Raw genomic sequence first — 57,671 nt, 5'->3', positions numbered from 1 at the left:
TCTGGGTGCCGACCGAGTTCAGGAGGGCCGTGTCCGTGGTCATACCGCGTCTCGCTTTCGGCCGATGAAGTAGTTGACGAGCGTGATCGAGAACACGACGAGGAACAGCAGCACGCTGCCTGCGGCGGCGAGCCCGTACCGGATGGGCGACACGAAGGCGTTCTCGTAGATGTACTGCACGATGAGGGTGGTCGCCCCGATCGGGCCGCCGCCCGTGAGTGTGAAGATGTAGTCGAAGGCCTGGAAGCCGTGGATGGTGGCGAGCACCACCACGACGAGGACGCTGGGCTGCAGCAGGGGCAGGGTGATGCCCCAGAACTGCTGCCACCGCGACGCCCCGTCGATGGAGGCCGCCTCGTTCAGGGTGGGGTCGATGCTCTGCAGCCCGGCCATGAGGATGAGCATGTAGAAGCCGGCCTGCAGCCAGACGCCGACACCGATGATGGCGACCATCGCCCACGGCCCCTCGACGAGCCACGGCACGGCTGGGATGCCGAGCATCCCGAGCCCCGTGTTCACGAGCCCGCCTTCGCGTTCGAGCATCCAGTTCCAGACGAGGCCCGCCACGACCGGGGACACGAGCACCGGGATGAAGAACACGGCCCGGAAGAACGCGCGCCCGCGGAGCTGCTGTTCGACGAGCACGGCGAGCAGGATGCCCAGGACCACGGAGAGGGCGACGTACGCGACCGCGTAGACCGCCGTCTGCGCCACCACGCCCCAGAATTCCGGGTCGGTGAGGATGCGCGTGTAGTTGCCGAGCCCCTCCCGCCGGAACGTGCGTCCGTTGGACGACGAGTACAGGGAGTTGTTGAACCCGTTGATCGCCGGCCAGATCGTGAAGACGCCGAAGATCGCCATGTTGGGGAGGAGGAAGAGGTACGGCGCGAGGCGCAGCTGCCACGGCTTCTTCGACCCGGGCTTCCGCTTCCCGGGCCCATCCGGACCGGGTGGCTGGACGACGCGCTGTGCGTTGGTCGTGGTGCGGAGGTCGGCGGTCACGGCTGCAGCTCCTCGACGAGCTGCTCGGACTTCGCCTTCAAGTCGGAGACCGCCGTGGTCGTGTCCTTCTCCCCTGCGACGACAAGCGCGAGCTCGTCGACCAGCTCGAGCGAGGCACCCGTGTACGACGGCTGGCTGTTCGCCTCGTACCCGAGGTCCGGGGTGCGGGCGAGGTCGGCGAAGAACACGTCCATGTCCTCCTGGCGCACCGGGTACTGCACGCCGCGCTCGGTGAGGTCGACGCGCGTGGGCAGGAAGCCTCCGGCGACGATGAACTTCTGCTGCGCCTTCGTCGTGTTCATGTACTGCACGAAGAACGCGCCGAGCGCGGGGTTCGGGCCCTCCGCGAGCGCGCCCATGTACTTCCCGCCGGGGAAGCCGCCGCACTCGTCGGCGCACGGGTTCGGCGCCGCGGCCCACGTGAAGTCGGCGTTGTCGGCGAACTGCCCCACCTGCCAGTTCCCGGACAGGTACACGGGCGTCTGCTGCGCCAGGAAGATGTCGTTCGCGCCCTCGTAGCGGCTGCCGGAGCCGAGCCAGAAGTCGCGCGGCATGCGCCCATCCGCCATCATGTCGACGAGCGGTTGGAGCGCCTCCACCGCCTTCGCCTCATCGAGGACAGCGCCGTCGTCGCCGACGAGCGCGGTGCCGTACTGGCTGAGGACCGTGCTGACGCGGTGCCCGGACTTGTCGATCGCGAAGGCGTACTCCGTGTCGGTCGCCTCCTGCACCTTCGTGGCCGCGTCGATCATCTCGTCCCACGTCCAGGGGTCCTCGGAGTCGGGCAGCGGCACACCGGCCTCGTTGAAGAGGTCGACGTTGATGAACGGCCCGTTGAGCGTCAGATCCGACGGCACGGCGAGCATCTCCCCGTACTCCCCGAGCACGCCCTTCACGGGGCCGTCGACGAACTCCTCGGCGTAGTCCTCGCCCAGGTAGGTGCGCAGGTCGAGCAGGTCGGCCCGGAAGTCGGTGAGGCCCGTGAGCCGCACGACGTCCGGTGCGTTGCCGCCCGAGAGCCTGGCCTGGACACTCGTGACGAGGTCGGAGTACGGCAGCACCTCGAGGTTCACGGTCACGTCGTACTCCTCCTCGAAGGAGGCGATGAGCTCACGCGTCGCGGCCTCGTCCGGGCCGTCGGTGAAGTAGACGTAGCTCAGGCTCTGGCCGGCGAAGTCGGCCGGATTGACCTTCTGCACCTCCAGGGTGCCCGCCTCGCCAGGCCCATCCTCGACGATCGGGCCGGGGGCGCATCCTGCGAGTCCCGTCATCGCCGCCAGCGCGAGCAGGGCGGTCATCGTGCGGGCGCGCGTTCGCATCGTCATCGATCCTCCAGACGTGGCTCCCCGCGTCGTGGGGGTGCACGCAAGGGGCGCGTACGGCGGTGAGCCTCCCCAGGATAAGGACTCTTCGCCGTGAGCGCGTGCTGGGCTCGGTTGTCGGTGGTCGCGCCTAGCCTTGACGCATGCCTCCCAAGACCAAGCAGCAGCCAGCGTTCAAGTGCACCGAATGCGGTGCCGCGTCGCTGAAGTGGTTCGGGCAGTGCCCGGAATGCCAGGCCTGGGGCACGCTCGTCGACCGCTTCGAATCGCAGACGGCCGGGCGCATCCAGGCCGCCACGATCAGCGAGTCACGTGCCGCACGCCCCATCACCGAGGCCCCCGTCGACAACGTCGCGCACCGCCCGACAGGAATCGGCGAGTTCGACCGAGTCCTGGGCGGTGGCCTCGTCCCCGGCGCCGCCATCCTGCTGAGCGGCGAGCCCGGCGTCGGCAAGTCGACGATCCTCCTCGAGCTCGCCTCCCGGGTCGCTGCGAAGGGCACCACCGTGCTGTACGCGTCCGCCGAGGAGTCGGTGAACCAGGTGCGGATGCGCGCCCAGCGCACCAACGCCCTGCACGACACCCTGTACCTCGCGAGCGAGACCGACCTGTCGACCGTGCTCGGACAGATCGAGCGCCTCGACCCCGGCCTCATCATCGTCGACTCCGTGCAGACCGTCGCGAGCGACACCGTCGACTCGCTCGCGGGGCAGCCGAGCCAGGTGCGCGAAGTCGCGTCCGCCCTCATCCGCGTCGCCAAGACCAGGGGCGTGCCCGTCATCATCGTCGGCCACGTCACGAAAGACGGCACCATCGCCGGCCCGCGCCTCCTCGAGCACCTCGTCGACGTCGTCGCCCACATCGAAGGCGACCGCCACACGGCGCTGCGGTTCGTGCGCACCATCAAGAACCGCTTCGGCCCGACCGACGAGGTCGGCTGCTTCGAGATGACCGGCGAGGGCATGACCGAGGTGCCAGACCCGTCCGGCCTGTTCCTCAGCGAGCGCCCGGAGCCGGTCAGCGGCACGTGCGTCACCGTCGCGCTCGAGGGCCGGCGCGCGCTCCCGGTCGAGATCCAGGCGCTCGTGCAGAAGACCAACGCCCCCAACCCACGCCGGGTCACGAATGGCGTCGACACGAGCCGCGTCGCGATGCTGCTCGCCGTGCTCGAGCGGCGCACCAAGCACAAGCTCTCCGAGTACGACGTCTACGTCTCCACCGTCGGCGGGGTGAAGCTCCAGGAACCGGCGGCCGACCTCGCCATCGCGATCGCCATCGCCTCCTCCATCCGCAACCGTCCGGTCCGCGACGGCACCGTCGTCTTCGGCGAGGTCAGCCTCGCCGGCGAGATCCGCCGCGTCGCATCAGCGAACCTGCGCGCGGCTGAGGCCAAGCGCATGGGCCTCGCACACGTCGTCGACCCTTCGATCGGGAGCATCGACCGCGCCCTCACCGCGGCGCTCGGCAACTGACCGAGGCCGACCCGCGGCGCCCACTCGCGATCCTGCGCGGCTGCGAGCGCGCGTGGGAACGGCTGGGCTCTCTTGGAGCAGGCACGCGAAAGGCCCGGAGCAGTTGCTCCGGGCCTTTCGCGAGTCAGCCGGAGGCCGACTCAGTGCTGTGTCCGAGGACTACGCGTCGCTGCCTGCGCGGCGACGAAGCAGCATCGCGGCCCCACCGGCGACGAGGAGCGCAAGCGCCCCGGCGATCGCGGCGAACATCGCGGTCTCGTCTGAGCCGGTCGTGGCGAGATCGCCACCGTCTGCCGTAGGCGTCGTCGCGGTCGGAACCGGCGCTGCCGTTGCAGTCGCGGTCGGCTCAGCCGTGGCGGTGGGCTCTGCCGTGGCCGTGGGCTCCGGCGTCGCGGTCGGCTCGACCAGCGGGGGGACGATGACCGGCAGGGACACGCTGGCACCCGACTGGCTGGCGAGGAACGCGAGGCGCGACTCCGAGGTCTCCGCGATGCCGTTCTCCGGAACCGTGAAGGTGAACTCGACCTGGTTCGGCGTCGCGAGGTCCACCGTCTGCGCGCCGAGCTCCATCTGGCCGATCCAGCCGACGATCGACAGGTTCTGCGTGAACCCCAGCGAGGTCAGGTTGAACTTGCCGACGGAGAGCGAGTAGGTCTCGCCGGCGACGAACGTGTTGTTCTCGGGCAGGCCGACGATCTCGAAGCCGTTGCGCTTCGTGTCCGGCGTGACGCCCTCGGGGGAACCCGAGGTCTCGCCGCGGATCCAGGTCACGAACGCGTCGAGGTCGATGAGGCCCGTGTCCTGCACGCCGACGTTGTTCGCCAGCGAGTGGAAGTTGTCACCGCCTGCCGCGAGGAACGTTGGCATGACGAGGTTGTAGGTCTCGTCCGGCTGGACGGGCTCGTCGTTGATGGAGAGGCCCACGATGCGGTCCATGCGGGGACGCGAGCTGTCGAAGATGTACGTGAAGTTCTCGCTCAAGCCGAGCTGCAGGTAGGGGCGCGAGGGCACTTCGCCGCTCGCGGTCAGCTGCCACTGCTCCTCGAGCACGTTCTTCACGTCGACGCCCTTGAGGGAGACGACCGAGAGGTTGTTCGCGAACGGGATGACCGTCGCGGCCTCCTTGTAGGTGATCTGGCCGTCGTTGTCGAGCAGGTCAGCGCGCAGGCCACCCGGGTTCATGATGGCCGCGTCGACGTCGCGTCCAGTGGCTGCCACCGTCTCGAGCATCGACTGCGAGATGATGCCGCCGAGCGACGACTCCTCGGCGCGGTTGTCAGCGGTCGTGACGACGCCGCCAGAGGTGGTGCCATCTTCAGCGACCGTCAGCGAGCCGGGCTCGTAGTCCTTGCCGCGCGACAGGTCGCCGGTCTGCGTGCCGATGACCTCGGCACCGAGCACGTCAGCCTCGGCGACTGCGGCGTCGCGGATCGTGCGGATCTCCGCGAGGCGCGGGTCGGAGGCGATGCTCGCGGGCGCCGGGTTGGTGGCGCCCTCTTCCTCTGCATCGAACGTGTCGAAGCTCGGGACGACCGAGCTGTCAGACTTCGTCACGTTGCCGGACGCGTCGACCGTGAGCACGACCTGCGCGATGTTCTCCGCGTACTGGCCGGCCTGGATGACGGGACGGGTGGATGCGCCGTTCGGCGCGTCGTAGGCGTACTCGCGGTGCGTGTGCGCGTTGAAGATCGCGTCGACCTCAGGAGCCGTGTCCTCGACGATGTGACGGAAGGTGTCCGACTGCTCGTTGTCAGCGATCGGCGCGTCGTCGAGCGGAGCACCCTCGTGGTACGAGGCGACGATGATGTCGGCGGCGTTGCTCGCGGTCAGCTCGGCAGCGACCTCGTTGACCGCTTCGACGGGGTCGCCGAAGGTCACGCCGGCGATTCCAGCTGGCGAGACGAGGGCCGAGGTCTCCTCGGTGACGGCGCCGATGACGGCGACCTTGAGGCCGTTGACCTCGAAGATGGCGTGCGTATCGAACGGGTGCGAGCCGTCGGCGAGCGTGACGTTCGCCGCCAGGTCGGGGCCGTTGGTCGCCGAGGCGAGGCGACCAGTCGCGTCGTCGATGCCCTTGTCGAACTCGTGGTTGCCCTGCGTCCAGGCATCCACACCCATCGTGTTGAGCACGTCGATGGTGGGCTGGTCCTGCTGGATGGAGGACTCGAAGAGGCTCGCGCCGACGGCGTCGCCGTTCGAGATGACGAGGCTGTTCTCCTCGCCGAAGCCCTGCTGCGCCTGCAGCACGGTGGCGGCGAAGAGGTCGGCGTCGAGGAAGCGGCCGTGGAAGTCGTTGAAGCCGACGAGGTTGATCTGCTTCGCGCCCGCGGTGGGCTCGATGAAGCTTGGGGAGAGCACGGCGGCCCCCGCTGGGGCCGCGAATGCGGAAACAAGAGCTGCCGTGCCGAGAACGGCGGCGGCAGCTGTTGCACGCTTGCGAGTGGGCGTCGTCATGAGTCTCCTGGCGATCGACGGAGGGACAGAATCGTGCGGAACGAGCTGATGATCTCAGCTCACACTGTCTTCAAGGTTAACGTTCAGGGGATTATCGCGAAACCCCGTCGCCAAGTCTCGGGTCAGTCCAGGACGAAGGTCGCGGGCTGCGAGGCGATGCCGTTGACGCTCACGACGAGCTGGTAGTAGGCGCCCCCGGCGACCGCATCCGCCCGATCGGTGCCGCACGTATCGAGCGACGAGCGCTCGCGCACCCAGCTGATGGGAGGTGCCGTGATCGACTGGCCCGCGCCGATCGTGACGATCTCGTCAGCCGGGTCGGTCTGGCAGTGCGACGAGACCCAGATGACGTCGGCGCCGCTCGAGATGGTGTACACCTGCACGGCGGTGCCGACGTTCATGACGCACGGCTCCGCGCCGGTGTTGGCGATCGAGAGCGAGAGCTGCGGCTGGACGTCCGGCGCGTAGCTGGTGGCGTCGAGCACCGCAGACACGACCAGCTCCGGCGCCGCGCACTCGGCCGGCCCCGTCGGTGTGGGCGTGGGGGTCGGTGTGGCGGCGGGTGACTCACCCGTCTCGGCCGACGCCGATTCGCTCGCGGCAGCGGACGGGGAAACGGATGCGGATGCGCCGCCCTGCTCGTCTCCTCCGGCCCCGACGAGACTCGAGACGCCCCAGATCAGCAGGCCGATCACCAGCACGCAGAGGATGAGGAGCGCCAGCCGCCGACGGCGGTAGACGGCCTTGCTTGGTCTGCGGGTCGAACTCACTCGCCAAGGGTACGGACCCGGTCCTGCGACGCCCGTGAGGCGCACCGGCCGCCGTGACGAAGCGGCCGACTGCGGAGGTCGGTGACGCGCTCAGAGCACCTTCAGCATGCGCGTATTGCCCAGCGTGTTCGGCTTGACGTGAGCGAGGTCGAGGAACTCGGCGACACCCTCATCAGGGGACCGGCGCATCATCTCGTACGTCTCCGCGTCGACGATCTGCTCACCCACCACCACGAAGCCGTGCCGTTCGAAGAAGCTCGTCTCGAAGGTCAGGCAGAAGAGGCGCTCGAGGCCGAGGTGGCGCGCGTCCGCCATCAGGCGATCCAGGATCACGTGCCCGACGCCGGTGCCGCGCACGGAGTCAGCGGTCGCGATGGTGCGCACCTCACCCAGGTCGCGCCACAGCACGTGCAGAGCCCCGCACCCCACCAAGCGGCCCCGCTCATCCACAGCGACCCGGAACTCCTGCACCGCCTCGTACAGCGTGACGAGCTCCTTCCGCAGCAGCACGTTGCGGTCGACAAGCGGCTGGATCAGCTCGCTGATACCCACGATGTCGTGCGTGGTGGCCCGCCTGATGGTGATCTCCTGCATCCGTCAAGCCTACGCGCGAGCACCTGGCCGGGAAGCCGAGCGCGACAGCACGGGTAACATCCAGGGCATGCGCCTTGGAGTTCTCGACGTCGGATCCAACACCGTCCACCTCATCGTGGTCGACGCCCACCCCGGCGCGAAGCCCGTGCCGGAGACGTCCCAGAAGAGCATCCTGCGCCTCATGCGGTACCTGCAACCAGACCGCTCGATCTCCGACGAAGGCGTCGCCAAGATCATGGACGCCATGCACCGGGCCGCCGACGCCGTCAAGAAGAGCAAGCTCGACCACTTCATGCCGCTCGCGACCAGCGCCATCCGCGAAGCCAAGAACGGCCCCGAACTGCTGAAGCGCATCCACAAGGAGACCGGCATCGACCTGCAGGTCATGACCGGTGAAGAGGAGGCCAGGACGACGTTCCTCGCCGTCCGCCGCTGGTTCGGCTGGGCAGCCGGTCGGATCATGCTCGTCGACATCGGCGGCGGCTCCCTCGAACTGGCCGTCGGCGACGACGAGCTCTCCGAACACGCCATCTCCGTGCCGCTCGGCGCGGGACGCAGCACCGTCAACTTCCTCCACAACGACCCGCCCACCGAAGACCAGGTGGATGAGCTGCGCAAGTACGCGCGCAAGCTCATCAAAGAAGCAGCGGAGACGTTCGAAGGCGCCCGCCCAGACCAGTTCGTCGGCTCGTCGAAGACCATCCGCTCCCTCGCCCGCCTCGCCGGCTCGTCCATCGACGGCATCGGAGCCGGGCAGCGCACGACCCTGCAGAAGTGGCAGCTCGACGACTGGGTGCCGCGGCTCGCGAAACTGCACTCGGAGGCGAGGCCCGCACTGCCCGGAATCACGACCGACCGCGCGCTGCAGATCGTCGCAGGCGGCGTCGTCCTGTCCGAGGTCATGCACGTCTTCGACATCAGCCAGCTCGACGTGTCCCCATGGGCCATGCGCGAAGGCGTGCTGCTCGACTACCTCGACCGCCTGCCGCGGTAGGTCAGCGCGTCGCGCATCCTCCCCATTCGGGATGCAGAACTCACTTCGCTGCAGGAAGGTTCCCCAAACGAAGCGACTCTTCCATCCCGAGACTTCGGCATGGGGTGCTGACGCGGGCTCAGCCGTCAGCGCCGCTGACGCGGGCTCAGCCGTCAGCACCGCTGACGCGGGCCCTGCTACTAGCGCCGCTGACGCGGCACGTGCTTCGGGATCTGCCAGCCCATGAGCGCCGCTCCGACGAACCCGAGCACGCCGAGCATCCCAGACGTGAACGAGATGGATACCAGGGCCGTCGCCGCCGCGACGATGACCGGCACCGACGCAGCCGACGAGTCGGTGATGAGCCGCCACGCGCCGAGGAACGGGGCTGGGTCCTGCCTCGGCGCGAGATCGGCGCCAAGCGTCATGAGGATGCCAGAGCCGATGCCGTTCGCGAAGCCCAACCAGACCGCGAGCGCCGTGAACCACAGCTGAGAGGTGTCACCGGCGAGGTCATGCGTGAACGCGAGGGTGAGGAAGCCAGCGCCCAGGCCGAGCAGCGCCGGAACCGCGCCCCACACCCGCCCAAAGCGATCCATCACCCAGCCGGACACGAAGAACAGCGCGAAGTCGACGCCCGCGCTCACGCCGATGACCAGCACCGCGGCCGCGGTATCCATGCCGATCGAGAGCGCCCAGAGCGGCAGCATCACATTCCGAGCAGCACGGAGCGCTGCCATGATGCCCGCCCCCGTCCCGAGCCGCACGAGCACTCCCGCGTTCGCCCGGATGGTGGCGAAGACACCGAGGCGCTTCGGCGGCAGCGATCCGACGACTCCTGCGCCAGCGTCCGGCACCACCTTCGCGGAGTGCGAGGGCCGTGCGACCGTCTCGGGGTCGGGCGCGAAGAGCAGGATGAGGGCGGCGATGGCCCCGCAGACGATGAACACCCAGAACCCGTACTGGGGCGCATCGAACAGCACGAGGATGCCGGCGATGATGAACGGGCCAACGAAGAACCCTGCCCGGAAGACCCCGCCGAGCGTCGACAGCACGCGCGCCCGGTAGCGCAGCGGCACGTAGGTCGTGAGGAACGCGTGACGTGCGAGGTTGAAGTTGGCGGCCGAGATGCCGATGATCACGACCCCGACAAGCAGCATCCAGGGCGCTACGGCAAACGCGCACAGCAGGATGCCGATGAGGCTCACTCCGAGCGCGGCGAGCATCGCGCGCTTCTCCCCCAGCCGCTGAACGACGGCACCGGCAGGCAGGTCGCCGATCATCTGACCGATCATGAGCGACCCCGCGATGAAGCCGGCGAACTCGATCCCCGTGCCGAGCGAGACGGCGACGGTCGGGATGATGGGGATGATCGCGCCCTCGCCGATCGCGAAGACGAACGACGGCAGGAGCGCCAGCAGGGTCACCTGCGTGAGCGTCGCCTCCTTCTTCGGCTTGCCGTTCGGCGAGGAAGAGGGGGATGCAGGCACGCCCTCCAGCGTAAGCCCGCGATGCCACCGGCCGCGGCGCACTGCCCCTCAGGAACTTCGGGTGCCGCAACTCACAACACCGTGCCATTGACGATAGTGTGCGTCACACACTATGGTGTGATTCATGAGCGATGACGAGACCCACGACATCCACCTGCAGGAGCTCCGCAGGGGCACCGTCGTGCTCGCCTGCCTCCGCCTCCTCGCCGAGCCCGGCTACGGCTACGGCCTCCTCGAAGCGCTGCAATCCCGTGGCTTCGACACCGACGCGAACACCCTCTACCCGCTTCTTCGCAGACTCGAGAAGCAGGGACACCTCACGAGCGAGTGGAACACCGACGAGGCCCGCCCTCGCAAGTTCTACCGCGCGAGCCCGGCAGGTACAGCGCTCGCGACCGCGATGACCGCAGAATTCCGCTCCCTCGCCGAGGCGATCGAGCATCTCCCAGAAGGGGCCTGACATGACCGCCATCAACGACACCCTGACCGAGCGCTACGTCAGCGCCTCGATGCGCACCGTCCCCGACGACCAGCGCGCCGACCTCGAAGCCGAGTTGCGAGCGTCCATCCAGGACCTCGTGGATGGACGCATCGAAGCCGGTGAAACCGCCAGCGCCGCCGAGATCGCCGTCCTCACGGAACTCGGTGACCCGGAGCTGCTGGCAGCGAGCTACACCGACCGAAAGCTGTATCTGATCGGACCGCGCTACTACCTCATGTGGTGGCGCCTGCTGAAGGTCCTGCTGTGGATCATCCCCGCGTGCGCGGCGCTGGGGGTCGCGATCGCGCAGACGCTGCTCGGCAGCAGCATCGGGGAGATCATCGCGGAGGTCGTGGTGATCATCCTCAGCGTGATCATGCACGTCACCTTCTGGACGACGCTCGTGTTCTTCATCCTCGATCGCACGGACACCCCCACGGGCGACGGCAAGTGGAGCGTCGATGATCTGCCGGAGATCCGCCAGACGGGGGCCGGAGCGTCCGAACTCGTGGCGTCGCTGGTGTTCCTCGTGCTCGGGACTGGTGCGATCGCGTGGGACCACTTCGTCGGATTCGTGCCGACGCAGCCAGGGCTGTCGTTCTTCGGTCAGGACCTCTGGCCGTGGTGGGCGCTGGGGTTGCTCGTGTTGTTCGTCTTCGAAGCCGTCTACAGCGTGGCCCTGTACCGGACGGGACGCGTCACGTTGCCTCTCGCCTGGGCGAACGCGGTGCTCGCTGTCCTGTTCATGTCGCTGCTGCTCACGGCGCTCGGTCGCGGCCTGCTCTTGAACCCGGACTTCTTCGCCACGGTCATCCCGAGCGCAGACAGCGCGGCGACCGTGACGACGATCGTCTCGGTCCTCGTCGCCTTCGGGGTCGTCACCATCAGCGTCTGGGACATCTGGGACGGCTTCCGGAAGGCCACACGCTAGCCAGCGGTCACGCGCCACGATGGGGGCACCGCGAGTCGCCACGGAAGGTCGCTCCGAGCCGCGGACAACACCCCTTTCAAGCAGCTCGCCGAGCAGGCAGGCACAGAGGAACGCAGGCACGACGAAGCCCCCGCATCCAGTGGATGCGGGGGCTTCGGCTCGCGTACGGGTGCGGCTTACGCGGTCGGCGCGTCGCCCTCGCCTGCGTCCGCGATGATGCCCTCAGCCTGGGAGGTGACTCCGCCGGCTGCGACCGTCTCGGGGACGAGGCGCTTCGAGACGTTGAACACGAACTCGCCGTCCGGGTAGTCGACCTCGACGTGGTCGCCGGCCTTGAGCTCGCCGCGGAGGATCTTCTCGGAGAGGAGGTCTTCCACTTCGTGCTGCACGGCACGGCGCAGCGGGCGGGCGCCGAGCGTCGGGTCGAAGCCGACCTTGATGAGCTTGCGCTTGGCGAGCTCGGTGATCTCGACGGTCATGTCGCGGTCGAGCATGCGCTCGCTGAGGCGACCGATGAAGAGGTCCACGATCTGCAGCAGCTCGTTGGTGGAGAGCTGCGGGAAGACGATCGTGTCGTCGACGCGGTTCAGGAACTCCGGCTTGAAGTGCTTCTTGAGCTCTTCGTTGACCTTCGACTTCATGTTCTCGTACGACACCGACGCGTCGCCTTCGAGCTGGAAGCCGACGGGACCGCCGGAGATGCCCTTCGTGCCGAGGTTGGTCGTCATGATGATGACCGTGTTCTTGAAGTCCACGACGCGACCCTGGCCGTCGGTGAGACGTCCCTCTTCAAGCACCTGGAGGAGCGAGTTGAAGATGTCCGGGTGAGCCTTCTCGATCTCGTCGAACAGGACCACGGAGAACGGCTTGCGGCGCACCTTCTCGGTGAGCTGGCCACCCTCTTCGAAGCCGACGAACCCTGGAGGGGCACCGAAGAGCCGGGAGACGGTGTGCTTCTCGCCGAACTCCGACATGTCGAGCGAGATGAGCGCCGACTCGTCGTCGAAGAGGAACTCCGCGAGCGCCTTGGCGAGCTCTGTCTTTCCGACACCCGTGGGGCCGGCGAAGATGAACGAGCCGGATGGGCGGTTCGGGTCCTTGAGTCCGGCGCGCGTGCGGCGGATGGTCTTGGACAGAGCGGCGATGGCTTCGTTCTGGCCGATGACCCGCTGGTGCAGGGCATCTTCCATGAAGACGAGGCGCGCGGTCTCTTCCTCGGTGAGCTTGAAGACGGGGATGCCGGTGGCCTGCGAGAGGACCTCGGCGATCAGGCCCTCGTCGACGGTGCCGGTCGACTTGACGTCGCCCGACTTCCACTGCTTCTCGAGGCGGAGGCGCTCGCCGAGCAGGTTCTTCTCGTCGTCGCGCAGTGACGCGGCGCCTTCGAAGTCCTGCAGCTCGATCGCCTGCTCCTTGTCGGCGCGGACGATCGCGATCTTCTCGTCGAGCTCGCGCAGCTCAGGCGGCGACGACAGCACCGAGAGGCGCAGGCGTGCGCCGGCCTCGTCGAGCAGGTCGATCGCCTTGTCCGGCAGGAACCGGTCGGAGACGTAGCGGTCGGCGAGGGTGGCGGCTGCGACGATGGCGTCGTCGGTGATGGACACCTTGTGGAACGCCTCGTACTTGTCGCGGAGGCCCTTGAGGATGTTGATCGTGTGCGCGATCGACGGCTCTTCCACCTGGATGGGCTGGAAGCGTCGCTCGAGCGCCGCATCCTTCTCGAAGTGCTTCTTGTACTCGTCGATCGTGGTCGCACCGATGGTCTGGAGCTCACCTCGTGCGAGGAGCGGCTTCAGGATGCTCGCGGCGTCGATCGCGCCCTCGGCGGCGCCCGCACCCACGAGGGTGTGGATCTCGTCGATGAAGACGATGATGTCGCCGCGCGTGCGGATCTCCTTGGTGACCTTCTTGAGGCGCTCTTCGAAGTCACCGCGGTAGCGGGAGCCGGCGATGAGCGAGCCGAGGTCGAGCGAGTAGAGCTGCTTGTCCTTGAGCGTCTCGGGCACCTGGCCGGTGACGATCGCCTGGGCGAGGCCTTCGACGACGGCGGTCTTGCCGACGCCGGGCTCGCCGATGAGGACCGGGTTGTTCTTCGAGCGGCGCGACAGGATCTGCATGACGCGCTCGATCTGCTTCTCGCGCCCGATGACGGGGTCGAGCTTGCCTTCGCGAGCGGCCTGCGTGAGGTTGCGGCCGAACTGGTCGAGCACGGCGGAGCCCTGGGCTGCCTGCTGCGGCTGGTCTGCGCCGGCAACAACCTGCTCTTTGCCCTGGAAGCCGCTCAGTAGCTGGATGACCTGCTGGCGCACGCGGTTGAGGTCGGCGCCGAGCTTCACGAGCACCTGGGCTGCGACACCCTCGCCCTCGCGGATCAGGCCGAGCAGGATGTGCTCGGTGCCGATGTAGTTGTGGCCGAGCTGCAGGGCTTCGCGGAGCGAGAGCTCGAGCACCTTCTTGGCGCGCGGCGTGAACGGGATGTGCCCCGTCGGACGCTGCTGCCCCTGGCCGATGATCTCCTGGACCTGCTCGCGAACGGCAGGCAGTGAGATGTCGAGGGATTCGAGCGCCTTGGCGGCGACCCCTTCACCCTCGTGGATGAGGCCGAGGAGGATGTGCTCGGTCCCGATGTAGTTGTGGTTGAGCATCTTCGCCTCTTCTTGGGCGAGGACGATCACGCGCCGGGCGCGGTCGGTAAATCTCTCGAACATCCGTTTCTCCTTCGACTCCCTGACCTCGACACCTGGCTACAGGGTCGGGGGCCGTGTACACCGAGAGTAACGGCGACCACCCCCGAAACCCTCCCCTGTTCGCCCTGGGCGTGCGGATGCATACCCACGGCACACGGAAGCGCCGCCGCGGGTCCGGTCGGACCGTGCGGCGGCGCCTTCGTCGTTCAGCTGTTCCGCGTCAGAGGCACTTGTCGAACGCGAGGTCGCTCAGCCCGATGAGCTGGTTGTGGTTCGAGCCCTGGACCTTGAGGTCCTGGAAGTACCTGAACGTCACCTCGGTGATCGGCCCCGTGTAGTTGAGCTGCACGTTGCCGTTGAGCGAGGTGCTCGGGATCTCGCCGACGTTGATCTTGCGCCAGGGGTTGTTCAGCGTGCCGTTGCCCTGGAGCGCGGAGGCGATGGTGAACGACGTCGGAGGCGTGGTGGCGATGACGGCGTCGCGGTGGTTGCCGTCGGCCCAGTCGAGGTCGAAGAGCGTGAAGGAGAGCTTGTTGACGGGTTCGCTGAAGACGATCTTCACGTCGAGGCCACTGCCGTAGCTGGCGGTGTCGTTCTCGAACTTGATCCACTTCTGCGTGTTGGGGTTTCCACCCTGCGGGCCGTTCTGCACCGCCCCGTTGGTCGAGGAGCCGGTGAAGCCGCCGTAGCCGACGTAGCTCAGCGTGGCGGTGACGCCCGTTCCCGGGAACGCGATCTGGGTGGGCTTCGTACCCGTGGTGAGCGCGTTGAAGTTGGTCTTGTTCACGCACCGGGATGCCGCCTGCGCGGGCGCGGCGGTGGCGAGCGCGATGACGGGGGTGGTCCAGGCGGCGGCGCGCAGCACTGAGCGGCGGGTGGATGTGCCAGCAGCGTTGGATGCGGCGGGAACGGCTTGGGAGCTGGGGGTGTCAGACAAAGGGGAACCTCTTCGGCGCATCGGGGTAAGTGCATCCGCGCCGGAGTGGCGCGTCCTGCGCTGACAGGTCCCATTGGACGTGCCAGGCGGATCAATAGCACCCCGAGCACGGCCTCCTCGGGCGCTAAGTCACCCCGGACTTCACCCTAATTTGTAGATACAAATAAACGACTGACCATTGACCTTGTCAGCAACGAAGAAACCACCCCGGGGTTCACCCCGAGGTGGCTTGCGCGCGAAGATCGAGACGGGTTAGTCGTCACTTCGGTCGCGGAGGAGCCCAAGCGACTCTGCCCGACGGAGTGCCTCAGGCCGGGAATGCACGCCGAGCTTCTTGTAGGCCGAGCGCAATTGCGTCTTCACGGTGTTGGGCGAGACGAACAGCTCCTCCGCGATCCGGGCCGGCGACGCGTGCCGGGCCAACGCGTGAACGACGACTCGCTCACGCTCCGTGAACTGCGGCATCGCACTCACTTCCTGAATGGTGGTCGCGACGTCGAGTGCGTCGAACATCGCGACATCGTCCGCTCCACCCGACTCGCGGCTCAGCGTTGCGAGCGCCTCGCGATCGCTGTCCGGCAGCAGCAACAGCGGCGAGACCAGTCCGTACTCGCGCCCGAGGCTGGAAGCGAGGCCGACCATGCTGAGCGCGACCTCCCGATCCCCCGCACGAAGCGACGCGGCGGCGCCGAGCGCGTGCACCGACATGCGCATCCTCGGAGTCTTCACGAAGTCGAGCGACCGCGACACGAGCCGCATCGATTGGTCGGCGTCTCCATCGACGAGGGCGAGCAGCGCCCTCGCGGGGAGGGTGCGGAAGTCGTCCGCCGCGTACCCGTCGAGCAGCTTGCGCGCCCTCGCGGGGCGCCCCGCTGCAAGCCACAGCACCACCAGGAACGCCTTCACCCTGAAGATCCCGAGGCTCTCGGCGCTCCCCGGGGTGGCGAGTGGACCGTCGAGCATCTCCTCGACGCGTCTCGCTTCAGCGAGTGCTTCGCCCTGTGCAAGCCGCGCGAGCATGATGGGCTCCTGCAGGTGCGGCCAGAGGTCGGAGGTGACGGTGTGGCGCTCGATGTCTTCGAGAGTGGCCCGAGCCAGCGCCCACTCGCGGTCCTCGAGGTATCCGTACGCGCGCGCGATGTGCCCGAACGTGCCGAGATGCCCTCGCTCGCTGGTGGCAGCCCAGGCCCCGTCATCGATCTGCGCGAGCATCGCCCGCGCCGCGGGCATGTCACCGTCGATGGCCTTGTAGCCGGCCGCGTCCGAGAACGACAGGTTGCGTGAGCTCTGCGACTGCGGAACGACGAACGTGCTCGCGACAGCCGCGTGCGCCCCTTTGACATCTCCGACGAGGAAGAGGGAGAGTGCAGCACCCCGCGTGAAGACCGGAGAGAGCGTCGTCGACGAGCCTGCTGCCCCCTGCGCGGCAACGAGGTCGAGCACTTGCCGCGCGAGCTCCGCTGACTCCTGGTACCGGCCGAGCGTCCGCGACGCGAAGACCTTGAAGCAGAGGTACTCGGACCGCCGCTCCGGAGACAGGCCGTTCGGGATGCGCATCCCGGCGGCGATCTGCAGCAAAGGCTTCGCCCCGCTTCGCAGGACGGGGTTGGCGAGACGCGCGAGGCCGAGCACGAACGCGAGGATCGGGTATGCGGCGAGGACCTCCTGGGGGAGGTGCCGCAGGCGCGACTCGTAGCGGTCGGTCGTGTACGCCTCGACGACCGAGAGCAGGAGGCGCGCGCAGATGCGCGAGGCGAGCTCGTAGTCCCCCACCTCGAGGGCGAGGTCGAGCGCCCCTTCCGGGTCACCGTTCCCTCCCAGCCAAGCGGAGGCGATGGAGGCCGCCCGCTTGTATTCGGCCGGCGATTCGGTGCGCAGCTCCTCGTGGAGCGCCTCGCGCAGCGCGGTCACGTACTGGAACGCACGACTCGTGCGCGTGAACGCGATGTGCCTCCCGAACCCGTCGGCTTCGAGCACTCGGATGGCCGCGTCAGGGTCGGTGTGCGGGACGAGCATGCGCGCCAGTGACGTGTCGAAGTACGGGACGACGCTGGTGATGCGGGCGAAGTTCGCGAGCTCTTCGCTGGGTAGCTGCCCCGAGAGATTGGTCGAGTTGAGGGCATTCTCTCGCCAGTGGGCGGCGCGGGGACCCGACCGCGAGAGCTCGAGGACTGCCGCGCGAACGGCGATCGCGTAGCCCCCAGTCGCCTCGTACACGTCGCGGGCGGCCGCATAGCGGCTCTCGCCGACGACGAGCGTGAAGAACTCGTCGACCTCCGCCTCGGTGAATTCGAGGTCGACGTTGGTGATGACTTGGACACGGCCCTGCAGCTGCAGCCGCTGCTGGTCCAGTGTCGTTCGCCCGCGGGCCGCGACGATGGCGCGCATGCCCGGTACGTGCTCGGTGCCGCGCAGCAGGTCCTCGTCGATGACGCGTGCGAGGTCGCCGAGGCGCTCATAGCCGTCCAGGATGATCGTGAACGCCCCCTCGCCGCGCATCGCGGCGATGAGGTCTCGCTTCTCGAAGTCGTCGGAGTTGATGAGCGTGAGGAGGTCGTCAAGCTGGAGGCTGGTGACGAACCCCTCTCGGAGCGCGGCGCGTGCGATCTGCTCCCACACGCTGTTGCGGGTCGTCGTGGAGGCGCCGAAGGTGACCCAGAGCAGGCGACCCGTGTAGCGGCCCGCATCGACCCACATGCGCAGGAGCGTGGTCTTGCCGTACCCGCTCGGCGCGTGCAGGAGCGTGATGCGAGCCGTATCGTCATCGAGCGCGCGCAGGAGGCGCTCCCTGATCAGCAGCTCACGCCTCGTTGCGTGCATCCCGTTCACCCCAGCCCAAGCTTCATGAGTATTCACCTACCAAATGGATGGTCATGACTCTAGCCCGAGAAAGCGAGTTTGACGAGATCCGGACATTTGAGCATTTGCCGGGATTTTCCCCTGCGGCAGCTATGCGCAAATCGGACAGCCCGGTTAATCCCGGGACGGGTGCGTGACGCTGGTCAGCGCTGCGCCGCGCAGACCTGCGCCGCGGCGGTCGGAGCATTCGCGCCCTGCAGGCTGGCGGCCCAGGCCATCTCGAGGTCGCGTGAGAGGTCAGGCCATTGCGAGCCCGACCAGAAGCCGCAGTCCCGCACCCCGAACTTGAGCTCGAAGACGCCGAACCCGGTGAGGTTGTTGCCCACGAAGTTGACACTGAAGTCGCGGTTGGTCTGCTGCAACTCGGGAACCAGCTGCATGAGCTCAGGCCACTCGGCGGTCTCGCGGAACGTCTTCGCCGCGTCGGCGGACTTGACGCCCTCCATGGTGTCGTCGAAAGCGGTGACGTTCACCTGCGTGCTGCCCGCCGAGGAATCGTCCACTCTCACATGCACGCTCGCGAGCTGGTCCGACTCGTCGAACACGGCTCTCGTCTCCCGAACGAAGGCGATCTGATCAGCGGTGGGCAGCGCCGACTGGACGAACTGGCCCGTCGTGAACGGGGCGAGGCCCATGAGGTCCCACTCCCCCGTCGCGGCACCGGGATCGTCGAGCGAGCGGGCAGCGTCGAGCAGCTGCGCGGTGCGCGCGTCGTCGTCGCGCTCGTCGCTCGAGAGCTCCACGACGACAAGACGACCGCGAGCCGCCGAGGTGAGCGCGGGCGCGCCCGAGGCCGTCGGGGTCACTTCCGGCGCGGAGACCACCGGCGAGTTCGTGAGAGGCGCCTCGTCCTGAGCGAACTCACCCTGCTGCGAGGCCCGGTCTGCGGAAGGGTCACCCGCGGTGTTGTCGGTGGCCTCGAACATCCCGGCCGTCACGGGCGCTGAGTAGGTGCGGGTCGAGATCGACTCGAACCCCACCGCGACGAGCTGGCGCCAGTAGGCGAGCTGCGCGTGGAGCGCTTCCGGGGTCGGCAGGTCGAAGTACGAGTAGGCCGAGCCCGCGAGGCGGAGCTCGACTGCGCCCGGATACTGACCCTGCCCGAGCTGGACGGTCGGGAACGTCGACGCGAAGTCACCGATGTCGGCGAGCTCGTCGTCCGTCACGTCGTCGGTCAGCGTGACGACGAGGTCGATCTTCACCGCTCCGTCGACGGGCGGCCGGTCAAGGCTCGACGCCTCGACGCCTGGAAGTGATCGCAGGGTCTGATTGAAGGAGTCGAGGGCCGACTGGACGGCCGGGAAGGGCCCGGACGCGCATCCGGCGAGCATCGTCATCATGACGGCCGCGATAAGGGCAGGCAGGAGAGAGCGCGGCATCGTCAGCACCCTCCTCCGCGTCCTCGATCCAGCACGATGCCGATCAGGTTACGCCGCGCTCCCCGGAGCTATCTGGGTGCTCCCTCAGAGCACCCGCTCGACCCACGTTGACCAGTGACCTCCAGACGAGCGCCAGGATGAGGATGCTGACCCCGAACGCGACCCAGATCGTCGCGACGATGCCGAACCCCTGGCCGATGAGCCCGCCCACGAACGTCCCGATCGCCATCCCGCCGATCATGCCGAGGAAGTAGACGCTCGACACCCGGCCGCGCATCCGGCTCGGCACGGCACGGCCCCGGATCGTGCTCGCGAGCGTTGCCCAGATGACCGTGTACATGCCGAAGACGAACATCGTCGCGCCAGCGACGATGACGTTTGCTGTCGCCGCGAGCACAAGATGGAGCACGGTCTCGAGCGCGAGGCAGGCGCGCATGAGGCTCGTGTAGGAGAACCGACGCTCGAGGCGGGCATAGAACGCCGTGCCCACCAGCCCACCTAGCGCCGAGACGGCGAGCAGGAGGCCGTATCCGGCGTCGTCGAGCCCCAGGCGCTGCTTCGCGTAGAGCACGAGCACTCCGTACGTCATTCCGTAGGTGATGTTGAAGGCGAAGAGGATGATCGCGAGCGTGCGCACCGGCGGGTTCTGCCACAGCCAGGCGAAGCCCTTGGCGATGTCGCGGCGCACGCGTGCGACCGAGCGCACCGTCTCGATCGGCCCCGTCGTCGCCGTCGAGACCGGTGGCGACGTGATGCGCGAGACCAGGACCACGGCGAAGAGCAGTGCCACGACCGTCACGCCGTACGGGATCGCGTGCGCCGCGGCGAACAGCGCCCCGCCGATCGCGGGTCCGGCCAGCTGGTTCATGACGGTCTGGCTCGCGATGAGTCGCGAGTTCCCGATGCCGAGTTCCTTCGAGGGCACGAGGTCCGGCACGATCGAGGTCCACGCGTTGTCGGTGAACACCTCGGCCGAGCCGACGAGGAACAGGGCGACGTAGAGGACCGGCAGATTGATGGTGTCGGTCAGCACGAGCGCGCCGATGATCGCCAGCATCAGGACTCTGCTCAGAGCCCCCGCGACGATGATCGCGACGCGAGGAAGACGGTCGGCGACGACACCGGCGAAGAGTCCGAACACGAGCCACGGGAGCTGCTGGACGACGAGCGCGAGCGAGACGAGCAGCGGGTCACGGGTGAGGCTCGCGACAAGCAGCGGCCCCGCCGCGATGAGGATGCCGTCGGCGAGGTTCGAGAACAGCGAGGAAGACAGCAGGAACCGGAACGGCGTGCCGAGCGGCTTGGGCGACGCCCAGTTGAGCAGGAATGACATGGGTCGGGTCCAGACGACGAGAACTGACCCCCTCGTCAGCGAGGAGGTCAGGATGGAGAGGAAGAAGGGGTGCTAGCTGTTCGCGTCGAGCTGCGGAAGGCCGAGGCGGGCGCGTTCTTCGCGCTCGATCTTGTCGGCCATGGCACGCTCGCGGCGATCGCCGGAGAGGATCGACGTCAGGATCCAGAAGAACGCGGCCCCGATGATCACCGTCGGGATGATCGACCAGAGTGCGTTGAGGAAGAAGTCCATGATGGAAAGAGTCTACGCGATCCCCTCTCCGCCCCGGCGAGTCTGGGATCGACCGCCCTTCTGTCGGTGGGCCCACCTAGGCTGAGGGCATGGTCGATCGCTCGAACGTCGAATGCTGGCTCACTGACATGGATGGCGTGCTCGTGCACGAGCAGGCGGCGCTGCCCGGCGCCGTGGAGCTGCTCGCGCAGTGGCAGCGCGACGACACCCCGTACCTGGTGCTCACGAACAACTCCATCTTCACGGCGCGAGACCTCGCAGCCCGACTGCGCGCTGGTGGCATCAACGTGCCGGAGGATCGACTCTGGACCTCGGCGCTCGCGACGGCGGACTTCCTGAAGCAGCAGCTGCCCGGTGGCTCGGCGTTCGTGATCGGCGAGGCAGGCCTCCTCACCGCCCTGCACGAGGCCGGCTACATTATGACCGAGACCGACCCGGATTTCGTGGTCGTCGGCGAGACGCGCAACTACTCGTTCGATGCCATCACGAAGGCGATCCGCCTCATCGGCAACGGCGCGCGCTTCATCGTCACGAACCCGGACGCGACCGGTCCGAGCGCGGACGGCCCGCTGCCAGCGACGGGTGCGATCGCGGCGCTCATCACGAAGGCCACGGGCCGCGAGCCCTACGTGGTCGGCAAGCCGAACCCGATGATGTTCCGCTCGGCGCTCAACAAGATCGGTGCCCACTCGCACAACACGGCCATGATCGGCGACCGAATGGACACCGACATCGTCGCGGGCATGGAGGCCGGCCTGCACACCGTGCTCGTGCTGACGGGCATCAGCGATCAGCGCGAGATCGAGCGGTACCCGTTCCGCCCGGACGAGATCATCTCGGGCGTTCACGAGCTGGTTCGCAGCGAGCCCTCCTGACCTTCGACAACCCAGATACCTAGGCCAACTAGCGATTTCTGGAAGCTCGCGTACCATTGACGCAGTGACTTCCAGCTCCCCTGCACCAGATTCCCCTGGCCTGACGGATGCAACCGTCCCTGACAAACGCGTCCCGCCTGCCATCAAGCGGTGGGTGTTCTGGCCCGCCGCGATCATCGTCCTGGCCTTCGCGGGGTTCTCGATCGTCGCCCCCAGCGCCGCAGACACCGTCTTCAGCGCGGTGCAATCGTGGATCGTCCGGAACTTCAGCTGGTACTACGTACTCATCGCCGCGTTCTTCGTGGCGTTCAGCCTCTGGATGGGCTTCGGCAAGTACGGCGACATCAAGCTCGGCAAGGACGACGACAAGCCGGAGTTCTCGAACCTGAGCTGGCTCTCCCTGCTCTTCGCGGCGGGGATGGGCATCGGCCTCGTCTTCTACGGAGTGAGTGAGCCGCTCAGCCACTTCATCGATCCCAAGCCCGGCGTGACCGGCACAGAGAATCAGCTGGCTCAGCAGGCGCTGTCCCAGACCTACCTGCACTGGGGCGTGCACGCCTGGTCGATCTACATCGTTCTCGGCCTCGCACTCGCGTATGCCATCCACCGCCGCGGCCGACCGGTCAGCGTGCGCTGGGCCCTCGAACCGCTTCTCGGCCGCCGTGTGCGTGGCGGCTGGGGCAACCTCATCGACGTCGTCGCCCTGGTCGGCACGATCTTCGGCGTGGCGACCTCCCTGGGACTGGGCGTCCTGCAGATCGGATCCGGTCTCGACGCCGCCGGCATCCTCGAGCCGTCGACCACCGCGTCGATCGCGATCATCGTCGTCATCACCGCGTTCGTCCTGTTCTCGGTCCTCTCGGGTGTCGGCAAGGGCATGAAATGGCTCTCGAACACGAACCTGATCCTCGCGGCCGGGCTGCTCCTGTTCATCTTGATCGTCGGCCCCAGCCAGTTCCTGCTCCGCGACTTCGTGCAGTCGATCGGAAACTACCTGCAGAACTTCGTCAGCCTCACGTTCTCGACCAGTGCGTTCTCCGGTGAGGCCGGAATCGACTGGCAGTCGTCCTGGAGCACCTTCTACTGGGGCTGGTGGATGTCGTGGGCGCCCTTCGTTGGCGTCTTCATCGCCCGCATCTCGCGTGGCCGCACTGTCCGCGAGTTCGTGACAGGTGTCATGCTCGTACCAACGCTCGTGACGTTCCTCTGGTTCGCGGTGCTGGGTGGCACGGCGCTGTGGATGCAGCTGAACGGCGTGACGGACTTCGTGCAGTCAGATGGCTCGGTGGATGTCGAGGGTGCCCTGTTCCAGATGCTTGCGCAGCTCCCGGGTGGCGCCGTGCTCACCATCGGCGCGATCATCCTCATCGCGATCTTCTTCATCACGTCTGCAGATTCCGGTGCCCTCGTCATGGGCATGCTCGCGTCCGGCGGGCAGGCTGAGCCGAAGAACTGGGTGCGGGCCTTCTTCGCCGTCATCACCTCGGTGCTGGCGACAGCACTGCTACTGGCCGGCGGGCTCAACGCCCTGCAGACAGCGGCGATCAGCATCGCGCTGCCGTTCTCGGTGGTGCTCCTGCTCACCTGCTGGGCGACGGCCGTCGCGTTCGGACGCGAGAAGCGCGCGTATGAGCGGGCGCGTCGCGCCGCATTCGTCGACCACATCGGTGATTTCTACGGTCTCGAAGTGGAAGAGCCCGTGGAGCGTGAGCCGAAGCGCCCGAAGTTCCCATGGCTGCGTCGGGCACCGGTCATGAGCGTGCCGGTCGCCGGACCTCAGACGAACCAGATGCCTATCGTGGGTTCGTCCGGGTCCGCATCCGCGTCTGACAAGGGCGCGGCCACGCAGACCGAGCGCTGATCCGAACACCACAGCAAGGGGGCGGGGTGGATGCACGTGCATCCACCCCGCCCCCTTGCTGTGCCTCAAGCACCGTCTCGGTGGAGGTTACGAGCTCGGGTTCGGGTTGGCCGGGGTGGGCGCTTCACGGTTCGTGTTGATGATCTCAGCGACTTCACGCTCCAGGCGCATAGGTGTTCCGGAGACCGTGACGTAGCGCCAGGTGAAGTTGGTCGCGCCCCGCGTCGACGAGTTCGCGGTGACACCGTTCTGGCGGAAGTACATACCGATGGGAATGGCGGTGGTGGAGCCGGCCGCGACGATGTCCGCGCCGGTGTAGGTGCTCCGCCACAGGTTGAAGGTCGTGCCGTCGCGCACGACGGTTCGGTTGGCGGAGACCGGGACGGTCCACTGCGTGCTCGAGCCGTCGAGTCTGACGAACGGGAGGACCGGCCAGTTCAGCGAGGTCCCGAACTCGATGGAGATGTTCGAGAGCACGTCACCTGGCGAGGTGTTGATGACGTTGAAGGACTTGGGATCGACGGACCTCGGGTCTGCGTCGAACTGGTAGAAGCCGGCGACGCTCGCTGGCATGCTGCCCGACCATCGCCTGTTCGGATAGAACCCGGCACCGAACGTCGACGAGATGGAGAGGACTCGGCGCCCGAGCGGCAACGTCGCGGCAGCGCAGGTCTGGCCTGGCACCCCGGTGACGCGCGCCGTCAGGGTTGCCCCATTGGTCACCGCGGTGGAGCTTGCTGCGACCTGCACGGTGATGGAACCCCCGACGAGGTCCACGACGCGGGTAGCTCCGAATCCGGGGAAGCTGTAGCCGGCGCCCGTGAGCGTCAGCGTCACCTGCGCGGTTGAATCGCCACCGGTCTTCGTGATCGTCAACGGGGAGGTGTACGAACCGCCGCTCGCGGCCGTCGTGACGACGACGAACCGTCGCTGCCCTCCGACGAGAGTGGTCGGCGAGAAGGTGAAGGTGCCGACACAACCCTGGCTTGCCGCGTGCGCAGGGCTCGCGAACGTCGCAGCGATGACCGGAGTGCTCCAGGCGATGCCCTTGAGCAGGTGGCGTCGATCCAAGCCAGTGGTTCGGGTGGATGAACTGGAGGGGGTTTCGGGCATGTGGCTTCCTTGCCGGCCATGGTCGACCGGTCATGTCGAGAGCTTCCCCACCAACAGGTCGGTGGGCAGCTCCGAAGGTAACCGGATACCGATGGCCACTTACGGAAAATCGACCCCTCTGTGTCGTGATTAGTCCACGGAATTAGTCCTCGAAAAAATTGTGAACGCCGTTCACATCTGACAGTCTCGAGCTTCACCCAACCAAGTGGTCGGCGCCCTGTCGTGCGGCGTCTCGCTCGCCCAGCCAGCGCATCCATCTCGCTTTCGAAGTCTTCGACCTGGGGCCACAGCGCGCCGACGCATGCACGCGCATCCACTCGGACAAGACCTTTCCAGGAGCCCACATGACGCACGTTGCATCCGACCCCAAGAGCCGCCTCTCGCGCCGGACGGTCATCGCGACCGCAGCCTGGACCACACCCGTGCTCGCCGCGGTCGCCAGCGCACCGCTCGCCGCAGCCTCCAACGAACCGCTCATCGTCGGACTCACCGGGTTCGGCGCCACCCGATGCGGCACCGTCGACGCCGGGCAGGTCCGCTTCGAGGCCACCGTCGGGGACAAGCCGGCCCCGGCCACGGGGACCGTCGCCATCCAGCTCCCCATGGGGCTGGAGTTCACGACCGGAGGACGCACCGCGACCGTCGCGATCGGCGCCAGCGGAGTCGCCCAGGTCCCCGCCTTCCGAGCTACCGGCACCGCGGGCGCCTACACGATCACGGCCACCTACCAGGGCGTCGTCGCCTACGCCTACGGGTCGATCACCGCGTCCCCCGGCCAGGTCGTGCAGATCACGCGCGACGTGGGCACCTCAAGCAGCAATGCACCCCAGATCAACTGGTCGACCGTTCCCGGTCTCACGACCGCCACGGTCGGCTCGATCTCCGGCGACCAGGCCGGCAGCAGCGCAGGGTCGAACGCCGCAGTGCTGGTCGCTGGCGGCCTCGTCCGCTACTGGGGCCGCAACGTCGGCTCACCGCAGACCGCACCGGGCACGCTGCAGTACGGCGGCGCGAACGTCGCGAACATGACGTTCGTCGACGCATGGACCTCGCTGCAGGACGGCAACAACTCCACAGGCGGCGTCGCGACCGGCGCCACCGGCGCTGAGGTCTACCAGTGGTACCGCACCGGAACCGGCACAGGCGCCCCCGTCGTCGCCAAGGTCGCCGGCATCACCGGCACCGTCATCGCCGCGGAGTCGAATGACGGCTTCAGCTACGTGCTCACCTCGGCCGGCCTGTACTACTGGAGCAACGCGACAAGCGGCACGACCGCCAACGCCACCCTCATCTCGGGCACCGCGGGCGCGACGGCGATCAGCACGTTCGGGGTGCGCGAGAGCAGCTTCGTGCATGGCGGCGCGGTTCTCTTCGCGAACGGCACGATCCGACAGTGGACCAACGGACACACCCTCACGACCGTGGCCGGCGCGCCCACCGGCATCGCCCAGGTCGAGGCGAACTCGGGCGCCATCATCGTGCGCACAGCGAACGGTGACCTCTGGACAAGCGGGGCCGCGTTCGGCTTCTCGTCGGGCGGCACCGCGTGGACACGACGCGCACGAAACGTCGCGGCCTTCGCCTCGTGGGCGATCCGCAACTACGTCGGCGGCCTCTACATCACGTCGACCGGAACGATGATGCAGTTCCACGCGTCCACGCAGATCCCCGGGGTCAGCGTCAACTACGCGTTCAAGGCGGAGGCGAAGACCGGCGACGCAGCGGGCAAGGCCATCACGAAGGTCTTCGCGTCCGACGGCACCTACCTCGCGCTCGCCTCCGACGGCAGCGTCTACGCGTGGGGCGGCAACCTCGACAACGGCACACGCGGCAACCCGAAGCTGGTCCCGAGCGACAACGTCATCGACCTCAACGTGTGGGGCTACCACCCCACCGCCGGCAGCTACTACGGCGGCGGCTACGTCATCGAAGGCACGGTCTGCTAGGCAGCTGAACTAAATCGAAGCGAGATGGACCAGGGGCCGGACGCACACGCGTCCGGCCCATGCCTGTCAAGTCCCAGCGCGGGATGCGCGCGAACCATCATGCTGAGAGGGATGCAAAGAATCGTCCGCGCCCTCCTCCCCGCCGTCACCCCATCTCGGCTCCTGCACGTCGCCAAGACGGCAGCCGCCGCGACGCTCGCCTGGTACGCCGGTCACCTCGTCCCCGGAGAGGCCAATGCGTACGCCTACTACGCACCGCTCGGCGCGCTCGTCGCAAGCGTGCCCACGGTCGCCGGATCAGTGCGGTCGAGCGTGCAGGTCGTGGTGGGGGTGCTCCTCGGTGTCCTCGCATCCGGCGCGCTCGTCACCCTGGGCACCCCCGTGGCGCTCGCCGTTCCCGTCGCCGTCGGCGCCGGAACGCTGCTGGCCGGCATCCCCGCCTTCGGTGCGGGACGCGACTACATCCCGATCGCGGCTCTGTTCGTGTTCGTCGTCGGCGGCGCGAACCCGGACGGATTCTCCATCGGCTATGTCGTGCAGATGGCCGTAGGAGCCGCCATCGGCGTCGGCCTGAACCTGCTGATACCACCGACGACCGGGACGAAGCAGGCACTCACGGCCCTCGGCACGGTCAAGACCGCGGCTGCTGACGCCATCAAACGTGCCACCGAGCTCCCCGGTGAGGAGCTTCCCCAGGACGCACTCGATGACTGGCGCGCCTCACTCCGTCGCCTCGACACTCAGCTCACCGACGCGAAGTCCCTCGTGGGCGAAGTGCAGGACAACCTGCGAGGCAACGCGCGGCGCCTCCGGTCGAAGTTCGACAGCAACTCGGCCCAAGGCCAGCTCGACAGCCTCAGCCGCATCATCCGACACATCGCCGAACTCCAGGAGCCGTTCCTCGAGAAGTCCTGGAGCGAGGCTGAAGCGGAGTCGAGTCGAGCACTCGCCGCGGCGGGCGAGCAAATCGCGCAGCTCATCCGCGCGTGGGAGGACCCCGACGACGACCTCTCTCCGCGACTCAGCGCCGCATCCACCGCCCTCGAAGACCTGCAGCAGCTCGAGTTCGAGCACCACACCGGGTGGGACCCGCCCGCGCAACGCCGATCAGTCACGATCTACGCGCTGCGAAAGATCGTCGCTGAAGTCGAGTACCGCGTCGACGGGGAGAAGCACGCGAGTTCTGAGAGCTGACGCGATTCGATCTGCACTCCGAGGCTCACCCCTCGCAACGTCGTGGACCTCACCGAGCTCCGCCGTGGGCCTCACCGAGCTCCGCCCAGGGCGGTGTTGTGGTCGTCAAACCCGCGATTTAGCGACCACAACACCGCCTTGGGTTTCGCCGTCTGCGAGCAAGGCGGAGTTCTGGTTGTTATCCCCGCGGCGGAGGGCCGGCTTCAGGATGATCGGGCGAGCATCGCTACCCGCAGCCGCGCGAAGAGCCTGCTCGGGTCTCTGATGTCGCGTCTGGTCACCTGGATCACGATCCAACCGAGACGCTCGAGCTCACGACGCCGCTCGATGTCCTCCATCGCTTTGGCCACGGTGAAGTGGTGCTCGCCATCGTACTCAAGCGCGATCTTCAGCGGCGGGTAGGACAGGTCGATGCGCGCTACGAAGCGCCCACGATCGTAGACGCGGTGCTGCACGATCGGCTCGGCGAAGCCCGCCTCGGAGAGCACGAACCTGAGCCGCGATTCGCCGGGAGATTCACTGCCGGGTCGCACCAGCTGCAGCGCTGCACGAAGGCGAGCGACGCCCACACGCCCCGTCCAGGCCGCAGTCACCGCCCGCAGCTCGTCAAGCGTCGCGAGCGCACCCTGGTGCCGGCGCCCAGGATAGTTGTCTGCTCGCGTGAGCAGCGCATCCGCCTGCACGAGCACCTCACGGAGCGCGAGAACCGCTGCCGACTGCGCCCAGGCCACGCACGGGGACAGCGCTCGGACACCGTCGACCTCGCGCACGCTGTAGAGGTGGCCTGCCAGCTTGAACCCCGTGACCGCGACCCCCGAGGGGACATGCCGTGGACTGCGGACCGCCACAAAGGTGTGCATGCGAGATCCAATGGAGAGCGGAAGCGGGATGCCCCAGACCCGGCAGGCGGAGACGCTTGCGAGGGCGACGTCCTCTGGGGCCGAGGCTGCGTAGGCGAGGTCTGCTCCCAACGGCGAGGTGATTCGCTCGGGCACACGGATGCCGCGGTGCGGCCCCACGGATGTCGAAGATCTGATGTGACCCCGGCTGAGCCCTGCAACTCGAGCGTCCGCGTATCGGAACGCACGGCCATCGAACACGGCCGGCAGGGACTTCTTGGGGCGCATGCTCGCAAGGTTGCTGGATGCGGCCGAACTGAGGCGAAGCGGCGCAGCGGCTGTGGACAGCCACCGCCTCACAACTTCCAAGTCTGCAGAGTCGGACTCGAGCGCGCGCTTCCGACGCCTAGGGCGGTGTTGCGGTCGTCAAATCTCGAGAATGACGACCACAACACCGCCCTCGGTGCTGCGGCGCGGCGCGCTACTTCACGAGCGGGAAGAGCACCGTCTCGCGGATGCCGAGGCCGGTGATCGCCATGAGGAGGCGGTCGATGCCCATGCCCATGCCGCCGGACGGGGGCATGGCGTGCTCGAGGGCCGTGAGGAACTCCTCGTCGACGCGCATCGCCTCCACGTCGCCCTTCGCGCCGAGGGCGGCCTGCTCGACGAAGCGGGCGCGCTGCTCGACAGGGTCGATGAGCTCGGAATAGCCCGTGGCCAGCTCGAAACCGCGCACGTACAGGTCCCACTTCTCGACCACGCCAGGGATGGAGCGGTGGGATGCGGTGAGCGGCGACGTCTCGACAGGGAAGTCCATGACGAAGGTCGGGCGCGTGAGGTGGTCCTTCACGAAGTGCTCCCACAGCTCTTCGACGAGCTTGCCGTGCGTGGGGTGGCTGACCTCGACTTCCACCTTCTCGGCGAGGGCGAGGAGCTCGGAGAGCGGCGTGGATGGCGTGATCTCGACGCCGGCGGCTTCGGAGAGCGACGGGTACATGGACACGCGGTCCCAGTCGCCGCCCAGGTCGAACTCGGTGCCGTCCGTCCACGTGACGACGTGCGATCCGGAGACGGCGAGGGCGGCGTTCTGCACGAGCTCCTGCGTGAGGTCGGCGATGGAGTTGTAGTCGCCGTACGCCTGGTAGGCCTCGAGCATCGCGAACTCGGGACTGTGCGTCGAGTCGGCACCCTCGTTGCGGAAGTTGCGGTTGATCTCGAAGACGCGGTCGAGGCCGCCGACGACGGCGCGCTTCAGGTACAGCTCGGGCGCGATGCGGAGGAACAGCTCCGTGTCGAAGGCGTTCGAGTGCGTCACGAACGGGCGGGCCGCGGCACCACCGTGCATGGTCTGCAGCATGGGCGTCTCGACCTCGAGGAACTCGTGGTTCGCGAACGTCTGGCGCAGCGACGCGTTGGTCTTCGCGCGCGCGACGACAAGATCCCGGGCAACTGGGCGCTGGATGAGGTCGAGGTAGCGCTGGCGGACGCGCGTCTCCTCGCTGAGCTCACTGTGCAGGTTGGGGAGCGGGCGCACGGCCTTCGACGCCATCTTCCACTCGTCGGCCATGATGCTCAGCTCACCGCGTCGCGAGGAGATGATCTCACCGGCCGCGAAGATGTGGTCGCCGAGGTCGACGTATTCTTTCCACAGGTCCAGCTGCTCCTGGCCGACGACCGCGAGCGACAGCATGATCTGGATGCGCGAGCCGTCGCCCGACTGGATGCTCGCGAAGCACAGCTTCCCCGTGTTGCGGAGGTGCACGATGCGTCCCGCGACTGCGGCTCGCTGGCCCGTCGAGGCACCGTCTTCGAGCTCGGCGTGGGCGGCACGCACCTCGGCGATGGTGTGCGTGATGGGGAGCGTCAGCGGGTAGGGGGCGATGCCTGATTCGAGCATCCGCGCGCGCTTGTCGAGACGCACCTGCTTCTGCTCGGAGGCTTCCGCCTCGGAGAGTGCGTCTTGGGTGGGCGCGTCGGCCATTCGGGCTCCTTGCGGTTCGTGCGTCTGGGTGTGGATGCGTGTCCCGGGCGCGACGAACAGCGCTCGGAAACGCACTCCCCCAGTTTGGTGCACTTCGAGCCGTCGCGCGAACCGGCGGGCCTCGGCGTGGTTACGAAGCGCGCGCCCTGGCCCAGTCGACGACGCCTTCGAGGTAGGCGACGATGGTCTCGGCGGCGGGCACGAGCTCGCGTCCGGAGCGCTGGTAGGTCTCGTCGGAGCGGCGGAACGGGTCGACGACGTCGTAGTCGCTGGCGTTCTCGAGTGGGGCGACGACGCCGCGCAGCGGTGCGGCCGCGCCGACTGCGGCGGCGAGGGCTGCGGCGACGATGTCCTGGTCGGAGGCGCCGGCGGCGGCCCCGTCGCTGGCGTTGTCGAGCGCTTCGCGGCGCGAGCGGCGTGAGCCTGAACTGGCGCCTGGCGCCTCGTAGGTCTCCTCAAGGTCCTCGGCGGTGACCTGGCTGGCGATGTGGGCGAACTCGCGCAGGGTGAAGGTGCGTCGCACGACGGAGGGGGCAAGCTCGACGATGCGCTGCCGGTGGTCGCGGGAGAGCGCGAGGACGAGGCCTGCGCCGCGGGCGATGTCTTCCGTGAGCTGCCTGGAGATGTGCGCTTCCGCATCCGTCACCCCGTACTGGGCCGCGAGGGCGAGGGCCTGTTGCGGCATGCCGCTGCCCACGAGGGCCCCGGTGCCGGCGCTTTCGACGGTGACGCCCGGGAGGTCCTTGAGGCCGTCGCGAAGCAGCTGCTCTGCGAGCGGTGAACGGCAGATGTTGCCGGTGCAGACCGTCAGGATGCGAAAGCTCATGTGTGTGTTCCCCTTGGGTCGGCGGATCTCTAGCCTAGCGACGCGCTGGATGCGCGTCGGACGTGCGGATGTGATGCGCGGGTCGTGCCTGTCTAGCGGTACTCGCCAACGTACGCGCTCATGTTGTCGATGAGGCGGGTCGTGCCGACTCTGGCCGCGACGAGGACGAGCGCTTTGCCCGTGTAGGCCTCGTTGACGAGCGCGAAGGTCTCCGGGTCGACGATGGACACGTAGTCCATCTTGACGAGCTTCTCGTCCATGAGGGCGCCTTGGGCTTGGGAGATCATCTCTCGGATCCCTCGGTCGCCGTTGGATGCGGCGGCGGTGAGGGCTCGGACGAGGCTGAGCGCGGCGGCACGTTCTTCGGTGGAGAGGTAGCGGTTGCGACTGGACAGGGCGAGGCCGTCGTCTTCGCGAATGATGGGCGCGCCGACGACGTCGATGTCGAGGTTGAGGTCGCGCACGAGGCGGCGCACGAGGAACAGCTGCTGCGCGTCCTTCTCTCCGAAGACGGCGACGTTCGGGCGGACGATGTTGAAGAGCTTGGTGACCACGGTGAGGACGCCGTCGAAGTGCGCGAGGCGGTGCGCTGCTTCCAGGAGGCCGGCTGCGTATCCGCCGACGACGCGCGTCTGCTTGACGCCTTCTGGGTACATGTCGTCGACGGCCGGCGCGAAGACGTAGTCGACGCCGGCTTCGTCGAGCTTGGCGAGGTCGTCGTCAAAGGTGCGCGGGTAGCGTTCGAAGTCTTCGCCCGGGGCGAACTGCATGGGGTTCACGAAGACGGAGACGACGGTCTTGGTGGCGCTGCGCTTGGCGACGTCGACGAGCGAGAGGTGCCCGTCGTGGAGGGCACCCATCGTGGGGACGAGTGCGATGGTGTCGCTTTTCGCGATCTCCCGGAGCACTTCCTTGGCTTCGGCGATCGTGGTCAGAACGTGTGGCAAGTGCCCTCCTTGGAACCGGCGGTTGCCGCTACGAGCGCGGGTCCGCCTCAGGAAGCGTACCGTCGAGCGGGTCGAGGGGAAGCGGATTGGCGTCGGTGAGGGCGTTGTCTGCAGCTGAGCGGACAAGGCTGGACAGCATGAAGCCCGGGTTCTCGACGCCGATTCCGGTGAGCAGCTCGGTGGCCTGCTTCACGATGGAGCGGGTGAACTCTGTGGCGGTGTGGAGCGCTTCCGCGTAGGTGGGGCGGTCCTGTTCTTGGATGATGACCGGTTCGGCGCCGAGTTCGACGACGAGGGCCTGCGCGATGGGAAGCACTGGGCGGGGGGCGGTGACAGCGCACCAGGCTTCCTTGAGGCGGTGCAGGTCGAGGCTCGTGCCGGTGATCTCGATGGCGGGGTGCACGGCGAGGGGAATGACGCCTCGGTCGAGGGCGGTGCCGAGAACGGCGGTGCCGCGGCCGGCGACGGTGTGCAGGACGAGTTGCCCTGCCACCCAGGCGCGTGCTTCGGACAGCTCGAGGACGCGCGTTTCGAGGTCGGCCTCTTCGTAGGCGAGGATGACGAGCTCGCTGCGCTCGATGGCCTGACGTTGCGTGAGCTTGGGGGCACCGGGCAGCATTGCGGATGCGCGTTCAGTGGCCTCCTCGGATTCCGTGGCGACTCCGACGAGCGCGTGTCCTGCGGCGGCGAGCGCGGTCGCGACGATGAGCCCGGTGGGCGAGTCGCCGACGAGACCGATGCCGAGGCGCCCTTCTCGGCCGGTCACGCGCTGTCCTCCGAGGGCTGCCCGCGGTGCGATTCTGGGCTCGGCGGCACGACTCCGTTCTGGCGCTGCTCGCGCAGCTGGCGACGGGTGAGCGGCTGCGGCGCCTCGTCGCCTGCAGGTTCTGACGGCGCGGAGTCCACTGGTTTCGGCACCTCCTCGACCGGAGGTCCTGACGGCGCGGGGCTAGCTGACTCCGGTGCGGTGGACGGGGCGGGCCCGGGCGGTGGGCTCTGGATGCGCGGTGCGCTCGGGATGCGCGGCGCTGTACCGGCCGGCGCTGGCCCTATCGTCGCTGGAGTCTGAATCGGTGTCGGTGTCGTGTCGATGGCAGACTCTGGACCGGCCGGCGTCGTGGCGACGGGCTCCCCGGAGACCGGCGCCCCGGCGCCGTTCGCCGGTGCGCCCGAAACGGGACCGATCTGCGAAGGCGCGGGCACGGGCGCGGGCGGCACGGGCGCGGGCGGCGCGGGCGCGGGCGCGGGCGCGGGCGCGGGCGGCGACGGGGATGCGGTGGAGCCGAATCGCGCGGGCTGCACGGGGGATCCTCCGGGCGCGGACCCCACGGAGCCGAACTGGGCGGGGATACGGGACAGGTCCGGGGCCGGTGCAGCGTTCTGCGCGGCCTGGGGCTGCGCGACGGGTGGCGTCGTCGTCTCCTGCAGGCCGCTCTGGGCGAGCGCGTGCTGGTACTCGCGTTCTGCTTGCAGCACAGCGGTGGTCTGGCTGTCGACGGGGATACCGCGCGCTGCCGCGTCGGCGACGCGCATGCGTGCGGTTGCGATGGCGCTGAGCGTGGCGGCTTCGCGCCACCGGTGGGAGGTGTCGAGGTTCGCGGCGCGGATGGCGACGGCGGACACGTCGTCGAAGAGTCGGACTCCGATGTTGCCGTCGACCATGCCGATGCGCGTTGTCACTCCGAGGCCGAGCACGGTGTGGGCGTGAAGGTTGACGACGTTGGCGAAGTAGCCGATGGGCCCGCGGTCGAGGCCGATGGACTGCATCCGCTCTGCGGGGACGATCGTGAGCTTGCGCGACCATGCGCCGAAGCGCAGGTAGAGCGCGCGGTTGTCGAGGCGGAACCCGTGCCGCTTCCAGGAGAACGGGCGCATCCATGCGGCTCGTTTCGGCGCGGTGACGAAGTAGTCGTCGTTGCCCTTGCTGTACATGCCCAACTCGATGAGTCGGCGCACTTCGTCGTCGACGAGCATTGGGAGCAGCAGCGCGAGGACACGTTCGGTCTCGGCGCGGGTGCCGACGGGGAGGACGAGGTTGCGGGTGAGCGCCGCCTGGTTCTGGGATCCGTCTGAGGAGACCTGTTCGGTGCCGGCGCGGGTGATGCGCACCATCCACCAGTCGAAGGGTCGCCAGAAGAGCGGCTGCGAGACCTGCACGGCGTGGATGCGGCCGGGCGGGACCGTGTCGTTGCTGGTGGTGAGGAGCCCGCGGCCGACGCGGACGCCGTCCGGGCTGGCGGCGATGCTGTAGTTCAGGGACGGCAGGATCTGGCCGACGGTGACGGCGAAGAAGACGGCGCCGAGGGGCAGGATCGAGAAGAGGAGCCACCAGAACCCGAAGGTGAAAGTGACGATGAGGCCGGCGATGAGGGCCACGAGGATGACGATGAGCCACGGGTTGACGAGGTTGGCCACGACGAGCCGCCATGGTGGGAGTCGCACGACGGACTGCGGTGCGGCCTCGCCTGGGGCGAGTTCAGGGCTCGTGAGCTCTTCGACTCGTTGGGCGAAGAATTCGGATGCTCGTGTACGCAGCTGCTCTGCGGTCGGCGGCTTCTGCTGCTGCGACGCTGAGTCGCGCGAGCCGCCAGCGGGACCATATCCGGGTGCCGACGGGCTGCCGTCGGCTGACCCCGGTGCGCCTGGCTGCCCGGCGTGGGCGTACCCCTGCGCCTGGGCTTGGCGCTCGTTGCGCTTCGCTCCGGACGCGCGCTGAAGGATTCCGGCGCGGATGCCGTCGGCGTCGCGTGTGCGCACGTAGACGAGCTGGATGTTGGCGTTCTCACCGGCGACGCCGATCTCGATCTTCGAGGCGCCGACGATGCGGGCGACGAGGGGGCGCTGGATGTTGATGTCCTGCACGCGGTCGAGTCGCGCCTGGCGGCTCTTGCGGAACAGCACGCCTGTCTGCAGTTCGATAGTGGTGTCGCTGACGCGGAACTGCGAGAAGCGCCACGACAGGTAGCTGAAGAAACCCAGGATGAGGATGACGGCCAGGATGCCGAGCGCGACCCACAACAGCCAGCCCTCGTTGCGGAGCACCATGTTGGTCGGGTCGTACTCTGCGCCGCTGTACTCGTCGAGCTGCGGGAAGAGGAAGCTCGTGATCGTCTGCCACGACTGGTTGATGAGGAAGGCACCGATGGCGATGACGAACACGCCGACGCGGAGGAGCGGCGTCAGTGGGTGGAGTCTGTGCCATTCGCCGTCGATGAGGTCGGAGCCCTGCCCGAGCGCCGGTCCGGGCGGCGGACCCCCTGCCATGGCACCGTGCGGTGCACCGCCCATGGGCGGGGGTGGCCCGGGCTGCTGCCAGTTGCCTGGTGGGGTGGGCACGGTCATCAGAGGCCAGCTCGGCGGGTCTCGGCGAGTGCGACGAGGTCGTCTCTGAGCTTCTCCGCGTCCTGCCATCCGAGGCCGGGGATCGTCACGTTCGTGACTGCGGCCGCAGTGACGACTTTGAGCGACGACAGCCCGAAGATACGGGTGAGCGGGCCGCGCTGGATGTCGACGAGCTGCAGGCGACCGTATGGGATGGCGACCATGCGGCTCCAGAAGAGGCCGCGGCGGAACACGAGGTCGTCTTGGCGCAGCTGGTAGCCGATGGCGCGCACGCGGCGCCATTCGAAGGGGATGGAGATGAGGATCACGAGGAGGCCGGCACCGGGGAACACGGCGACCCATTTCGGCACGTCGGGGATGACGAGGATCGCGATGATGCCGGCGAGCGCGATCAGGGCCCAGAAGAAGGCTCCGATGAGCTCTGACCAGATGTACTTGGGCGACACCCGGCGCCACTGCACGGTGGTGTGGTCGAGCGCGGTCATGCTGTCCCCTCGTTGCGACGTGTCGTCATGCATCTACCGTACCGAGTGCCGCCGACATCGCGGGTGGGCGTGCCCTGACCCCGCGAGAACTGCCGCGCGATTCAGCAGGTGGGCGCGACGAGGGCCTTGACGAACGCCGCTGACTGGTAGGCGTACATCCACGCCCAGTTGGAGTCTTCGATGCCCGCCCCGTCATCGATGGCGAGCACTCCCCCGCCGAGGCAGTCGGTGAAGATCATGCGGGCGCGTGAGATGTGGGTGACGTTGGTCACGATCATCACGCTCTCCCATCCCTCGGCCGCTGCGAGCCGCTCGACCATGAGGGCTTCTCCGGCGGTGGTGAAGGGTTCGGGGATGAGGCAGCGGGTGACGAGTCCAGCCTGGTTGGGCGCCGCGTCCGGTGCGCAGGCGTCGATGTTGATGGCTGCGTCGATGCCGTAGTCGTCGACGGCGATGACGATGGTGTCGCTGTAGCCCTCGGCCGCGAGCTGCTGGGCGGCGTGGATGCGCGCGTCGCGTGGCGGGCCGAGCACGACGATCGCGTCGACCTCGCTCGGTTCGTCCGTGGAGGGGAAGACGAAGAGGGGAAGACCGGCGAGTGCGACGGCCACAGCGAGCGCGACGGCCAGTCCGATGGCTGCGCGCGCGCGGTTGTTCCGTGCGCGTCGTCTGGGTTTCACTCGGTTGAGCGTACGCGAGTCGAGCGCGAGTCGCGGGGCGCGGAGGAACGGAGAAACGGAGGAAACCTGGCGCTGGGGCACGAAACACCGCAGCCCCCGCCGCAGTCGTGGACTGGGACGGGGGCTGCATCACGCGTGCGCCTGCTACTCGGGTGCCGTGACGTGCGTTCCCGTGAAGGTGTAGCTGTCGTTGACCGTCGTGCCGTTCGGGAAGGTCACGGTGAAGTCGTACGTGTGCGTGTAGGGCACGGCGACGGTGGTTCCGTGGGGCGGTGGGTTGACCGCCACCCCGAGCATGCTGGGCCCGATGAGCGAGTTCGCTGGAGTGATCACGTTCGGCGTCGCGTCTCCGAGCGGCTCGCGCATCTCGATGGGCGCCGATGGGAGCGACGTCGGCGTGAATGTGTAGGTGAAGGGTCCGCCGGCCGGCTCGCTCTCGGTGAGCGACCAGTCTGAGCTCATCTCCTGCACATCCACGGCGAAGGGGAAGTCGTAGGTCGCGACGAAGTTCGTGACCGTTGCGGTGAGGCCCGGAACGTTGGCGCTGAAGGTCGCCCACGGGATGACGTACGTGTTGACGACCTGCACGAGGAGTCCGAACTCCTGGCTGTTGTCGGAACCCTGGTAGGAGCCGTAGGCGATGGTCGCCCCGGATCCGGAGTGCGCCTGGTATTGAATCTGCGAGGTCGCGCCCGCTGGTGTGGCAACCGCGAGCGCGATCACCGGCGCGGCCCAGGCCGCTGCCCCGATGACCTTGCGGCGGTCGACCGTGTTCTGCGTGTTCTGGACGTCGTCAAGTGACATTCTGTTTCCCCCTTTGATGCCGACCAGGTTCGGTCGGCGCCGTCGGGGCGCTGAGCTGCGCGCGGAAGACACGTGTCTCCCTCGCGTTGCGGCTGCTCTCACCGGGTCGACTTTCCCCCCCAACGAACCGGTTGGCATACGGCACGTCAGCTCGTTACCCCGGGGGCAACTGTAACCGAAGAGGTGCGGTCCAGCGCAGGGCAGAACTCCCCCACTGTGCCGGGTCGCGCACGGGAGGGATCTGAATCAGCATTCTGCCTTGTGTGCCGATGGCGACGGAAATGCGATCAAACGCCCCCGGTGACGCGCTCGCGGTGGAAGCTGTCCACCTCGTCGCCGGTCGGCAGGTGGGCGATGAAGTCGTAGTGCTTGACGCTGGAGACCTGGAAGGGCCGCGTTCCGCCGACCGACCAGGTTCCGTCTCGGGCGATCCCGTGGAACTGTGGCGCAGCTACGGAGTTCGTCTCGTCGGCCGCCCACGGCTGCCCGGTACTGAGGGCCTGTTCCATGTCGATGCGGCCAGCGGGCAGCGCGAGCGGGCTGAGCGTGTAGGTGTAGTAGCCGTCAACTGGCTCGGACTCGATCATGCTCCAGTCCTGGTCGATGACGTCCCAGTCGACGGCGAATGGGAGTTCGTAGGTGACGGTGTAGCTCGTGAGCGTCGCCTGGAGCCCGTCGACGCTCGCCCCGAAGTAGACGACTGGGTTGTCCGGTTCTCCCTGCAGGGCGAAGGTCGGGACTCCGTCGACGGTTCCCTGCTGGTCGATGTCTTCCGTCGTCAGGACGATGTGCGAGCCGCTGAAGGGGCGGTATTCGACCGTTGAGCTCGCCTGTGCTGGTGCGGCGACTGCGACGGCGATGATGGGTGTGGTCCAGGCGGCGGCGCCGATCAGGTCACGTCGGTTGAGACCGGTCGGGCGCGATGTGGTCGCTTGGGGATCGAGCATGTGTTTCCTACCTCCAGGGGACGTGGGCGAACGCCGGGGGGCTTTCGCTGTGGAACTCGGTGTCGTGCACCGGTGGTCTACTGACAGCGCAAAGCTAGACGCGTTTGACCCGGTCCAGAACTCCGCATGGACTACTGCCATGGACTATTCACTGGTCGATTTCGAGGCATACTTCTCGGCGTCATCGAATCCCGTCAGGGCGCTTGAAAACGCACGGAGATGCGCCTGTCCGGGAACGCGAATCGGAGGCCCAGCCACGGCGCGGTCGGCAATACGATTGGCGCATGAACTCCGCGCGGGTGACGTCCGCTCACCGCCTGCTCGACGCCGTGGACCGACGGCTCCCGACGGTCCTTGTGTCGCATCCGCTGCTCTGGAACTGGGCTTGGTTCGTGGTGTTCGGCACCCTGACCGTGGTGGGCTGGGTTGCTGATTGGTCGACGGTGGTGTGGGTGGCGGTCCTCATGGTGGGTTCGTTGCCGGCGCTCTCGGCGACCGTCGCGCTGCTCCTGCACACGCCCCGCAGCCACCTTGACGCGCATGACTCCGTGTTCGGGCATTTCTTCGTCCGGTTCGTGACGCTCATCGTCGGGTTCGTGGCCTGGACCGTGTCCGTGGTGATGAGCGCCAGCCTGTCGACGCTGTTGCAGCTCATCGCTGAGAACCGCGAGGACGAGATCACGTACTCGGGCATCCAGCTGTTCGCGGGCCTCATGTTCCCGGTCGTCTTGGCTATCTGGCTCGTCTTCCTGCTGCGATGCGCGTGGTTCCTCTCGAAGCTGCGCGGTTGGCGCGAGCATCCGTCACAGCAGCGATCGAGGGTTCCGGATGCGCTCCTCGCGCAGCAGCCGAGGCTGCGTGCCGTCGTGGTCGGGTTGGCGCACCCCGGGGCGCTGATCGCGACGGCGGGGTTGTCGACAGCCGCGGTGCTCACTGAGGAGGCGCTGCGGTTATCGCTGGAGATGTTCTTCTGAGGACGGGGCCGGCGGCTGCTCGCCTGTGAGTGTTGCGAAGAGTCACGGACTGCATCGCCGTCACTGGTGATCGCCACCGCTTTACTGACCCCGGTGAGTCGGTGCCGCGCCAGCACGGCTGGCCGCAACCCGCCGCTCAGCGCTGTTCCGATGCCGACGCCGAGCAGCGGCGGGGCGCGGCGAGACCGGTCGTTGCTAGCACCTCAGACTCGGGTGGTGCCGCAGGCATCGGGGCGGCGGATGCGGCTCCGCTTGCATCCTCCGAGGCGGGCTCGTTCAGGACAACGGCTGCGGTGGCCGAGCCTGGCGTCGATTGACCCTGAACTCACCGCCCGCGGTGAACGGGAAGAGCTGTGCGAGATCGTCGCCCGAGGGAGTTCTGTTGCGCCATTGCCCGGTGAGGGGGGTCCCTCGACGTTGTTGCCGGCGTCTGATCGGCCACCGGCGGCACTGCCCGTAGGACTGGACATTTGAGGCCGAGTGTCCGCAGTCGGCGAAGCGATGTGCGTTCGGGTGGGTGGCCGTGTGGCCGACGTTCTCGACGTCGACTCAGGTCGTGAACGAGGACGCCCCGACGTGGACATGTCGGTCAGCGCGACCTGGATCCTCTCGGCGACGAGGACGGTCGTCATGATGGAGGGATCGCACAGTTTGCTGCTGCGAGACGCCGATTGCAAGATGGGCCAACAGGCGCGATTGAGCACCGGATACCTACACCCACCGGGGCACTCACTGGCCAGCTCGTGACACGTCGTGCGAGCCGTTCGCCGCGACCGCCGTGAGGCAGGATCTCCTGAACCGAAACGTCGACGCGTCGGGACCCGCGGCGATGCCCGCGTGGCAGCTGAGATCTGAAGAGACCGTTAGGCCCGCGACCAGCCCTGAGGCGATTGTCACGATCGCGGTACTTGCCTGTATGGCCGGGCCGAAGCAGGTCAATGCGGCAGCCGAGGCAGTGACCGTAACGATGTTCTTCATACACATGGACTCCCCCGGTGCTGTGCCTCAGCACCATAAGAGAACGCGACGCTTGGGACCAGCACGCACTGGGTTCCAGGTCACGCCTCGAGCTCCAGGTTGCTGTTGCTCAGGCACACAGGTGCAAGGATCTGACGCTGGCCATCCCGGCAGTCCTGCATGGCAGGGATAAGTTGCGGGAGTAAGGGATGCTGACCACCCAGAATCATGCGCGCCAGGCCACGAGCACACACTCATATTCGAGATTTGGTCCATCTTTCGCCTCGGATTCGAGTTGGGACCCAGCGTCAACGCTATTGAACTCCACCCGTCCTCGGTATCGGCCACACGATCGAGAAGACCTCGCCGACGACATCGTCGTCGCGCACGGTGCGCAGGCAGGATGCGTCCACTCCCCCGCCGCGGCAGGCGGCGAGTGAGTCGGATGAGTTGGTGCGGTTGTCGCCGAGCACGACGATCTGCCCCTCTGGCACCGTGAACTCGTCGAAGCAGCGCAGCGACGCTGGCGATGTGGAGCAGTCGAGGGTGCCCGGCACGAACTCGAAGTCGAGGTCGACGTAGGAGCTCTCGTCGAGCGCGACTCCGTCGACGACGATGCCGCCGGTTGCGGGGTCGGCCGCCATGGTCTGCCCGCCGGTCGCGATCACGCGCTTCACGAGGATGTGCGAGAACCCCTGTCCGATGCCGAGGACCTCACCCACGACTCGCGCGGCCAAGCGCAGAGGGTCACTCGGCGGCTCGGGCGGAGCCTCATCCCAGGTGTCCGACGCCGCGAACACAACGATGTCACCCGTGACGGGCTCGGCATCGCCGAGGTACGCGAGACGGTTCACGAGGATACGGTCGCCGACGGCGAGCGTGTCGTCCATCGACGCTGACGGGATCGCGTAGACCTTCACGAAGAACGCCTGGACGAGGGCAAGCACGACGAACGCGGCGACGAGGTGGAAGAGCGGATGCGACGTGATCCGCCGCAGTCGCGAACGACGCGGACGAGGTGCTGTCGAGGTCGCAGCCCCCTGGCTCTCGCTCACTTGTCGTCCGTGTTGCCGACGACGACGGGCTGTACGCGCTCCACGAGGTTCGCGTCGATGAGGCCGTCCAAAGCGACCTGCACCATCTCGCGCGCATCCAACGACGGCCGCACTCTTCGCTTCCTAGGCGAGAGATGTTCCTTCGGCCGGCTCGGGTCGAGGGCGACGGACAGCGGCTTCCGATACGGAGGCACGTTGCCGTCGAAGTCGTTGGCCAGCGTCTCGTCGGTCACGTACCCGTACTCGCGCCCGAGCATCTTCGCGAGCGTCGTCTTGCCGCGGCCGGACGGACCCACGAACGCGATGGCCCGACCATCGTCGAGCGCGACACCCGTCCCGTGGATCATCACGAGACGGCCACCGTTTTCCTCGATCGCGTCCAACGTCACCGTCGTCGAGACCTGCGACGCCAGGTCGGCAGCGGAACCGCCGACCACATCGCCCACCTCGGGCTCGTCGAGCTGCGTGAGCGCAAGACGATGCGTCTCGTCCGGCTCGCCCTCCCCGGGCTGACCGGTCACTTGGGCCCACGACTCACGCAGAGCAGCCTCGAACTCCGTAGAGATGCTGTCGTCGAGGCAGAGTTCGACGTCTACGCCAAGGGGATGCAGGCGCAGTGTTCTCGTCATGCTCGCAACTGTACCAAGCAGACCGGCCCCAGAACGGGCCAGGATAGCGCTCCCCCGCCCGCGATCAAGTGCACATCCGCTCGCAGACCTCGATATGCTCACCCTTGCGAGTCCTCCAGGCCCGCAGCTCACAGGTAAGGACTTCAGTGGCACCAGCTGAAGCGTCTTCGGACGCAGCGACCATCGCCTTCTCGGTGAGCGATGGAGTTGCGCTGTCGACGGCCCTCGCACAGCATGTTGCCCGCGAGCAGGGCATCAGGATGCTCGTCATCAAGGGACCGATCTCCGCCGACCTCGGCCTGCGCACTCGCAGGTACTCCACCGACGTCGACATCATCGTCGAACCCACGCGGGCGAAGGACGTCATCGAGGCGCTCGCCGTCTACGGCTGGACGCCGCGCCCATGGCCCGACTTCCCGAAGCTCCTCGAGCAGCACTCGCGCACCCTCATCCACGAGTCCTGGCCCAACGACATCGACGTGCACCACTACTGGCCCGGGTTCCTCGGCGGCCCGCAGAGCGCCTTCGACCGGCTTTGGCTGCACCGCATCCGGGTCAACGTCGCCGGACACCCCATCGACACCCCGACATCGCCGGCATCGCCCTTGTACTCGCGCTCCACTCCCTGCGCGAGGAGGGCCAGGTCTCAGACGACTCTCGACAGATGACGGAGTACACGGAACTCGTCGAGGCCCTCAAGCGAATGCAGGGCACCGACTCCGAGTACATCGCCGGGGCGCGCACAACAGCCTCGCTCTCCGAGCAGATCCTCCAGGACGCGGTCGGCACCGACTCCACGCAGACCGCGCGCCGCTTCCTCATCGATCCGGGCACGACGTGCCGCTCGTGCCGAACTCAGCGGCGAGCGAGCCCCTGCGACTCTGGCGTCTCAACGCGAAGGCCGAGCACGCGATGACGGGGTGGATGCTCAAGCTGCAGCGCGCGCCGCTGCTCGAGAAGCCCGGCATCGCCGCGCGCGCATTCTTCCCCGCACGCGCAGACCTCGAGGCGATCGACCCCGACCTCCGCAACGCTGCCATCAGCCTCCGGCAAGCCTGGTGGAGGCGTGTGAGCCGAGCGCTCCACGGCATCGTGCAGGCTCGCCGCGACCTGCGCGCCTTCGACGAGCGCTGAGACGAGCGCTGACGTTCCGCCTCAGGCTCAGTCAGCGGCCGTCTGGGCGTTCCGCTGCTGCAGCAGGCGCGCATCGAGCAGCTGCGCCACGAATGTCAGCACCTGCTCCCCGATGACCTGCTCGTCCAACTCGTAGTCGTCGGCGAGCTCACGCACGATGAGGCGCAGCGAACGCTGTCCGCCGAGCTCGTCCCAGATGACCGCCGCGGTGCCGCTCAGCAAGAGCGGCTTGCAGTCGATATCCGTCAGCGACAGGACGGTGACATCACCGCTCTCGTCGTCCCTGACCAGCGCAAGCGACTCGACCGTGGCGACGACGGCGTCGAAGAGCTCGCCGCTCACTCCAAGCCGCTCGCCTGTCCCCTGGTCCATCCCGCCAGCCTACTGTTCAGCCGGGATGCTCGGAACGCGTCACGGCCATACACGAGCAAAGCGGCGGCGATCCACGTCGTGGACCACCGCCGCTCCAGGCAGCTTCGGGAGAACCCCTAGTAGGCGCCCTCGCTCGCGACGACCGCGCGGGCCGTGCGGAAGAGGATGACGAAGTCGCCGGCCATCGACCAGTTCTCGACGTAGTAGAGGTCGAGGCGCACGGTCTCTTCCCACGTGAGGTTCGAGCGTCCGCTGACCTGCCACAGACCCGTGATGCCCGGCTTCACCATGAAGCGACGGTGCACGTGGTCCTCGTACTGCTTGACCTCACGGTCCAGCGGCGGGCGGGGACCGACGAGCGACATGGAACCGCCGAAGACGTTGAACAGCTGCGGGAGCTCGTCGATGGAGTATCGGCGGATGAACTTGCCGACCTTGGTGATGCGCGGGTCGTCCTTCATCTTGAAGAGGATGTCGTTGCCCGCGTCGCGGCGCTCGCTCTGCAGCTTCTTGAGCACCTCTTCGGCGTCGGCGCGCATGCTGCGGAACTTCCACATCGTGAAGCGCTGGCCGCTGTAGCCGACACGCTCCTGCTTGAAGAAGACGCCACCGGGCGACGTGACGGCAACCGCGATCGCCGTTCCGATGAGCAGCGGCGAGAGGACGAGGATGAGAAGACCAGACACGAGGACGTCGAAGGCACGCTTGAGCAGGAGGCCCATGCGCGTGAACTTCGGGGAGTCGACGTGGAGCAGCGGGAGGCCCGCGACCGGGCGCGTGACGATGCGGGGGCCGCCGACGTCGAGCAGGCCCGGGGCGACGATGAGGAAGTGGCGGTCCGGGTGCAGGTCCCAGCCCACCTCGCGCAGCCACTGCGTCGAGGTGACGTCGTTGCCGGCGATGACCACGGTGTCGGCGCCGATGGCGTCAAGCGACCCCGCGAGGTCTTCCGGGTTTCCACCGACTGGCACGTCGGTGCCGGGAAGGAAGTCAGGAGCGTTCGGGTCGAGCTCACCGCTCTTGCCGTCGATGAGGCAGGCGCCCACGACGCTGTAGCCGGCAGCCTCACGACGCGACAGGTCTCGGTTGAGGTCGAGCACCGAGTAGCGCGAGCCGACGAGCAGCACGCGAGCCTGCAGGTTGCCGCCCTTGCGCTGACGGACGAGCCACTGGCGGCCGATCCAGCGCGAGAGTACGAGCGCGACCGTGCCGACCGGGAACGCGATGAGCACGTATCCGCGGGCGAGTTCGAATGCGGTGAGGTACGCGAAGATCGACACGATCCCCGCGAGCATGAGCGACGCGTTGAAGACACCCCGGTACTCCTCGAAGCCGGAGCCGAGGATGCGGTAGTCGCGGGTATCGAAGAGGGAGAGCATCCAAGCCCAGCCAGCGACGATGACGGCGGACACGAGCCAGTAGGAGACATCGATGTCGATGATGGCGTTGCCGCCAGCGGGAACGGCCGCGTTGCCGCCGCCGAGCCAGACGAGCTGAGCGCCCAGCATGACCACGGCGAGGACCGCGAGGTCGGTGACGACCAGCAGGCGTGCGTAGCCCCGACGCCAGTTGGCGCGGCGCTTGAGCGTGCGCTGCACGCGGGCGTTCGGCTCCGCGGCAGTCTGCGCGAAGTGCGGCTCGACCGAGGGCAGTGAAGCGCTGTCGCGAGTGTCGTCGGTCGTCACGACCGGGATCTGCGCGGTAGCGGGCCCTGAGGAGGGAGGCGTCACGTGTGCTCCAATAAGAGATGAGTACTTCTTGGTGCGCACACCGCTTGGGGGCAACGGCTATGCGCTTCGGGTCTCCGCCGCCACTGGCCGCGCTCTGTTCGGGCCTGTGGCTCGTCATAGAGATCCTGGGTGCCAACTGAGACTATCCCAACGTTCACGCATAACGAAAGGGTTACCCCGGTCTTTTTTGCGCATCGTGGGCGTGTTTTCCTGGCCGAAACATGTTCGGTGTGCATTCACGTCGCAGATGAATCGAAATGCGACGCTCACTGAGGCCCGCTGGCCTGAATCGTGCTCGAAACGTTGCCCGTGTCATACTCGCCTGCATGGAGCAGACCCCAGGCCAGGCTTCGTCGCGCCCCCGAAGCGACGACGACGCCCTCTCAGATCTCTTCGAGCACGACGCAGCCGGCAGCTCGGACGGCACCCGCAGGGGTGCGCGCGAGGACGGGAAGAAGAAGCGTCGCGGCCCGAAGATCCTGCTGTGGACGCTCGTCGGTGTGCTGGTCGTTGCAGTCGCAACGGCGGGCATCATCTGGTGGAACGTGAAGAGCACGTTCGACGGCATCGAGAAGATCGAGGACGTCTTCCCGGACGAGGCCGGCCGGCCGGCCCAGATCGAGACGACGGCCGGTTCCCCGGTCAACATCCTGCTCCTCGGCAGCGACTCGCGCGCTCCCGGCAGCCCCTCGATCATGACGGACCTCGGCAGCCGCAGCGACACGATGATGCTCGTGCACATCCCCGCTGACCGCAGCGACGTCCAGATCATGTCGATCATGCGCGACAGCTGGCTCGCGATCCCCGGCCACGGTGAGGCCAAGATCAACGCCGCGCTCTCGTTCGGCGGCGTTCCGCTCGTCGTTCAGACCGTCGAGGGGCTGCTCGGGCAGCGCATCAACCACGTCGCCGTCGTCGACTTCGACGGCTTTGCCGGCATTACCGACACACTCGGCGGCGTCACAATCAATAACGACGTCGCGTTCAACTCCTCGCACATGAAGGGCAAGACGTTCGAAGCTGGTCCCATCACCCTGACGGGCGAGGAAGCGCTGGCCTTCGTACGAGAGCGTTACGCCTTCACCGACGGCGACTACCAGCGCGTGCGCAACCAGCAGGCATGGCTGAAGGCGGTGCTCGACAAGATGCTCAGCGCTGAGACGCTTACGGATCCGGGCAAGATCAACAACATCATCACGCAGTTCACGCCCTACGTCGGCGTCAGCGACTCCCTCGATCTGACCACGATGGCGAACCTGGGCTTCTCGATGCGCGACATCCGCGGCAGCAACGTTCGGAGCTTCACCCTGCCGACGAACGGCACCGGCATGGTCGGTGACCAGTCCGTCGTCTTCCTGGACACGGTGAGCATCGCCGACCTCAAGCAGCACCTCGCGGCCGACACAGTCAGCGAGTACCAGCCGACGGGACGCTAGCGCGTCCTCGCCGCTCTGCGCCTGAATGCCCCGCTCATCCTGTTGGATGCGCGGAGCATTCGCGTTGGCAGGCGCCGGCCGCGACGGCTCCGCCGGAGCAAGGCGGGGACCGTCCAAGCGGGTCAGCTCGCCGTGCAGAGGATCTGCTGCGAGTTGACGTTAGCTACTGAAATACGTTCCCAAGGCGCTCTTTGTCCGCACTCGCCGGTCCAGTGAAGCGGACGAGTCCGGGAGAGGCAACACGCCGCTGCCGGTAAAGAGGATCTGCGGACCGACGGCGATGTGATTTCGGGGGATCCGCCGCCAAGAGAAACCCCGGTCAGCTCAGACTCTGCGCGCCGCAGTTGCGGAGGCGCTAGAAGTGGTGACCTGTGAGGTTGTGAACGCGGTCCGAGGGTGGTTGGCCGCCGATTCCGGTGCGGGGTCTGCGGTGATTGTGGTGATGGAACCAGGTGTAGTAGGTCGCGGCCCTGGCTTCATCGCTGGCATAGGTGTGCGCGTAGGCCCGTTCGGTGGCGAGGGTTCGGTTGAAGCGCTCGGCTTTGCCGTACGTTTGAGGTGGGTAGGCGAGAGTCCGGCGGTGTTTGATGTCCGTGGCTTGGCGGGCGTCTCGAAAAGCGTGGGATCGGCAACAAGATCCGTTGTCCGAGATAACCTCGGTGACCGTGATCCCGAGGCTAGCGAAGTAGGCCCGAGCGCGTGTCCAGAAACTGGCCTCGGTTTCCTTGTGCTCGTTCTTGAGGATCTCCGAGTACGCGAGCTTAGAGTAGTTATCGGCGGCGCGATGCAAGTGAGCGTATCCAACGCCATGGTGACGCTTCCGGATCACACGATCACACTTCCCAGGTCAATACATCTAGAAGGCGTCGACGTTGATATCGACTGACATCAATGCCGAGGCGAGCGGCGCAGCGGCCGCGGCGACGAGGACGAGAGCGTCCGTGCCGCAGCCCTCGTCGTTCGGAGCGGGAATGTGCGGTTTGGAGCGTGGAGAACACTGCCCCTGCGAGCCTTTGCTCCGCGGGGGGGGGTGTCCCTATGGTCTTGTCAAGCGGCAAGGGCTAGGGGTGGTTGGTAGATGGTGCCGTCTCGGAGCATGGCGTAGAGAACGTCGCAGCGTCGCCGAGCAAGCGCAATGAGGGCTTGGTTGTCGCGCTTGCCCTGCGCGCGCTTCCGGTCGTAGTACGACCTCGAAACCGGGTCCCGAAGTGCTGCGAAGGCTGACAGGAACAGGGCCCGTTTCAGGATCTTGTTCCCGCGCCGGGAAGCGTGCTCGCCCCGGATCGAGGACCCCGAGCGTCTCGTCACGGGCGCGAGCCCGGCGTAAGACGCGAGGTGACCGGCTGACGCGAACGACTTCCCGGCGACCTCGGTGAGGAGCCTCGCTGCGGTCCTGACGCCGACTCCCGGCATGCTCGTCAGGACCGGCTGAAGAGGGTGCGCGTCAACGAGCCGCTCAACCTCGATCGCGATCTCCGCGCGCTGCGTGCGGAGGTCCTCGAGTTGCTTCGCGAGGCGCGGCAGGACGACGCTCGCGGCGTTCGTGCCGACGACCACGACCGTCTGCTCGGAGAGCGCCTGCATGATCTCTCCCGCGAGGCGCTTGCCCATGCGCGGCGCGAGCTTCACGAGCCGGTTGCCGAGACGTGTCGGGCCGAGCTTCGCGAGATCGGATGGAGCGGGATGACGTTGCAGGAGATCAACGACCGCGGGGTGATCGAGGTGCGGGCCAAGCACTCGCTCGAGTGCTGGATGGATCTGCGTGAGCAGGCCCCGGATGCGGTTGCTCGTCGCGGTCACCTGCCCCGCGAGATCGTCATCGAACCCGCAGAGCATGCTCAGTTCCGCGACGTGCTCGTCCGCGAGCTGAATCGACCGGAGGGCGTGCGGAAGCGAACGCGCAGCCTCCGCGATGATCGCCGCGTCTCTCGCGTCCGTTTTCGCTTCCCCCGCGTGAAGGTCCGCGATGCGGCGCATCGCGAGCCCCGGCAAGTAGCCGACGAGGACGCTCGCGTCCTGCGCGACCACGATCGGCAGCGCCCCAATCGTCGCGGGCTGATCGACCACGAACAGCAGCGTCCCGTGGTCCTTCAAACCGTCGATGAGCGCGCGCAGCTTGCCCTCGTCGTTGGGTAGCGCTTTGTCGAACAGGCGCTTCCCGGCGCGGTCGATCGCGACGGCGTGATGCTCGCCTTTGCCGACATCGACACCGATGAACACGTCGACGCTGTCGTGCCCGATGATGCTTGTTTCCATCAGCCCTTCCCCTTTTCGAACTCGGTTGCAGTGTTGGCCGAACCAAGCGGCGGCGAGTCTCGACATCCACGTTACGAACGACACTCGGCATCACGCCGGGCCCTGTCCCTATCAGCGATCACAAGCCGCCAAACCAGGCTCGGTGACAACACCCCCCCAGATCATCAACGACAGGGGGCAGGAATCATGCCGAGCCCGGGATGGCCAACCCCCTCCAAGGATCCCTCCTCAACCGGGCAGGAAGAAAGTAACGGGGGACGCTCACCGAGTCTCGTCTGGGATCTCAGCGAATCGAATCAGCATTGTCGATAGAAGTGGCCTTCGGCGCCCACCCCAACGAGATCCCGGTCACGGATGATCGTGAGCGGCGCACGGTCGGGGTCGCCGCACACCGCATCCGTCGAGATCACGCCCGCGGCGCCCGCCGCTGGTAGGTTGTCGAGGTACTCGATCTGCAGCACGTGCTCGCCATAGGCAGCCGAGTACGTGCCGCACTCCCCGTCCGCACTGCACTCCTCGGTGACGGCGAAGTCGAAGCCGAGCTCATCGCGCCCGCGGTCGGCGAGCTCGGCACTGTTCTTCTGGCCGATCGCGAGACCGGATGCGTGCGCCGCATCGACGTAGGCGCGTGCGAGGTCGATTGCACCGGTTTCATCGATGCCGTCGAACCGCGTGAATGTGTCGAGGTTGTCGATCTCGACGGCGTCGAACCCGACGTCCGCGCATCTGCTGATGATGGGCTCGATGACGGTGAGGATACCGTCGCGCTGCCCGGCAGTGGAGGGGTCGAGGATGTACTCGTCGGGCCAGTCCGGGTCGATGGCCGGCTCGCCCACGGCGTCTCGCAGCAGCAGGTCGCCGCGCTCCCCCAGCCACTCCTCCGACTCCCTCGGCTGGGTCTGAAAGCCGTTGACGTAGCAGATGTTGTAGGCGCCGGGTTCCGGGAGCGCCGTCGAATCGCGGGCGACGACGTCGAGGCTGCCCTCGACCTCGTACGACTCCCCAAGCTGGTAGTTGAAGGTGCCAGACGCCGGCGGGAGCACGACTCCTGTCCCTGTCTCCGAGTCGAGAGCGTCACCGCCGGGTCCGCCCGGCGCGCATCCCGCCAGCGCCGCGGACGCACCAAAGGTGACGAGGGCGACTGCAAGCGCGCGGGAGAATCGCATGGCATCATCATGCGGCACGCTGAGGCGAGCTCGCTGCGGGCCTGACAGTTTTAGAGACCCGAGTCCGACCACAGCCCCGGGTTACCGCGCCCCACCTTGATGGCGTCATCTCGCGACGAGACGCCGAGCTTCTTGAAGAGGCTCCGCAACTGCGTCTTCACCGTGTTGGGCGAGACGTGCTCGAGGGTGGCGATGTCGTTGAGCTTCCGCGACTGGAGGAGGTGCCTCAGCACCACGCGTTCACGCGCGGTAAGCTTGATCTCCGGCTCAACGGCTGGCGCGTCCGTGTGCAGCTCGGCAATCAGCGCCCGCCGCACCTGGTGAGCGTTTAGCTGCACGCCGCTGCTCAGGCACAGCGCTTCGTACTCCGCGTCCCCGAAACGCATCAGCACGCCGTTGAAGCCCTGCTCGGCGACCATGGTCGTCAGGGTCCGGAACAGCGCCGCGGCACGCGCTGTCGCACCTGCGCGCATATGGATGACCGTCGCGGCGGCGAGCAGCTCCATGCCGACGCGCAGACTGCGGCCCCCGGCCGGGACCGACTCCATGACGGCCACCGCTTGAACGTGCTCACCGGCACGCACGAGCCTCCACACGTGGGCGATCAGTGCAGCCTGCCGGTGGAGCTCGCTGTCGCCCGCTTCGAGGGCCGCGAGCGACTCGGCGGCTCCGCGCGCATCCTTCAATGCGAGACGGATGCCGACGTCCGAGAAGCGCAGCGCACAGCCGTTCAGCCCGTCCTCCGAGAGATGCGCTGGACGCGCGCGGATAGCGGCGCGGTTCCTCAGCGACTGCGCGAGGGGATCGCCGCGGAGCACCTCGAGGCGCGAGGCCACGCCGAGACGAAGCGCCCACTGCTCTGGAGCGACCTCATCACCGGGGTCCTTCGCGAGCCACGCCCGAGCCTCTTCGACGTTCAGCTCGTCGATCGCGATGTTGGCCGCCGCGAGCACCCCCATCACGGTGACCGCGTCACCCGGACCGCCGTCACCCCCCCCTGGGCCCCCGAGTCCGCCGTTCAGCGCGGTCGGCTGGCGCCGAAGCCACGAACGGGCCAGCACGAAGTCGCCCGTGAGGCTATGGACGAGGGCGATCGACCCGGCGGCTGCGGTAGCCATGCGGTCGCTGTCGAACGCGACGGCGTCATCGTAGGCGGACTCGAACTCGGTCAGCGCGGCGCGGATGTCTCCCGCGAACAGCAGACTCGTGGCCCACTGCACGCGCAGCCCCGGCAGCAGTGGACGAAGCGTGCGCACCTCGGCCGGTGACGCCCCATTGACCGCCTCGATCGCGGTCGCGGCGAACGCAGCGGCGCCGCGGAAATGCCCTTGACCTCGTTCGTGCGCCGTCTGACCCGTGAACTGCGCCAGGTCGTCGATGAGCTCGCCCGCCTCGTTCGGCTGCGCGGCCTCGAAGTCGAAGCGCACCCGACGCACGCGCCCGTCGTCCGGCGCGAAGTTCAGATACTGCCGAGCCGCGGACCAGCGCGACTTGGCCTCGAGCACGGCATCGGGAAGCGCGTTCACCACCTCGCGCATCGCGGCGCGTGACGTGCGCAGCAGCGACGACCAGTGCTGCTCGAGGAGCTGCGTCACCGATTCCCAGTCGCCACGGGACTGCGCCTCGACGATCCGCTCGATGGGTGCCGGAGCCGGAACTACCTCGCGAGACCGCGACCGATCGTGGGCGCGCTGTCCAGCGCCGTTCATCGGCAGGAACACGGGGGCAGCGCCGGGCAACGGTCGGCGGCCCAATGTGCCGCGGATGCACTCGCATGCGGATCGAAGGAGCGCACGTAGCTCTCGGGAGTCACCGTGCCGAACGACACCATGCCCGTGAATGCGGCCGAAGCGACAGCTGTTGGAACCGTGGCAGCAGCCGCGATGACGGGTGCGGTCCACACGGCGGCCGTGAGCAGACGGCGGCGGCTGGGCAACTCGGGCGGGGCGCGGTGGGACACGGGAGATTCCTCCAGGTCTGAGGCGAAGAGCTGCCGATGAGCGGAGCTCGAGGGTGCGGGACACCCTCCGACGAGACTACCGGCCCCTCGTCTCGTCGGCACCGGGGCCGTTCGGACGCGTCGGACGCGTCGTGCGCTCAACCCCACCATCGGCGTGATCGTCCCCGTGCTGCAGGCGGATCTGCCGCCCCTCGGTGACATCCCTCTCCTCCTTCGCCGCGGCCTTGTCGCTCCGCTTCGTGTCGCGCGGCGGCAGCTGAAGCGTCTCCTCCGCCGCGATGCCCGCCTGTAGCTGACGTCCGCGCTCGAGCTCAGCATCGAACTCGGCACCGAACAGCAGCGCGTTGTTCGCGATCCAGATCCAGAGCAGGAAGATGATCACACCCGCAAGCGACCCGTACGTCTTGTCGTAGTTGGAGAAGTTCGCGACGTAGAACCCGAACCCGACCGTGGCGATCGCCAGCACGAGGATCGCGAGGAACGCGCCCATGCTCATCCACCGGAACTTGGGCTGCTTCGCGTTGGGGGTCGCGTAGTAGAGCACCGCGACGACGAGGACGATCACGAACGCCAGCACGGGCCACTTCGCGATCGACCAGACGGTCGTCACGGTCTCGCCCAGGCCGAGCGCACTGCCGATCGCCTCGGTGACCGGGCCGGAGATGACGAGGATGACGCCGGCGATCGCGACGAGCACGATGCCGATGAGCGTCACGAGCAGCTGCTGCGGCTTCAGCTTCCAGAATGGCCGCCCCTCCTCGATCTCGTAGATGCGGTTCATGCCGCGACTGAACGCGCCCACGTAACCGGACGCCGACCAGATCGCGACGAGGAGACCGGACACGAGCGCGAACCCGGCGGCCGGCGACGACGCGAACTGCTCGATGGGGCCGCGGGTCACGTCGGACGCGCCACCCGGAGCCGCCTCGTCGACGATGCCGAGGATCGCATCCGCCGCCGCCTGGCCCTGACCGATGACGCCGAGCAGCGAGAACACGGCGATCAGCGCCGGGAACAGCGCCAGCACGAAGTAGTAGGTGAGCGACGCCGCGATGTCAGTGCACTGGTCGGACGAGAACTCGCGGATCGTCTTCGTGAAGACGTACTTCCACGACCGCTTCTTGATGTCGGTCGGCGAGTCCGGCTTGCGCGCGTCATCCGGGTCGGGCGCGCCCTGCTTCTCGTTGGTGGATGCTGCGGTCGAGTTCGACGTGGCCATCTCCGTGTTCCTCTGCTCTGCTCTGCTGCAACTGCTGGTGGGAAGTGACAGCGGGCCGCGCATCGATCGGGGGTGGATGCGCGGCCCGCTGCCGGTTCGACGCCGAGGAGGTCCTCGGCTGATTGTGGGGGTCAGCGCATCAGGAGCCAGCGCCCTGCACGTTGTCGCGCGCGTCCTGGGCCGACCCCTGGACGCGCTCGGCGGACGACGTGGCGTCGGACTTCACGGTGCCAGCGGCAGACTGCGCGTCGCCCTTCACCGTGTCGGCCGCAGACTGCGCGTCCGTCCTGACGTGCTCGGCCGCGTCCATCGCGGTCTCTCGGACGGCACCGACGGCGTCGGTTGCGGGCTGCTTCAGCTCCTGCGCGACGTCCTGAGCCGCACCCTTGACCTCGTCGACGAGCGGCTGCGCGGCGTCCTTCGCCTTCGAGGCCGCCTCCTTCTCGGGCTCGCTGGCGGGGATCAGGGAGGAGACGAGCAGGCCCAGGCCGAACGCCACGAGGCCGACGGCGAGCGGGTTGCCCTTCGCCTTGCGCACGGCGGCGCGCTTGGCGTCGGTGACCCCGTCGCTCGCCGACGACGTCGCGCCGTGCAGCGAGTCGGCCGCGTCGTCGCGGGCGCCCATGATGGAGTCGCGCACCGAGCCGAGCTTGTCCTTCACCTTCTCCGTCTGCCGGTCGACGATGTTGGACGGCGTGACCTTGTCTGCGAGCGCATCCACGTCGGAGCCGAGGGTGCTGCGGGTGCGCTCGATGTCAGCGCGGATCTGGTCTGGGTCAGTGCTCATCGGTGGTCTCCGTTCGGGTTGAGCGTGTCTGGGATCTCTTTGATGGTGGCGACCGTCTGCGGGGCCCCTTCGACGTCCTTGAGCTTGCTGCGGCCCACGGCGAAGAGGATCGCGGCGACGATGCCGTAGACGACGGCCACGACGACCGCCGACCAGGCGTTGCCGATGAGATAGCCGAGGCCCCACCAGGCGGCGATCGACAGGAACAGCAGCGCCATGATGCCCGCGTAGCCGGCGCCGCCGAGGAGGCCCGCGCCCTTGCCGGTCTTCTTCGCCGTGTCGGTGAGTTCGGCCTTCGCGAGCGCCACCTCTTGGCGCATGAGCGTCGAGATGTCGGTGCTGACGCGGCCGAGCAGGTCACCCAGCGACACGTCAGACGCGTTCTGTGGCGGATGCTGCGGCGGGGGTGCCGGGTATTCGCTGGTCATGGGAGGCCCCCTCAGAATCCGGTTCCGCGGTTCGGAACGCCGTCGATGCCAGGGCCGGGGAGGCCCGTCCGCTCACCGAGCGAGACCTCGTCGATGGGGCCAGGCGAGACGGTCGTGGACTCCGTCTGCACGTTGTTCGCGATCCGCTCCCCCTCCGTGCCGCCCTCTCGGCCGGTGACCGACGAGGCCGCTCGAGACGAGTCTGCGGACGCGCTGCGCCCGGTCAGCTCGTCCACCTTGTCGTCCTTCGCGGCCTCCGCGATCGACCGGGTGAGGCGCCCCGCGACAAGACCCGTGACGGCGGCGATCGCGATGAACGCGAGCGGCTTGCGACGCGCGAACGAGCGCACGTCGTCGAGCACACCGCTCGGGTTGCGGTCCCCGAGCCACGCCCCCACCGCACCGGTGGTGTCCGCGGCGCGGCGCACCAGCTCGGTGGCGAGGCCGTCGCCCTCCGAGTTGCTGACCATGTTGCGGAACTCTCCGCTCAGCGACTTGAGCCCCGTCGCCGCGCGCTCCTGCTGTTGCGTGGCCTGCGAGTTCAGCTGATGCATCGACTCCGAGTAGAGGGAGGCGAGCTGGCTCTTCGCCTCGCCAGCGACGTTGCGTGCCTCTTCCTTCGCGGTCCCGGCAACGTTCCGGGCCTCCTCCTTCGCGGTCCCTGCGACGTTCCGTGCTTCGTCTCTCGCGGTACCCGCGACGTTCCTCGCTTCGTCCGTCGCGGTGTCCTTCAGCTGGGAGGCCTGCTCCTTGGCAGCATCCGTTCGCGAGTCGCCACCGGTGGGCTGGCCGCCAGCGGCGCTGGCGCCAGCGCTTGCGGGTGAGAACGTCACGTCCTCGGTGACGCCCGGCTCGAAGACGGTGCCGTCCTCGTGAACCTGCGGGGAGCTCTCGGGAGGGAGGGCGCCTCCGTGCCGGGGCGTGTCCGGGACGGTGAATGGTGTGTCGTTCGACATGGTGTTCCTTTCAGTGCGTTCGTCGTACGGACTGGATGGCGATCGTTACTTCTTGCTGAACGTGTCCTTCACCGCACCGGCCACCTTCTCCATCGTGTTCGGCATCGGCGTCGTGCCGTAGAAGCGCTCGTCAGGCACGGTCGGTGGCGGCATCGGCACGCTGGTCGTCGGGCCGTCGTGGTACGTGAACTCGCCCTTCCCATCCGGGGTCGGACCGCTCGCCCACGAGCCCTCGCTGGCCGCCGCGCCGTCGGAGAAGTTGAGGTACTGGTACGACACGTCGCGCTCCTCCTTCTTGATCGGGAAGTTGCTCGGCACCGGCAGGTCCTCCTTGCCCTCGGCCCGCAGCTCGTTCGCCGCTGCGATCCACTGGTTCTGATGCATGGTGTCGCGGGCGAGCAGGAACGAGAGCATGTCCCGCACACCGGGGTCGTCGGTCATGTTGTAGAGACGCGCGACCTGCACGCGGCCCTGCATCTCCGCGTTCGCGTTGGCCGTGAAGTCGGCGAGCAGGTTGCCGCTCGCCGTGATGTAGGACCCCTGCCACGGGTTGCCGTTGCTGTCGACGGGGCGCGCACCGGCGCCAGCGACGATGGCCTGCTGGATGTCGGTGCCACCGACGACTGCGCCGAGGACCGGATCCGCCTTGATGGCCGCTTCGGACTGCTCGATGGGCGCTTTCTCCAGCAGCTGCGCGATCATGATCGCGATCATCTCGACGTGACCGAACTCCTCGGCACCGATGCCGTAGAGCAGGTCGCGGTACTTGCCGGGCTCGTGGGCATTCCACGCCTGGAACCCGTACTGCATGGCCACGGTGATCTCACCGTACTGGCCGCCGAGGATCTCCTGCATCCGCTTCGCCAGGACCGCGTCGGGCTTCGACGGGCTGGCCTTGAACTGCAATTCCTGCTTGTGAAAGAACATGACTTCCTCGCACTCGGGGGACGTTGGTGTTCGCTCGCTCGAAGACGAAGGGGACGAGCGGCACGTCCAACGCTGGCGCGACTTGTGGACCCCAAGAACGGGCTTGAACCTCCAGCAACCTGCTGTTACCCCTCCAGGGCAGGGTCGGAAAATCCCAGGTTGGGTACGCTTTCGCTTTTTCGGAGTGGAGCCTGAAAACGACGTGTGAATAGTGTTCGCAGGATTCCCGCGGACAGGATGCGTACGGTCGCAAGATTGCCGATCGCCGTTGCCCGGCAGCCGCGACGCACGTCACACAACAACGGGCCGGGCATGACGAAGGGCCGGCCGTCAGCCTCAGCTGACAACCGGCCCTTCGTCGCGTGAAGTGGGTTGCGGCTACTCCGAGCGCGACCCGTCGGCGCTGGCGCCGCCCGCACCGACGCTGCCCTCGTTCGAGGTCAGGGGCTGGTCCGTGCCGAGGGCCTCATCTATCGCGCCGTCGGCGGTCGCGCCGCCTGCGCCGACGCTGCCTTCCTCGGGGCCGTCGAGATCATGCGAGTCGTGAACTTCTGCGTTCGACATCGTGGTCCTTTCTGCGCGGCAACCGCCGCGGTGCTGTGGAGGTCGAGAGCGCCCGGCCGGGAGCCGCGCGCACCTCACACTCCCCCGCGCATCCTGCGATCGCCTGGGTGCCACCCGGACGCACGCTGATTCACCGGCACGCACCTGAGTGCTCGACTGCCCCGCCGCCCGCCCGCCGTCCTGCGACAGATGTGGGCCTTGGACCGCTGAATGTGCGCAGCGCGGTGAGCAAGGCCCAGGTCTGCGGATGGGTCTGCAGCAGACCTGGGGGTTGTGCACGCCTCCGCGCGAGCTGCGGTGCGCAAGGCCCAGGTCTGCTGCAGACCCATCCGCAGACCTGGGCCT

At 67.7% G+C, this 57,671-nt stretch carries 50 protein-coding genes and 1 pseudogene (1 of these 51 running past the window's edge); 13 read left to right on the top strand and 38 right to left on the bottom strand.

Annotated elements, in window-relative coordinates:
• The 3 genes in view from C5B97_RS04915 to C5B97_RS04905 are tightly spaced (each overlapping or abutting the next) and all read right to left on the bottom strand, a layout consistent with a single transcriptional unit that may run on beyond the window.
• Positions 1-43: the 5' end (the start) of a carbohydrate ABC transporter permease gene (locus C5B97_RS04915; protein WP_104311029.1), read on the bottom strand. It extends 854 nt beyond the left edge of the window; only the first 43 of its 897 coding nucleotides appear in the window; its start codon is at positions 41-43; its stop codon lies beyond the left edge, outside the window.
• Positions 40-1,002, bottom strand: coding sequence for a carbohydrate ABC transporter permease (locus C5B97_RS04910; protein ID WP_258067967.1), 963 nt, complete (start codon positions 1,000-1,002; stop codon positions 40-42). The genes C5B97_RS04915 and C5B97_RS04910 overlap by 4 nt, the downstream gene beginning before the upstream one ends.
• Positions 999-2,327 (bottom strand): ABC transporter substrate-binding protein, encoded by a 1,329-nt coding sequence (locus tag C5B97_RS04905; protein ID WP_104311028.1) that lies wholly within the window; start codon positions 2,325-2,327, stop codon positions 999-1,001. The genes C5B97_RS04910 and C5B97_RS04905 overlap by 4 nt, the downstream gene beginning before the upstream one ends.
• A gap of 140 nt (positions 2,328-2,467) precedes the next feature.
• Between C5B97_RS04905 and radA the strand changes: the two genes are divergently transcribed.
• Positions 2,468-3,796 (top strand): DNA repair protein RadA, encoded by a 1,329-nt coding sequence (gene radA / locus C5B97_RS04900; RefSeq protein WP_104311027.1) that lies wholly within the window; start codon positions 2,468-2,470, stop codon positions 3,794-3,796.
• A gap of 159 nt (positions 3,797-3,955) precedes the next feature.
• Here radA and C5B97_RS04895 read toward each other — a convergent pair whose 3' ends face one another.
• From C5B97_RS04895 to C5B97_RS04885, 3 genes are all read right to left on the bottom strand, one after another.
• Positions 3,956-6,250, bottom strand: a complete 2,295-nt coding sequence (locus C5B97_RS04895; RefSeq protein ID WP_104311026.1) for a bifunctional UDP-sugar hydrolase/5'-nucleotidase — start codon at positions 6,248-6,250, stop codon at positions 3,956-3,958.
• A gap of 122 nt (positions 6,251-6,372) precedes the next feature.
• On the bottom strand, positions 6,373-7,020 hold the full coding sequence (locus tag C5B97_RS04890; protein ID WP_104311025.1) for a hypothetical protein: 648 nt from the start codon (positions 7,018-7,020) through the stop codon (positions 6,373-6,375).
• Positions 7,021-7,110: 90 nt separating this feature from the next.
• Positions 7,111-7,614, bottom strand: coding sequence for an amino-acid N-acetyltransferase (locus C5B97_RS04885; protein WP_104311024.1), 504 nt, complete (start codon positions 7,612-7,614; stop codon positions 7,111-7,113).
• Between the two features lie 67 nt (positions 7,615-7,681).
• On the opposite strand from C5B97_RS04885, the gene C5B97_RS04880 reads away from it, so the two are divergent.
• Positions 7,682-8,608: a Ppx/GppA phosphatase family protein gene (locus C5B97_RS04880; RefSeq protein WP_104311023.1), complete on the top strand. Its 927-nt coding sequence runs from the start codon at positions 7,682-7,684 to the stop codon at positions 8,606-8,608.
• A 179-nt stretch (positions 8,609-8,787) separates the two neighbouring features.
• On the opposite strand, the gene C5B97_RS04875 is transcribed toward C5B97_RS04880, so the two are convergent.
• Positions 8,788-10,077: an MFS transporter gene (locus C5B97_RS04875; protein WP_104311022.1), complete on the bottom strand. Its 1,290-nt coding sequence runs from the start codon at positions 10,075-10,077 to the stop codon at positions 8,788-8,790.
• A gap of 124 nt (positions 10,078-10,201) precedes the next feature.
• Between C5B97_RS04875 and C5B97_RS04870 the strand changes: the two genes are divergently transcribed.
• Together C5B97_RS04870 and C5B97_RS04865 are read left to right on the top strand one after the other, a co-directional pair.
• Complete coding sequence (locus C5B97_RS04870; RefSeq protein WP_104311021.1) at positions 10,202-10,537, top strand: PadR family transcriptional regulator; 336 nt, start codon at positions 10,202-10,204, stop codon at positions 10,535-10,537.
• A gap of 1 nt (position 10,538) precedes the next feature.
• Positions 10,539-11,489, top strand: coding sequence for a permease prefix domain 1-containing protein (locus tag C5B97_RS04865; RefSeq protein WP_104311020.1), 951 nt, complete (start codon positions 10,539-10,541; stop codon positions 11,487-11,489).
• Positions 11,490-11,665: 176 nt separating this feature from the next.
• Here the strand turns inward: C5B97_RS04865 and C5B97_RS04860 are convergent, their stop codons facing one another.
• The 6 genes from C5B97_RS04860 to C5B97_RS04835 form a co-directional block, all read right to left on the bottom strand.
• Positions 11,666-14,197, bottom strand: a complete 2,532-nt coding sequence (locus C5B97_RS04860) for an ATP-dependent Clp protease ATP-binding subunit (protein ID WP_104311019.1) — start codon at positions 14,195-14,197, stop codon at positions 11,666-11,668.
• A gap of 199 nt (positions 14,198-14,396) precedes the next feature.
• Positions 14,397-15,113: a hypothetical protein gene (locus tag C5B97_RS04855; RefSeq protein WP_146080725.1), complete on the bottom strand. Its 717-nt coding sequence runs from the start codon at positions 15,111-15,113 to the stop codon at positions 14,397-14,399.
• Positions 15,114-15,365: 252 nt separating this feature from the next.
• Positions 15,366-17,933: a LuxR C-terminal-related transcriptional regulator gene (locus tag C5B97_RS04850; protein WP_146080724.1), complete on the bottom strand. Its 2,568-nt coding sequence runs from the start codon at positions 17,931-17,933 to the stop codon at positions 15,366-15,368.
• Between the two features lie 182 nt (positions 17,934-18,115).
• Positions 18,116-19,351 (bottom strand): hypothetical protein, encoded by a 1,236-nt coding sequence (locus C5B97_RS04845; protein ID WP_104311016.1) that lies wholly within the window; start codon positions 19,349-19,351, stop codon positions 18,116-18,118.
• 43 nt (positions 19,352-19,394) lie between these two features.
• Positions 19,395-20,684 carry an MFS transporter gene (locus C5B97_RS04840; protein WP_104311015.1) on the bottom strand — a complete coding sequence of 430 codons (1,290 nt, stop codon included), beginning with the start codon at positions 20,682-20,684 and terminating at the stop codon, positions 19,395-19,397.
• 72 nt (positions 20,685-20,756) lie between these two features.
• Positions 20,757-20,936 (bottom strand): hypothetical protein, encoded by a 180-nt coding sequence (locus C5B97_RS04835; protein ID WP_104251852.1) that lies wholly within the window; start codon positions 20,934-20,936, stop codon positions 20,757-20,759.
• Positions 20,937-21,025: 89 nt separating this feature from the next.
• Here C5B97_RS04835 and C5B97_RS04830 point away from each other — a divergent pair, with 89 nt between their 5' ends.
• Positions 21,026-21,811 carry an HAD-IIA family hydrolase gene (locus tag C5B97_RS04830; RefSeq protein WP_104251851.1) on the top strand — a complete coding sequence of 262 codons (786 nt, stop codon included), beginning with the start codon at positions 21,026-21,028 and terminating at the stop codon, positions 21,809-21,811.
• 154 nt (positions 21,812-21,965) lie between these two features.
• A complete protein-coding gene (locus C5B97_RS04825) occupies positions 21,966-23,672 on the top strand; it encodes a BCCT family transporter (RefSeq protein WP_104311014.1) in 1,707 nt (568 codons plus the stop codon).
• 87 nt (positions 23,673-23,759) lie between these two features.
• On the opposite strand, the gene C5B97_RS04820 is transcribed toward C5B97_RS04825, so the two are convergent.
• Positions 23,760-24,785 (bottom strand): hypothetical protein, encoded by a 1,026-nt coding sequence (locus tag C5B97_RS04820; RefSeq protein WP_146080723.1) that lies wholly within the window; start codon positions 24,783-24,785, stop codon positions 23,760-23,762.
• A gap of 344 nt (positions 24,786-25,129) precedes the next feature.
• Between C5B97_RS04820 and C5B97_RS04815 the strand changes: the two genes are divergently transcribed.
• Both C5B97_RS04815 and C5B97_RS04810 read left to right on the top strand, forming a co-directional pair.
• Positions 25,130-26,731, top strand: coding sequence for a hypothetical protein (locus C5B97_RS04815; protein WP_104311012.1), 1,602 nt, complete (start codon positions 25,130-25,132; stop codon positions 26,729-26,731).
• 111 nt (positions 26,732-26,842) lie between these two features.
• Positions 26,843-27,925, top strand: coding sequence for a hypothetical protein (locus C5B97_RS04810; RefSeq protein ID WP_104311011.1), 1,083 nt, complete (start codon positions 26,843-26,845; stop codon positions 27,923-27,925).
• A 203-nt stretch (positions 27,926-28,128) separates the two neighbouring features.
• On the opposite strand, the gene C5B97_RS04805 is transcribed toward C5B97_RS04810, so the two are convergent.
• The 10 genes from C5B97_RS04805 to C5B97_RS04760 all read right to left on the bottom strand — a co-directional run bounded on the left by C5B97_RS04805 (position 28,129) and on the right by C5B97_RS04760 (position 38,776).
• Positions 28,129-28,785: a hypothetical protein gene (locus C5B97_RS04805; protein WP_146080722.1), complete on the bottom strand. Its 657-nt coding sequence runs from the start codon at positions 28,783-28,785 to the stop codon at positions 28,129-28,131.
• Positions 28,786-29,245: 460 nt separating this feature from the next.
• Positions 29,246-30,745, bottom strand: a complete 1,500-nt coding sequence (gene lysS / locus C5B97_RS04800; protein ID WP_104311009.1) for a lysine--tRNA ligase — start codon at positions 30,743-30,745, stop codon at positions 29,246-29,248.
• Positions 30,746-30,875: 130 nt separating this feature from the next.
• Positions 30,876-31,571, bottom strand: coding sequence for a low molecular weight phosphatase family protein (locus tag C5B97_RS04795; RefSeq protein WP_104311008.1), 696 nt, complete (start codon positions 31,569-31,571; stop codon positions 30,876-30,878).
• A 92-nt stretch (positions 31,572-31,663) separates the two neighbouring features.
• Complete coding sequence (panC, locus tag C5B97_RS04790) at positions 31,664-32,518, bottom strand: pantoate--beta-alanine ligase (RefSeq protein WP_104311007.1); 855 nt, start codon at positions 32,516-32,518, stop codon at positions 31,664-31,666.
• 28 nt (positions 32,519-32,546) lie between these two features.
• Complete coding sequence (locus C5B97_RS04785; protein ID WP_104311006.1) at positions 32,547-33,284, bottom strand: Rossmann-like and DUF2520 domain-containing protein; 738 nt, start codon at positions 33,282-33,284, stop codon at positions 32,547-32,549.
• The gene (locus tag C5B97_RS04780) at positions 33,281-35,860 is read right to left on the bottom strand and encodes a PH domain-containing protein (protein WP_146080721.1); all 2,580 of its coding nucleotides are present in this window, start codon (positions 35,858-35,860) and stop codon (positions 33,281-33,283) included. Before C5B97_RS04780 ends, C5B97_RS04785 begins: the two co-directional genes overlap by 4 nt.
• Positions 35,860-36,345 (bottom strand): PH domain-containing protein, encoded by a 486-nt coding sequence (locus C5B97_RS04775; protein ID WP_104311004.1) that lies wholly within the window; start codon positions 36,343-36,345, stop codon positions 35,860-35,862. Before C5B97_RS04775 ends, C5B97_RS04780 begins: the two co-directional genes overlap by 1 nt.
• 101 nt (positions 36,346-36,446) lie before the next feature.
• Positions 36,447-37,025: a YdcF family protein gene (locus tag C5B97_RS04770; protein WP_181026904.1), complete on the bottom strand. Its 579-nt coding sequence runs from the start codon at positions 37,023-37,025 to the stop codon at positions 36,447-36,449.
• Positions 37,026-37,169: 144 nt separating this feature from the next.
• Entirely contained in the window at positions 37,170-37,829 is a 660-nt protein-coding gene (locus C5B97_RS04765; RefSeq protein WP_104311002.1) for a hypothetical protein, read from the bottom strand.
• 287 nt (positions 37,830-38,116) lie between these two features.
• Positions 38,117-38,776, bottom strand: a complete 660-nt coding sequence (locus C5B97_RS04760) for a hypothetical protein (protein ID WP_104311001.1) — start codon at positions 38,774-38,776, stop codon at positions 38,117-38,119.
• A 284-nt stretch (positions 38,777-39,060) separates the two neighbouring features.
• Between C5B97_RS04760 and C5B97_RS04755 the strand changes: the two genes are divergently transcribed.
• Positions 39,061-39,750: a hypothetical protein gene (locus tag C5B97_RS04755; protein ID WP_104311000.1), complete on the top strand. Its 690-nt coding sequence runs from the start codon at positions 39,061-39,063 to the stop codon at positions 39,748-39,750.
• Between the two features lie 1,271 nt (positions 39,751-41,021).
• On the opposite strand, the gene lepB is transcribed toward C5B97_RS04755, so the two are convergent.
• Complete coding sequence (gene lepB, locus C5B97_RS04750) at positions 41,022-41,762, bottom strand: signal peptidase I (RefSeq protein ID WP_104310999.1); 741 nt, start codon at positions 41,760-41,762, stop codon at positions 41,022-41,024.
• Positions 41,759-42,391 (bottom strand): ATP-binding cassette domain-containing protein, encoded by a 633-nt coding sequence (locus C5B97_RS04745; protein WP_146080720.1) that lies wholly within the window; start codon positions 42,389-42,391, stop codon positions 41,759-41,761. The genes lepB and C5B97_RS04745 overlap by 4 nt, the downstream gene beginning before the upstream one ends.
• A gap of 146 nt (positions 42,392-42,537) precedes the next feature.
• Here C5B97_RS04745 and C5B97_RS04740 point away from each other — a divergent pair, with 146 nt between their 5' ends.
• The 3 genes from C5B97_RS04740 to C5B97_RS04730 are packed head-to-tail and all read left to right on the top strand — an operon-like array spanning position 42,538 to position 43,525.
• Positions 42,538-43,059, top strand: a complete 522-nt coding sequence (locus C5B97_RS04740) for a nucleotidyltransferase family protein (RefSeq protein ID WP_104310997.1) — start codon at positions 42,538-42,540, stop codon at positions 43,057-43,059.
• Positions 43,056-43,307: a hypothetical protein gene (locus tag C5B97_RS04735; protein ID WP_104310996.1), complete on the top strand. Its 252-nt coding sequence runs from the start codon at positions 43,056-43,058 to the stop codon at positions 43,305-43,307. Before C5B97_RS04740 ends, C5B97_RS04735 begins: the two co-directional genes overlap by 4 nt.
• Positions 43,238-43,525 carry a hypothetical protein gene (locus tag C5B97_RS04730; RefSeq protein WP_146080719.1) on the top strand — a complete coding sequence of 96 codons (288 nt, stop codon included), beginning with the start codon at positions 43,238-43,240 and terminating at the stop codon, positions 43,523-43,525. Before C5B97_RS04735 ends, C5B97_RS04730 begins: the two co-directional genes overlap by 70 nt.
• 27 nt (positions 43,526-43,552) lie before the next feature.
• Here the strand turns inward: C5B97_RS04730 and C5B97_RS04725 are convergent, their stop codons facing one another.
• Both C5B97_RS04725 and C5B97_RS04720 read right to left on the bottom strand, forming a co-directional pair.
• Entirely contained in the window at positions 43,553-43,897 is a 345-nt protein-coding gene (locus C5B97_RS04725) for a PqqD family protein (RefSeq protein ID WP_104310994.1), read from the bottom strand.
• Between the two features lie 116 nt (positions 43,898-44,013).
• Positions 44,014-45,627, bottom strand: a complete 1,614-nt coding sequence (locus C5B97_RS04720; RefSeq protein ID WP_258067961.1) for a sugar transferase — start codon at positions 45,625-45,627, stop codon at positions 44,014-44,016.
• Positions 45,628-45,953: 326 nt separating this feature from the next.
• Between C5B97_RS04720 and C5B97_RS04715 the strand changes: the two genes are divergently transcribed.
• Positions 45,954-47,063 (top strand): LCP family protein, encoded by a 1,110-nt coding sequence (locus C5B97_RS04715; RefSeq protein WP_104310993.1) that lies wholly within the window; start codon positions 45,954-45,956, stop codon positions 47,061-47,063.
• A 355-nt stretch (positions 47,064-47,418) separates the two neighbouring features.
• Here the strand turns inward: C5B97_RS04715 and C5B97_RS04710 are convergent.
• The 10 genes and pseudogenes from C5B97_RS04710 to C5B97_RS04665 form a co-directional block, all read right to left on the bottom strand.
• Positions 47,419-47,871: pseudogene (locus C5B97_RS04710) on the bottom strand (integrase core domain-containing protein); the annotation flags it as partial.
• A gap of 239 nt (positions 47,872-48,110) precedes the next feature.
• Positions 48,111-49,319 (bottom strand): IS110 family transposase, encoded by a 1,209-nt coding sequence (locus C5B97_RS04705; protein ID WP_104310991.1) that lies wholly within the window; start codon positions 49,317-49,319, stop codon positions 48,111-48,113.
• A gap of 296 nt (positions 49,320-49,615) precedes the next feature.
• The gene (locus tag C5B97_RS04700) at positions 49,616-50,485 is read right to left on the bottom strand and encodes an endo alpha-1,4 polygalactosaminidase (protein ID WP_104310990.1); all 870 of its coding nucleotides are present in this window, start codon (positions 50,483-50,485) and stop codon (positions 49,616-49,618) included.
• 50 nt (positions 50,486-50,535) lie between these two features.
• Entirely contained in the window at positions 50,536-52,224 is a 1,689-nt protein-coding gene (locus tag C5B97_RS18170) for a LuxR C-terminal-related transcriptional regulator (RefSeq protein WP_146080718.1), read from the bottom strand.
• Between the two features lie 297 nt (positions 52,225-52,521).
• Complete coding sequence (locus tag C5B97_RS04690) at positions 52,522-53,664, bottom strand: YihY/virulence factor BrkB family protein (protein WP_104310988.1); 1,143 nt, start codon at positions 53,662-53,664, stop codon at positions 52,522-52,524.
• A gap of 139 nt (positions 53,665-53,803) precedes the next feature.
• On the bottom strand, positions 53,804-54,451 hold the full coding sequence (locus tag C5B97_RS04685; protein WP_104310987.1) for a DUF3618 domain-containing protein: 648 nt from the start codon (positions 54,449-54,451) through the stop codon (positions 53,804-53,806).
• Positions 54,448-54,879, bottom strand: coding sequence for a phage holin family protein (locus C5B97_RS04680; RefSeq protein WP_104310986.1), 432 nt, complete (start codon positions 54,877-54,879; stop codon positions 54,448-54,450). The genes C5B97_RS04685 and C5B97_RS04680 overlap by 4 nt, the downstream gene beginning before the upstream one ends.
• 11 nt (positions 54,880-54,890) lie before the next feature.
• Entirely contained in the window at positions 54,891-55,835 is a 945-nt protein-coding gene (locus C5B97_RS04675; protein WP_104310985.1) for a hypothetical protein, read from the bottom strand.
• A gap of 45 nt (positions 55,836-55,880) precedes the next feature.
• Positions 55,881-56,762: a manganese catalase family protein gene (locus C5B97_RS04670; RefSeq protein ID WP_104310984.1), complete on the bottom strand. Its 882-nt coding sequence runs from the start codon at positions 56,760-56,762 to the stop codon at positions 55,881-55,883.
• A gap of 378 nt (positions 56,763-57,140) precedes the next feature.
• Positions 57,141-57,326 (bottom strand): hypothetical protein, encoded by a 186-nt coding sequence (locus C5B97_RS04665; protein WP_104310983.1) that lies wholly within the window; start codon positions 57,324-57,326, stop codon positions 57,141-57,143.
• Between the last annotated feature and the right edge of the window lie 345 nt (positions 57,327-57,671).

Origin of the sequence: Pseudoclavibacter sp. RFBB5 (assembly GCF_002931555.1) — a bacterium.
Taxonomy (GTDB): domain Bacteria; phylum Actinomycetota; class Actinomycetes; order Actinomycetales; family Microbacteriaceae; genus Pseudoclavibacter.
Note: the sequence above shows the minus strand (reverse complement) of the source record. Positions and strands in the feature narration are given on the sequence as shown.

Coding starts and splice junctions, on each gene's coding strand:
- C5B97_RS04905 (WP_104311028.1), bottom strand. CDS start 2,327: ATGACGATGCGAACGCGCGCCCGCACGATGACCGCCCTGCTCGCGCTG.
- radA (WP_104311027.1), top strand. CDS start 2,468: ATGCCTCCCAAGACCAAGCAGCAGCCAGCGTTCAAGTGCACCGAATGC.
- C5B97_RS04895 (WP_104311026.1), bottom strand. CDS start 6,250: ATGACGACGCCCACTCGCAAGCGTGCAACAGCTGCCGCCGCCGTTCTC.
- C5B97_RS04885 (WP_104311024.1), bottom strand. CDS start 7,614: ATGCAGGAGATCACCATCAGGCGGGCCACCACGCACGACATCGTGGGT.
- C5B97_RS04880 (WP_104311023.1), top strand. CDS start 7,682: ATGCGCCTTGGAGTTCTCGACGTCGGATCCAACACCGTCCACCTCATC.
- C5B97_RS04870 (WP_104311021.1), top strand. CDS start 10,202: ATGAGCGATGACGAGACCCACGACATCCACCTGCAGGAGCTCCGCAGG.
- C5B97_RS04865 (WP_104311020.1), top strand. CDS start 10,539: ATGACCGCCATCAACGACACCCTGACCGAGCGCTACGTCAGCGCCTCG.
- C5B97_RS04860 (WP_104311019.1), bottom strand. CDS start 14,197: ATGTTCGAGAGATTTACCGACCGCGCCCGGCGCGTGATCGTCCTCGCC.
- C5B97_RS04850 (WP_146080724.1), bottom strand. CDS start 17,933: ATGCACGCAACGAGGCGTGAGCTGCTGATCAGGGAGCGCCTCCTGCGC.
- C5B97_RS04845 (WP_104311016.1), bottom strand. CDS start 19,351: ATGCCGCGCTCTCTCCTGCCTGCCCTTATCGCGGCCGTCATGATGACG.
- C5B97_RS04840 (WP_104311015.1), bottom strand. CDS start 20,684: ATGTCATTCCTGCTCAACTGGGCGTCGCCCAAGCCGCTCGGCACGCCG.
- C5B97_RS04835 (WP_104251852.1), bottom strand. CDS start 20,936: ATGGACTTCTTCCTCAACGCACTCTGGTCGATCATCCCGACGGTGATC.
- C5B97_RS04830 (WP_104251851.1), top strand. CDS start 21,026: ATGGTCGATCGCTCGAACGTCGAATGCTGGCTCACTGACATGGATGGC.
- C5B97_RS04820 (WP_146080723.1), bottom strand. CDS start 24,785: ATGCCCGAAACCCCCTCCAGTTCATCCACCCGAACCACTGGCTTGGAT.
- C5B97_RS04815 (WP_104311012.1), top strand. CDS start 25,130: ATGACGCACGTTGCATCCGACCCCAAGAGCCGCCTCTCGCGCCGGACG.
- C5B97_RS04810 (WP_104311011.1), top strand. CDS start 26,843: ATGCAAAGAATCGTCCGCGCCCTCCTCCCCGCCGTCACCCCATCTCGG.
- C5B97_RS04805 (WP_146080722.1), bottom strand. CDS start 28,785: ATGCACACCTTTGTGGCGGTCCGCAGTCCACGGCATGTCCCCTCGGGG.
- lysS (WP_104311009.1), bottom strand. CDS start 30,745: ATGGCCGACGCGCCCACCCAAGACGCACTCTCCGAGGCGGAAGCCTCC.
- C5B97_RS04795 (WP_104311008.1), bottom strand. CDS start 31,571: ATGAGCTTTCGCATCCTGACGGTCTGCACCGGCAACATCTGCCGTTCA.
- C5B97_RS04780 (WP_146080721.1), bottom strand. CDS start 35,860: ATGACCGTGCCCACCCCACCAGGCAACTGGCAGCAGCCCGGGCCACCC.
- C5B97_RS04775 (WP_104311004.1), bottom strand. CDS start 36,345: ATGACCGCGCTCGACCACACCACCGTGCAGTGGCGCCGGGTGTCGCCC.
- C5B97_RS04765 (WP_104311002.1), bottom strand. CDS start 37,829: ATGTCACTTGACGACGTCCAGAACACGCAGAACACGGTCGACCGCCGC.
- C5B97_RS04760 (WP_104311001.1), bottom strand. CDS start 38,776: ATGCTCGATCCCCAAGCGACCACATCGCGCCCGACCGGTCTCAACCGA.
- C5B97_RS04755 (WP_104311000.1), top strand. CDS start 39,061: ATGAACTCCGCGCGGGTGACGTCCGCTCACCGCCTGCTCGACGCCGTG.
- C5B97_RS04745 (WP_146080720.1), bottom strand. CDS start 42,391: ATGACGAGAACACTGCGCCTGCATCCCCTTGGCGTAGACGTCGAACTC.
- C5B97_RS04735 (WP_104310996.1), top strand. CDS start 43,056: ATGACGGAGTACACGGAACTCGTCGAGGCCCTCAAGCGAATGCAGGGC.
- C5B97_RS04725 (WP_104310994.1), bottom strand. CDS start 43,897: ATGGACCAGGGGACAGGCGAGCGGCTTGGAGTGAGCGGCGAGCTCTTC.
- C5B97_RS04715 (WP_104310993.1), top strand. CDS start 45,954: ATGGAGCAGACCCCAGGCCAGGCTTCGTCGCGCCCCCGAAGCGACGAC.
- C5B97_RS04705 (WP_104310991.1), bottom strand. CDS start 49,319: ATGGAAACAAGCATCATCGGGCACGACAGCGTCGACGTGTTCATCGGT.
- C5B97_RS04700 (WP_104310990.1), bottom strand. CDS start 50,485: ATGCGATTCTCCCGCGCGCTTGCAGTCGCCCTCGTCACCTTTGGTGCG.
- C5B97_RS04690 (WP_104310988.1), bottom strand. CDS start 53,664: ATGGCCACGTCGAACTCGACCGCAGCATCCACCAACGAGAAGCAGGGC.
- C5B97_RS04685 (WP_104310987.1), bottom strand. CDS start 54,451: ATGAGCACTGACCCAGACCAGATCCGCGCTGACATCGAGCGCACCCGC.
- C5B97_RS04680 (WP_104310986.1), bottom strand. CDS start 54,879: ATGACCAGCGAATACCCGGCACCCCCGCCGCAGCATCCGCCACAGAAC.
- C5B97_RS04675 (WP_104310985.1), bottom strand. CDS start 55,835: ATGTCGAACGACACACCATTCACCGTCCCGGACACGCCCCGGCACGGA.
- C5B97_RS04670 (WP_104310984.1), bottom strand. CDS start 56,762: ATGTTCTTTCACAAGCAGGAATTGCAGTTCAAGGCCAGCCCGTCGAAG.
- C5B97_RS04665 (WP_104310983.1), bottom strand. CDS start 57,326: ATGTCGAACGCAGAAGTTCACGACTCGCATGATCTCGACGGCCCCGAG.